This window comes from Brevibacillus halotolerans, from assembly GCF_026891775.1.
GTDB lineage: Bacteria > Bacillota > Bacilli > Brevibacillales > Brevibacillaceae > Brevibacillus_B > Brevibacillus_B halotolerans.
Window position 1 is genome coordinate 346,029 of record NZ_JAPTNK010000003.1, and the last position, 56,179, is coordinate 402,207.

Below are 56,179 nucleotides of genomic sequence, written 5' to 3' on the forward strand. Positions count from 1 at the left end.
GAGAAAAGAAGGCGGAAAGCTTACTTTCCGCCATTGATTATACGAATCTTAGAACTCCAATACGCGGTTCACGCCGTCAATAACACCTTTTACATCAGGCAGCCAAACATCTTCTGCTTGTGCAAACGGGAACACGGAATCTGGAGGTGCGATACGAAGAACAGGCGCTTCTAGATGTAAGATAGCTTTTTCGTTGATTTGCGCGATGATTTCAGCAGCGACACCGGCAGTGCGTTGTGCTTCTTGCACAACGATTGCACGATTTGTTTTTTGTACGGAAGCAAGGATTGTTTCCATATCTAATGGAGAAAGGGTGCGCAAGTCGATAACTTCAGCGCTTTTACCTTGTTTTTCTAATTCTTCCGCAGCTTTCATGCTTGTTTGAACCATTGCACCGTAAGTGATGATCGTTACATCTGTACCCTCACGAACGATGTTTGCTTTACCCAATGGGATTGTATATTCGCCTTCTGGTACTTCTTGACGGAAGGAGCGATATAGTTTCATATGCTCAAGGAAGATTACCGGATCGTTATCGCGAATCGCGGAGATCAATAGACCTTTTGCATCGTAAGGATTAGATGGGATTACTACTTTCACACCTGGTGTTTGAAGGAAGATACCTTCTAGTGAGTCAGAATGCAACTCAGGGGTTTTTACGCCACCACCAAATGGAGAGCGGAATACGATTGGGCTAGTGAAATTTCCACCAGAACGGTAACGCATACGAGCAGCTTGAGTTACGATCGCATCAATCGTTTCAAAAACGAAACCAAAGAATTGAATCTCAACAACTGGACGGAATCCGTTGACACCAAGACCTACTGCCAATCCGCCGAATCCAGATTCAGCTAGCGGTGTATCGAATACGCGATCTTCGCCAAACTCTTTTTGCAGATTTTCTGTTGCACGGAATACACCGCCATTATTACCCACGTCTTCCCCAAAAACTAGAACTTGAGGGTCGCGTGCCAATTCAATACGCATCGCATCAGTAATGGCTTGAATCATTGTCAAATTTGCCATGGCTTACTTCGACTCCTTTGCCAGATATTCTGCTTTTTGTTCTTCTAGGTGTGGAGGCAAAGTCTCGAACATCACATCAATAAGCTCAGAAACTTTCATTTTTGCTGTTTCGTCAGCTTTCTTGATTTGCTCAGCAACATGGGCTTTTGCCTCTTCGATTACTGCCTCTTCATCTTGCTCGCTCCATAGACCTTTTGCTTCTAGGAACTTACGGAAACGAATTAATGGATCTTTTTGTTCCCATTCGGATTGCTCTTCCCCAGTACGGTAACGAGTTGGATCATCACCAGACATGGAGTGAGGACCGAAACGGTATGTAAGAGCTTCGATCAATGTAGCTCCTCCACCGTTAATACCGCGTTCTCTTGCAACTTGAGTTGCTTTTACAACTGCAAGAACGTCCATACCATCAATACGAGCGCTAGAAATACCAGCTGCTACGGATTTAACAGCGATGTTTTCGGATTTTGTTTGCTTAGCAAACGGCAGGGAGATTGCATAACCATTGTTTTGGTTAAAGAAGATAACTGGTAGGTTGTATACACCAGCATAGTTCATAGCTTCATAGAAATCACCTTGAGAAGTTGCACCATCACCGAAGTAGTTGATTGCTACTTTCTTCTCTCCGCGAAGCTTAAAGCCCATTGCTACACCAGTAGCTTGTGTACATTGTGCCGCAATGATAATTTGTGGCATCAATACGTTTACACCCTCAGGGTAACGTCCACCTTCGATGTGACCGCGGGACCACAAGAATACTTGGTACATAGGAACACCATGCCATACCATTTGTGGAAGGTCACGGTAGCTTGGTAGGATAAAGTCTTCTTTGCTCAAAGCAAATTCAGAACCTACCATAGTAGCCTCTTGCCCAGAAACTGGAGCTACGAAGCCAAGACGACCTTGACGTTGCAAACTAATTGCACGTTGGTCCCAAACACGAGTGAAAACCATGCGACGCATAATTTCACGAAGCTCTTCATCAGAAAGCTTAGGCATCATTTCAGGATTGACAACAGTTCCATCCGGAGCCAGAATTTGCAATGGCTCATTGTGACCGATATGTTCTACAGCAGTAGATACAGTCATTTAGCTCACCTCATTAACGGAGTTTTGTTTGGAGTAAAATTACATTTTTCGGAAGATACGAAAGCCCTGTATATATGAACCATATAAAAGTTATTTCAACTGTTATATTTCAGTTCATGACTCTGTTTTTTGTGTTATAATATAGTCATTACAGGGGTTTACTTGTTCCTGTTATTATCAATGATAAGTTCTGTATCATTTTTTTGCAAGACCTTAATTACAATTTGTTAAAACGATATAATAATTGTCGGGAGGTTTTCATTCGATGTCAGACATCCTAAAACGAACCATCATCAAAGAAGAACTTACCAGCAAGTACCTAGATGCACCACGCCAAGTAAAAGTATATTTACCCCCGGGTTACAATGACATGCTTTCCTACCCGATCATCTATTGTCAGGATGGAAACGAGTTCTTTACGATGGGTCGAATCGCTACAATTGCTAACCGCCTTATTCTTGAAGAAGGCATGGAGCCTATGATTATTGTCGGCGTCTCAAACGAACGAAGCAAACGCACCAGTGAATACTCACATGTTGGGGAAAGAAACCCTGGGTACAAACGCTTCTTCGCAGAGGAACTGGTCCCCTATATTGAAAACAAATATCCAATTCGCCAAGACCCTGATAGCCGCATTCTAGCCGGCGACTCCCTTGGTGGTACAGTTTCGTTCCATCTAGCTCTTGATTACCCTCATCTATTCCACAAAATCATCTCTTTATCAGGAGCATTCTTTGATGCCTCTATTGATGAAGCGAAAAAAGAAACTGACCTATCCTGGATGAATATGTGGATGATCGTAGGTTTGGAAGAGCTACAAGTCGAAACCAGTACAGGCACTTACGATTTCTTAGACTACAACCGAAGAATGAAGTCTGTTTTGGATCAAAAGCAAGCACGTACCTCCTATATTGAGGATCACGGCGACCATGTATGGGGCTTTTGGCAACGTGTGCTACCTGATGCATTAACCTACTTCTTTCCAATCTCAGGTCTATAAACTATGACAGGGGGTGTTTCTGCCCCCTTTTTAGCTTTAAGAAATACAGGGTGATGGGACTACTAAGACATCGTAGCTTCCTATAAAATATTTTCGGCTCTTTCTTATCCGATTGTTAACGCTTTCATTTTTATAAGCCATTAATTTCTCGGATATTTTCATACCTGTAGCTTCGCCCATCAGATAAGCGAATCTCCTCATCGGTTGCTTCCGAAATTTCGCCAGCCACTTGTTGTGAGTCTGCTAATACAATAGTAACAAGCTTACTGACTTCCCGAATCATCTGTTGCTTCATCTTCATAATATCTTGTTGTGAAATCACGTATCCACCCCAGTTTCATTAGTTCCTCTTTTCTAGTATGACAAACAGAGCTTTCATTTAATCGCACGAAGAAGAACTGTGGAACGAGATTTTGCAAAAGAGGACCTTCCTTCTATCTTTCCTTGACGAACTAAAAAATAGGTCTCGTTCTCAATGATAGGATAACATACAGATATTCATGTGTCATAATATAATTGTATTTGAAGCAATTCCATCAAATAATTGAAACACGAATCCTTGCTAATATAAAAAAAGCACCCTGACTAACAGTCAAAGTGCTTTCATTACAAGTATGGTGGGGAGAGACGGATTCGAACCGCCGAACCCTGAGGGAGCAGATTTACAGTCTGCCGTGTTTAGCCACTTCACTATCTCCCCATAAAAATGGTGCCGGCGATAGGACTTGAACCCACAACCCCCTGATTACAAGTCAGGTGCTCTACCAATTGAGCTACACCGGCATTTCAGCAACTAAAATATCATTTGCTTCACAACAAGATTGAGTATATCATGAACCTTTTTGATATTCAATACCTTTTTGAAAAAAGTTTTAAAATCGTATTTCCTTTAAAAATGGGACAGACTAGTACTGTGAAGGGAGGCTTTTCTCCATGAAATACGATCCACATCGTCATGCAGAGCCGAGTGAGTTGTTATTTGTAGATGAGCACGAATTGTCCTACCTTCCTCGTGAAGAAGATGCATTTACAGATGCTTATTTATCTTCACTAGGTTGGTACGATTGGCCTGGAGCATTTTATTAAAAACGAGCTAGCTTGGGTTGCCAGGTTCATATCGGCAACCCAATATTCATATTTTCCGTTTTTTGTTCCTCATTTTTCCTTTTAAAATATAACCATTCACTACATTCAAGATGTTCACGCAAAAGTGCGTAAGAGGTTTGCCACATGGAAGGTAAGTTTGTTATGATGAACACATCCTAACAAGGTAAGGAGTCCTCGACGATGAAAGCAAAAATTACTCGCAATGCGGCAAAAAAAATCAATGAAATCATGGCTCAGGAAACTGATAAAGATGCAAAGCTTCGCGTATACATCACACATAAACACGGTAACCACGCTCATTATGGAATGACTTTGGACAAACCATCAGAGAAGGATACCGTTGTATCTACTGATAAAGATATCGATGTCCTCCTCCAAACCTCCGAGGAATTACTAGATGGCGTTGTAATAGATTATCTGTTTATTCCAGAGGAAGGCTTTGTAGTAACCAATCCAAGCAAGGGCAATACAGGAGATCACTAATACTTCTACCTGATTAATTTGTATGAATCAAATCATATTCTACATATTATTTGCCTTCAAGAGAAACCACGAGGAACACTCTTCTTCGTGGTTTCTCCATTTTCGAAACAGGAGGAAGGACCATGCAATTTACTCAGACGAATCAAAACTTGCAAACAACGCTACCCTATGGAAATTTAACCATCTCTAGTGACCGTCAGCAAGGCTTTAAACCGATTGATTTGCTAGTTTCTGCCATTGCGGGGTGTAGCCAAATCGTCTTTACGCGCATCCTAGAAAAAAAACGCATCTCATACAACTCGCTTACTCTCCATGTAGATGCCGTTCAAAGCGAGAATGCCCCGAATCCTTTGACGAAGATAAGTCTCATTTATACTATTACTGGTTCAGACCTTGTGCAGGAAAAGCTGGATAAGGCCTTGCGCTTGGTACCTCCTAACTGCACCATTATTCAATCACTCCATCCAAATATCGAAGTAGTAGAACAAGTGATCATCTCTAAAGCATAAGTCAGCTTCACTAAAGAAAAAACCATGATTGCATTACCGGAATGGGTCATATCTTACTTGTTCATTCTGGCAAAGCCTCATGGTTTTCATTTGTTTTTCTTCCTTTTGGAAACGTTACTGACTTTGGTTTTATCAGCTTTCTGAGTATGCCATCCCCATTTGGCGATTAGTTGTATCAAGTGTACATCTAATCTTCTGAATGATTTTTCATATCATAGCTCTTGTATCGCAGCTGCTTTTGTCTTTAGCCATGGAGTCACCTTAGCATCCCCTTGAATATATAGCAGAAGTTGATGGACAGGTCGTGACATGGTGACATAAAGTAACTTGGCATCCATCACATTCTCTTTGTAATGTTCATCATCTACGTGTAGGACGATTACTACATCAAATTGCAGCCCTTTCGTTAGATAAGCGGGCAGAACGGTTACTCCACCTGGAAATTCCTTATCTTTCACACCTAGATGGTGGAGCTCAAGACCCTTTTCTTTTAAGGCTTTAGCAATTTTTTTACTCTCATGTATGGTTTTAGTGACAATCGCCACCGTTTGATGACCACACGCTAATGACTTTTCAACCCGCTTTTTAATATCCTCAAGCATGTTGCTCTGATTCTTCGCCCGTAAAAATAACGGTTCTTCACCATGACGCAACACCGGCTTTGCCTCAGTAATTTCCGGCAATTGAGTGCCCTGTAAAACCTCATTAGACCAATTCATAATTTCAACTGTCGAACGATAGCTCTGCTCTAACGTATAAAAGTCTGTTTTCTTTTTGAAGATATTTCGTAAAACTGGCTGCCAGCTATCTAATCCACGGTACGCATGAATCCCTTGTGCCAAATCCCCTACGATTGTCATTGATTCATTTTTCGTATGTAAAGAAAGCACTAAAATCTCTAGATAGCTCAAATCTTGCGCCTCATCAATTACCGTATGATCAAAAGGAGCTTCCTTCCCGCTTCCTTCCAGCAGATGACGTAGATATAAAATGGGAGCAAGGTCTTCTGCTTCTATACGCTCTTCCTCTATGATTGCTTTTGAAGTCTCCACGACATCCTGCAACCATTCATCTGAAATATCCTCACTAGTAAGCTTTCGTAAAAGCTCCCAATCCTGCAGAAGCTGAGAATACACAGTAAAAGCATCTATCTCTGGCCACTTCCCTAAATACAAAGCGAGCAATTCATCCATTTTCTTCTCGAATCGCAATAAGCTTGGCTTATCCAAATCGATTTTTGCTTCTCGTAAATGTGTAAACAATTGCTGGGTCATTTGTTGTTTAACATGCTTAGCTAAGGCTTCTATTCTGCGGTGATAGGGCAAATGAGCAAATTCATTAATAAACAACTGGCGAATATCCGCCTTTTTCATTTCAAACACATGCTTTGTCTTGTTATAAATAAATCGTAAATCCTTATAAGTAATCAGCTCATGCAGTAAGTAATCCATATACTTATCTAGCATATTTCGACAATGAACGGAACCCTTAAAAGACATCCGATTCCACGTTTGACGCTTCTGTACCTGCTTACTAGCATCGTCTTCAAAGAAAAGCAACAATGGCTTGCTCGGATCAACAATTCGCCAGCCTTTTGGTAAAAGTACTTTTACCTGTTTGGCAGCCCACTCTGAGAAAGTGGCTTGTTGTACATCCTCCACACCTAATTCGGGTAATACATCCGAAATATATGTTAAAAACAGCTTATTAGGAGCAAATACCATAAATTTCTTGGATGCAATCAAATGCTGATAATTATAAATCAAATAGGAAAGGCGGTGTAATGCAATCGTAGTCTTTCCGCTTCCTGCTACCCCTTGGACCACAATAGCCCGATCTTTTTCTGCACGTATGATATCATTCTGTTCTGTTTGAATGGTAGCAACGATATCCTTTAATCGACTATCGTTATTTTGATTCAGACTGGAAGCTAAGAATTCATCAATATAGCCTTCTTCCAGAAAATCCTCTGGCGCCCCGATTTCGCGATTGATCGTCTCTTTTAACGCACCATCATAAATACCTGTAATCCGACCATCTTCTATAGCAAAATTCCGCTTAAGCTTTACTTCTCCCCGTACAATTCCCTGTAATGTTCGGTAAAAAGCATCCTTGCTCTCCCCGCTATAATAAAGGCTAGCGATAGGTGCACGCCAATCTACTACAACACTATCCATTGTATCGCGTTCTACAATCCCACGCTTTCCTATATATACGGAATCCATTTCATAGGTTTCGTCTTTCATGAAATCTACTCGACCAAAGTAAGGCTTATTTACAGAACTTTCCAAATGAAAGAGATCCCTAGCTTTCGAGGAATTGACTACTTGTTTGACATAATCGTCCGTTGCCTCTCGCAAATCCTCTCGGAGCTGTCCAATCTCCTTTTCAATCGTATGTACTGTTTTTTCCAGCCGATCTTGTTCTTCCTTATATGCAGGATGATGAATGGTCACATGACTAACCTCCTTTTCATCAAACGAATATTTATCTTATCAAAATGAAAAAGCAATTCCAAGGACAATCTTAAAAATCACAAATGTACCCCGAGCAGCATCCCTAGTGCAGCAGATAAAATTCCCACAGAATAGCTAATAAGCAAGTAGATGAATCCTATCTGGTAACGTTTTGATGTAAATAATGAATAGCTCTCCCACTTACATGTAGAAAATGTCGTAAAAGCCCCCATAAAACCTGTGCCTGCCATTACGATAAAAAATGGAGCTAAGGAAGAACTTGTTAGTACCCCTAATAAAAAACACCCCAAAATATTAATACAGCAGGTCGCTAATGGGAACATTCCTTTATAACGTTGATTGATCAGAAAACTGATTCCGTAACGAGACATGGCCCCAAGACAACCACCTAATGCTACTCCTATACTATTCAATAGCATCAGTATCGCTCCCTCTCTGTGCTAATTGGGTACCTATCCAAGAACCCAGCCAAACATAACACATTGCCTAACATAATAGCATTCGACATCATTATCTCAAATGAAATCTTCTATAATATACAGTTTAAATAACCTATTTTTTATTAATAGGTAACAAAAGAAAAAATCGTTTTCTTTTATCTTAGGAAACGATTTCCTTCATTTTTATTTCATCCTTGTATTTTTTCTGATTTTGAAATAGCTCATGCCGACACTCTGTATCGCTTGTTAAGCTGGCAACCAAAGATACGTTTTTAAGTTTTGCTATCTCTCAAGCCCTTTTAGCGTTGGCACTTATACAATAACTCATTTCTTCCATTTCTGAGTCAGTAAGCTCCCTTATCTTATTTATAACTCAAAGAGATAGATTATTTCTTGAATGAGTCGCCCGTCTTTTTTCATAAAAAGCTCCTAATGGGTATCAGGTTTTGATACCATTCTATCATATACTGAAGGTAGTAAAAGTAAAGGTGTGAAAGAACTATGCAGCAGTACTCTAATGCTGAAGAATTAATTGAATCAATCGATAAAGCCTATAAAAAGTTTATTGAAGAATTTAAGGTGATTCCTGAAGAGTTGAGAGATAAACATATCTCTGAAGTGGATAAATCTCCTTCTGAAATCCTTTCTTATCAATTGGGGTGGATCAACTTATTGTTATCGTGGGAAAAAGACGAGCAAAGTGGACTTGACGTACAAACGCCCACTCCAGACTACAAATGGAATAACTTAGGTAAACTTTATCAATCTTTTTATGAGCAATACGGTGCTTTAACCTTAAAACAGCAGGAAGAAGAATTGACAAAATTAGTCCGAAAGCTAGTCGATTGGATAAATGATCTTACTGAAGCAGAATTATTCCAACCAGAACAAAGAAAATGGGCCACAACAAAAGCAATGTGGCCTGTTTGGAAATGGGTGCATATCAATACAGTTGCTCCATTTACGAATTTCAGAACTAAAATTCGCAAATGGAAAAAAATATCTTTAAAGTAATTTAAGAAAAGTAAGTACTGTCACAAGTCAGATATCCTGTAGCAAAACTCGGCTAGCTCGTCAATCTTCAATGATCGGCGTCTCAATCAGTTTCTTATCTTCATGAAACTGACGTAACATTTCTGTATGCTCTGGCAAGATGAATAAAAACACAAATGTATGTTCCTTTTTTGTTTGATGATGAGGAAATTAGGCAATTGTTAGAAATGGACATAAGATTAAAATGAAAAATCTGAAAATTACAAATCTATGTATTTACATTTTTTATAATAAATAGTATATTTGTATTGTATTACCATTTTATAATCATAAAGGGGAGTTTATATGAAAAAATCTTTACTATTAGTTGCCCTTGTAACTGTTTTAGCTACTTCTTTCGGCACCACATCTGCTGACGCAAGAAGTTCAAAAGAATCATCAATAGGTACTCTTGCTGCTTGCGTAGAAGAAGAAAGAGATTATCCATCTGGTGTACAACCCCCTCATATTATTAAGGTAGGCAAAGTCTATTTAGAAATGTTTAGCATAACTAATCATCCAGATGGCTCTTCAACTGTTCTATACCGAAGTGCTGATTGTAAATAATATTCTTGATCAAAAAAACCGTTAGAGTAATCTACGGTTTTTTGTTCTATTATCCTGGTTTTTATGTAGATAAATAAAAAAGCGCACGCTTTTAAGCTTACACTCGATCGGGACCCGATTGTTATTGATTTTTTTAAACCAGTGGTAGAGACAGAGGATTCCGATGGAGGTTACTGGAAAGTAAAACAAATTGAGTTTTTAAAATGAACATACCCCCAATGGATATCCGAGAGAGGGATATTACTATTCCTTATTAACTTTCTCTTGTCCACGAGCAACTCTCAACTCATCTACCAATTGTCAAATCCTTATGGTCTTATCCTTCATCCCATTTGATTATAGAAAGCCCATTGCCTCTGTAAATAGCTAATAACTCCATCTCTTCCTTTTTTTGGATGTTGCCACAGTTACCTATGTCGAAGATTATTGACATTATTATTTTTTGGCACGTTAAAAAAGATAATTCCCATAGTAAGAAGCTACCTTTTTCAAAAATGTTTGCATCTAAAAAGACAAAAATTGCTTTGAAGCTATTAAATTCAATCAATCCATACCAAGCTTCCTCCATTTCATCAAGTGGGATAACAGATGCCGCGCTTACTACTTTCCCCATATAACTTCCACCTTCATGTCGAATTTGAGAAAGTGTATGCGCTGAGGTTTCAAATGTTGACGATGATTTAGTTTTATCATTTACTATTTCTTTTACCAAACGACCGGACGAATGAAACTAATTAAGAGTAGTTTATTTCCCTATCTTCACTACATCCTCAACAGGAATCCACCAGAAATCCTTATCGTTCTTTAGCTTAATCTGTTTAAATTGAGAATCAAACCTATCTACCCATCCCCAGGCGGATTCAATTACTCCTCTACCCTCTTTTGTCTCTTTCCACCAGCTAATCGTAAGGGCGTAGTCATACTGACGTGAGTCAGATATCCTGTAGAAAAACTCGGCCAGCTCATCCTCTTCAATGATCGGCTTCTCGATCAGCTTCTTATCCTCATGATACTGACGTAACATTTCTGCATGTTCTGGCAAGATGAATTTTGTTACAAGTGGATCAAGAATTTGCTAGCCATCAAAACATCTACTTAAATACGAATGTATGTTCTTGTTTTATTTTATGATGAGGAAAATATGCAATGGGTAAAATTACATGTTTACCAACAAAAATAGCCCTCCAACGGTTTAATTTCCGCCAGAGAGCTTTTCTGTTTTTTTATGACTTATTTATTTGATAAAGGAATATCTAAACTACCTGCTTTTCCATTAAGACTTACCCAAGCATTAACCGTTTTCTTTAGACCATTAAGTATGACATATTCTACTTCCCAATCGGATTTCCAACCTTTTCCATCACTAATCAAAGTTAGGGACCGTATTTCCCCAACATCTGTTCCAGAAAGATAGAACGTTTCAAGATCTCCTTGTTCAAAAGTACCATTTATCTCTTTCGTAAAAGAACCTTTCGATCCCCTGATAGTAACTTTAATATTTGAGTCAGTTCCTGCATCTGTAGATTCAGAGGTCTTAATTTCCAAAGTGTAATTTTTTTGAGCTTTTTGAACTGCTGAAACCTGATGAGCAGCAAACGAAGATGCAGGAGCGACTGAAAACAAAACAGCAACGGCGGCTAACACTGGAGCAAATTTTTTCATAATATAAACCTCCATTTAAATTAATATAATTACAGTTAAAATATACCATTTAACAAAAAATAAGTAAATTGTTAAAACCAAAAATTTGTAATTATAGCAATTTTTTATTATATAAATGAGAGATAATCGTTCAAAATATGCTATAACTTTTACTAAACTGAATAGAGATCATTTTATATAGTTCAAGGTTCTAATTTCTGTCAGAAGGCTTTTGCATTACTAACTAGATAAAATAAAAGGGTGGTTGCTATGAAGTTTGGAATGCGGAAACCGAGTTTAAAGAAACGTATAGCAGCTAGGACAAGCCTAAAAAGACAGTTAGTACATCGAGCTGGATTGAAGATGCCAAGAGGTTGGGGATGGCTCAGAAATCCTAAGAGGTATGCTTATAATAAAGCTTATAACAAGACTACGTTTGATATATTTAAGGTGATTGGTAAGTTGTTTAAATAGGGAAAAAGATACTATACGGCGTTTTCTAGCAAATGCATTAAATTTCCGTATATTTTTGTAATCAAACGAAACTAAGCAACCAGTCACCGATTGAGTTTCGGCAACTGGTTGCTTAGCAAATAAAGTGTTTTATCCCTGTCCCAAAAACGGGGGTCAGTCCCTTAAGGGACTTTATATCCCCCGCCTCCTTTAGGGTTAGGTGATGGATCATTATATAAATCTGTCTCATCTAAACAATACTGGGGTTGGTTGTATCCAGAAGGTTTACAATAAAATGCCCCTGCTTGTGATGCTGGTGCAGCGATTGCTAATAATGACATTGCTAGAACTCCAAATGTTGCCTTTTTAATGAGCTTCATAATACCCTCCATATGTATAATGTTTTCCTTTATATAAAAATAATACCATTAATTCCGCCCAAAGTAAACAATATTCAGTAAATTGGGAATTAATTATACAACCCATGTTATAAAATATGATATCAGCCCCTCCATAACCAGAAATACACGTTCATTTTTAGGCAAAAAATAAAACGTGTCAGTTTTACCTGACACGTTCATAATCTAGTGATTATTCTGTTTCCTTTGTCCACTTGCCACTCGAAGCTCATTTGCCAGTACACCGATTCGTTCAGCTTCATCCTTCATCCCCATTTGATTGTAAAAAGCCCATTGTCCTTGTAAATGGCTAATAATTTCGTTCGCTACCTCTGGTTTCACTGTTGGTTCCTCCTTGTCATATTTAGCTAGATCGTACTTTTCAATTAATCCTATTAGCTTACCTGGATAATTCGGATCAGTAGCATATCCGCCCTTATGGATAGCATGGCAAGCAGTCTTATAATCAGCTCCAAGCACTCCATGATAGCGCGTAGGCTTGTCTTTTGTACCGTTCAGAATTAGTTTGGAATGGTCTGCAATAGACTCTCCCCAATTGTTGTAAGCTCTGAAATTAGCTGTAATAGTTGTCCATTTACCGTTGTAATTCTCCTTTGTGGGCATAGCGCAGACACCTGCCGGACCTGTTCCTTTGATGCCAAAGAGGTTGTTGCCTCTCTTGGTTAGCCCACTCTCGCCCCAAGCTGATTCCAGGATTGCCTGAGCGATCGTAAGAGACGCAGGTATCTTTGTTTTCTTCATGTCTGCTACAGCACTAGGCGCTATCTTATTGATAAAATCCTGTGGTTTCATTGCTTGTTCCCTCCGTTGTCTGTTTTTGCATAGCTATAAGCTCCCGCAGCCGTTAATCCAACGACCACCGCTGTTAGTAAATTAGTTTTTAATTCTCCGTTTGGAAGAAATACAAATAGAGACGAAAAAGCCATAGCGACTAATGGAGCGAATTTGTTCGGAACCCCAAACCCTTTAGCCACACCAGTAAGCGCCGCAACGATTGCGGCTAATGTAGCGATATCAGTAGTCATCTCCATCATTTCCCCTCCTTGTGTCTCTGTGATCGCTCAGCTTTTGCTTTTAGTTCTGAGCCTACGAACTTCAAAATGGATGAGGGAATAAGCCTTTCAAATCCAGCTCTAGCAACGTTGGCCGTAAAGCTTACCCATGTGTGATAGATCAACCCAAATGTAACACCGTAGAAAAGAAAACCAGGCGTTTGCATTGCTTCGTCCATAAGGTTAGCTGCTATAGGAAGGAGTAAAACAATTAAAGTACGTGGTATCCCTTTCCTTATCCCGTAGTCAGATGAAAAGGTTTGATCCCTCATAGCAGCCGCAATACCTGAAAACCAATCGAGTGCTATTAAGAAAAATAGCGCGTTAAGTATTTTGTGACGATCGGAACCGTATAGAAAATCTACATAAGGGAGGATCGTGGCCCCTAGCACAGCCACAACGCCGTTCTCCGCTTTTATAAAAGAAGGTAGCTCCCAAGTAAATCGCATATATCATGCCTCCTCACCCCTTAGGGTAAATAAAATAGGGAGCCGCAGCTCCCCATGAAAAAACGCCCTCTCCGGATCAGAAAAGGCGTTTTATGATTCAGTTTGTTCAGCTAAATACTCTGCTACGGGAACCCTATAAATGTCCGGTAAAGATTCAATTTCTCTGCGACCGACTTTTACCAATAGGCTGTACACAGGAATCATATACGCTTTAACCATTTCTACTTCGCTCCTTCTAGTGTTTTTATTTTGGCTTCCATTCTAGTTACCATCTCTTGTAACTGAGCAATAGCTTCATAGGCTTCTATTAACTCTGGCGAGATTTTGCCTTTCTCACGCTCTTGCTCCATTTCGCCCAAATCCATAGGTTTTATTAAAATCAATCGAATGCACCTCCGAATCCTTTTACAATCACAGGCTCAGTTGCGACTCCTTTAACAAAAACAAAGCGCACACTAACGCCCCATTTTTCTGCTGTTTTTTCCTTGTTGGTGAAGATGAAGCCTCGGTTGAATTTGACATGGTTAGTTGCGTCTTCCCACGTAGGCGACTCGTCAAACGCATTGTTACACACCTCGACTTTATAATCTGCACCAGGAGGAACCGTTGCATCAATCGTTATAAGAATACGTTTAGCAGCGATAGTGGTATCAAAAGGTTTCTTTAGAGAGAATGCTATCTTGTCGGCTGATCGATGGAAAGTAAACGTCCTAGTCGACTTCAAGCCTTTACTATCGGTTGCCTCGATCGTTAATGTGTGGGCTTCTGTTAAAGAGAGCCGCAGCCACATGTCCAGTGGGATAGTCAACGTATTTTCCATTTTGTCAGTTCCAGCGAATGTGCGGATTGCCTTACCATTGATTTTCTCCGTGATGGTAAACGTGTCACCCTCTGGCTCTGTTACCGTGTATTTCTTTGAAGGGACAGAACTAAGTGTGCCAAGGTCTTCATTTTGACCGCTTAACAGGAGGGCGATTGTGAACAACTCGAACTTGCGCGTAATCTCAGTTGATTTACCGCCTTGGTCATCTTCCGCCCAAACAATTAAGGTGTAATCGGTGTCTTGGGCTAGGTCAGAGCCTGTTATATCGGTTGTACCGTCGTAGAGGCGCTTGCTCTTAAATGTTAGCGTTTTAGCAAAAGAAATAGGCGTGCTACCGTTGGATACCCCCGATTGCAGCGCCCTTGCCGTTCCTTTATTAACTTGGTACTTTACTGTAACTACGTTATCCTTGTCGATGTCGGATGCGGTACCTTGAATGCTTAACGTTGCATTTTCCGTAAGCATTTGGTTGTTGAGTGGAGACGTGAGTACTATATTCGGATTAAAAGTTATCGGAATACTCGATATTTACGGCATACCGATAGTAATACGTGTAGGTTCGGTTGTCCAATTCCCCCGTCAAAATAGGCGGTAGTCGAAAGGATGATCGTATTTCTTTACGTTTGTCTTTCGCATAATCGGTGAATAATGCATCAGTTTGAAGCAGGTCATTTAACTTATCTAATTTAATTTGCACCTTCTCTTTTTCATCACCTGTTAAACCCTTTTCGAATCCCTCAACCTCCAGATATAGGATTCCACCTTGTGATTTTGCTCCTCTTGCTTGGGATAGGGCTTCTATAGATCCCTCCGTTAATTGACCATTTACTACGGAAAGTACCAAAGACAGCATGCGACCATTCTCGAAATACCAAGAATCAATTCTTCTGCCTTTCTACTAGCAAGTATTTCAGGAGTATTACCTGCCTAACGCGGTTGACCATACTCTTCATTACCCAGTAAAAAGACGGCCTCCGTTGTTAGAGAGCAAGTTGCTCACTAGCTGAATGCCGTCTATTACCGTGTTATCTGCACCTCTTACATATTTAATTCCCTTTTCTCTCAACTCTAAAATGAGAGTAGCTGCAGAAGGATATAGGAATAAATTTTCTGGTTGGTCATTCCCTATAAAGCTTTGGAAGTCTTCTACATATTTAGAAACCGTCTTCTGCCTTCCATGTTTACGAGAATCGTAATAATACTCACGAATCACATAAAAATCGTTAGCTTTCTGACCAATTAATAAAAAAAGCCGTTGGATTATTGATACCATAGTCCCCACCAGCAAAAATATGATCAAATGTATCAGGAAGTGTTTTTATGACATGTAGTTTCTCATTAAACATGTCATAAACAAGCCCTTCTGCCATCACCCATAGTCCTAAGATATATCGTTTAAAGAAGACACCACTAAACATGCGGCGAAATCTTTCTTTTACTTTTTCAGACAAACTTATGTTGTCATCCATCGTGAAATGTAGGACCAGGATTCTTTTTTCTTTTACTTTATCAATGAAATCAGTTTTAAACCAATGGTACGGTCCAGCAGGGGTTACAGTTAAAGAAGACTTTTGCACCATTCCCATCGGTTTCGGCAGAACATCGACCTATAGCTTGATCCACAAATGATCGGGGAAATAACACTACCTCATCCAAGTAGGCTCCGGCGGCAGTAAGACCTTGTAACGTATCTTGACTCGCTTTGTTATTTGCACCAAATAGATAATACGTATTGGTTCCAATCAACATGTGGATTCTCTGAACGGTGATAGTGGTAGTCAATGCCTTTCGCCGTCAGAATCTGAAACATTGGTTCCAACACGTTTCTCTTGAGAGCGCCCATGGATTTACCAGCCACGATAAAGTTCTGGTGCCTATGCTTCGCTGATGACCATGTAATGAAGGAATCAATCATGGATATGGTCTTCCCTGAACGAATAGCCCCTTCTGCTATGACCATATCGTAATCTTTGTAGGGACTCCCATCTGTCCACCAAGCTAATAGTTTCTTTTGCTTTAGACTGAACGGTTGGAACTTAAACGACCTTGTACGTTTACGCTTTTTCATCAGCTTCTACCTCGTCAGCAAAAATCTCCGATACTTGGGCGTTTAGAGCTGATTCGTATCCACTATTCTGTTGATGTGCATCAGTATCATTTTCACCATTCAATTCTTTAACCTCTATCTTTAACTTCTCTATACGTAAACGTTGTTCCTCAGTAGCTAGATGACTATTGAGCATATCCTCATAGCGTTTGATTAAGCTTTGGAGAGTTGCTATAGCTCTAGACTGAGCGTTTAAAAATGTAGCGTGACGATGATCCCAAGAGAATTGAAATTCATACTCTTCCTCTGTAATGACCTGCTCGAAGGATGCTTTTTCCTTCGTACTGGTGTCTACAATTTCATACTTCCTTTTCTTAATTTCCTTAATCATTTCCTCTTTATCCTCTACAAACATTATCCTTTGCGCTCGGATGATAGCCGTGTACTGAATCATGATGTTTTCCCACAACATATCCAGAGGAGACTTGGATTCAATCTCTTCTATAATCTCGGCTACATCATCAGGGAAGTATTTACGAAAAAAGCCGTGGCTTACCGCGTTGCTGTTCCTCTTAGGTGCAGCTCCTCCACGATTGCCTACGGCGTTTTTATTTCTCTCTGGTGCTCCAGCGTTTGACTCACTTTTCATTGTAGTACTACATTGACCTGATTGTAGTACTACATTCCATTTGTCTCTGCTTTTCCAGTTGCTTATGGTTTTTTCTTTTTCGTCTAGTTGGTCAGCAAGCTCTTCGATTGCTAATGTTTCCGCCACTTTCGAGCCATAGCTCCAAGGCTTTGTCGCGGTTCGGACTTCTTGCTTTTGCCATTACATGATCACCACCACCTATTGAGTTTGTTTTGCAAAAGAAAGAAGCACCTTTGTAGGTGCTGATCTAATTAATACTCAGAACTTCAGTTTGTGTCCTTAGTCATTTTTTTAAAAATAATCATTGTGACAAGAGATATATGATAAAAAAGTAGAGATCCAACTATATATATAATATAAGCTTTATAGTTAAATATTTTTTGTAGAATATCCCCTTTATTTAATCCGAAGAAAACCCAAGCTATAGAAATACCCGCTAAAGAATATAATCCTAAATTTAAAAAATAAAGCTTACTTTTAGTCGATATTTCCATTCTATTAGTAATAAAATCGATTAAGATAGTGCAGGGAATTCCAATAAACAAAAATATCGGGATGGAGTACATTAGATAGATTATCATTAGAGTTATAAAAGGAAAATAATAAGTATTTGGCTGACGTGCTGTCATTGGTGTATATTCTGACACTGCAAGAACTAAGCAAAAAAGTATTGCGGTAACGACCCCAACAAAGATTCTGTGTAACATTGCCTTCCCCCTTTATTACTAGTCTAGTTAATAGTTAACATACATTAATTTCACTAAGGTGAAAAAACCGGAAGCTTAAGGGCTCCCAGTCTTCCAGTTTAATTAGAGATATTAAAATAATGTTTTGGAGTCAGTTCGAATAAATAAAAGAAATCATAAAGATCGTGTTGAAATAATTCTTCGTATGGACCATCATCAAAAGATATGTAGAACTCATGACTTGGTGCCCCATCATGCCAACCCTTAATTTTATAATCACCGTCTTCTCTATAAAGACTTGCAGTAAAAGCGTAATCAATTCCTGGCGGAGTAAATTTTAAAGATCCTTCTAAATATGGAATTCCAACTGAATGTTCAATATCAAATTTGATATTATCCATATTTACAATTTTTTCATTTAATCTAATTCCACTACTACCTACCTTTTTGGTTTTAAGTAATTTTTGATTAGAGTCATAAAAAGTTGAGCTATTCACTTTTTTGGATAAAGTTGTATCTTCATCTGTAAAATCCGATTCAATATTTATCTGGGTTCTAAAACGAGAATGGGAAACTGCAAAATCTCTATTATCTCCACCAAAATATTCAACTTCTCTCTCCCATTTTTCTCCAGTTAATCTTAACCAATTCGGTACTGGATTTCTCACTATTTCGTCACCTATAAAAGTTGTATATCTTAACTTTACGTTACCTACATCATTATTTGAAGAAATCCCTAACGGAGATACTTTTTCTTTCTCTACAATTTTAATAATTGAAACATAATTATAGAGGAGTTCTTCGCCTTTTAAAACCATTTCGGAATCATTAGCTTCACCACTTTTCAAAAGATACTGTATTTTCTCTTTTCTCTTTTCCTTTTCTTCTTTATCTAGTGGAATTTTACCAAGGAACTCATAGATAACCTTCTCTTCTCCTCCGTCCAAATCATCACTATATTCACTTGACTGGACAGTATCAATTATTTTTCCGTTTTTCTTAATTTGATACTCCTCTACCTGTCCGTTATCATCCCAGTCAAATTTTATATTTTTTCCATCGGAAATCGTTGAAACAACAGTATCATTTATTTCGTTATCATTAGCAGATAGCGAAATTAGACCTGCATTTTTTATTTCTGATTCCAAAGTCTCAGTATTTAATTTTGCGCTTATAATCTCAGAATTATCAGAATCAAGAGCTACTAACTTATACTTATAGCTTTTTCCTGATTTTAAATTATTATGGATAAAGGAGTTTTCTAAGCCACTGTATAACTCAGTGTCCCCCTGATAAACTTTATATTGAGCTGTATTGGGTATGTCTCCCCATTTAAGGATAATTTGACCTTGATGAGGTTCAATAGTAATGTTTTTTAGTAAGTCTTGATGACTAACCTTTTCTGAAGCATATGCATTAGCTGATCCAAAAATTGTAGATAAAGCGATTATGCCGGATAGTAACATCCTTCTCATTTCCATATACCACCATTTTTATAATTATATTACAATTTTATAATAACATTATTATGATAATTTTACCATTTTTTATAATATTAGATTCAAACAATATTATTCTTTAGCCATATAAGAACTCTTCAAAAAAATATTAGCTTTTTATATTGGTACTTCATCCATTTTTTATCTTTTGTTTACCAAAAGAAATGAAGTATCCTTAGCTCATATGTCAATAACAAAAGATTTATTTGTCTCTCTACTTATAGGTGGCTTTTGCATGACAAAAATGAGCAATTAAAAAGCTACTCAACATCATTGAGTAGCTTAAAATGCAGACAAAATGATATAGAGGTCTGCACACTGAAATATTTTTTTATAAAAATATAGTTAATAATCGTTAGATTGTGTTGTATTAGTATCCAGCTCAGCTTTTTTATCAACAGTTCTTTTTCTTTTGTTTTTTCTAGCTACTAACATGCTTAATGTTATTCCTAAACTAAACAATGTTGAAAAGTCAGATATTGCAGCGAGTTTTTCAGGACTTACTTTCAATAAATCGGTGTGCGGCAAAAACGTGATTGAGAGCCCTGCACTCGCTATACACAAAATCCCAGCACAATTATATACCCAATAAATTTTTTTCACTCCATTTGAATCCATAAGAAAGAAATCAGATAATACAATAAAAGTTGCACAAAGAGATAAACTGGTTAATAGAATTGGATCAATAATTACACCAGATAACCTTAAAATTGATGTACATATAATACCTATGCCCATAAATAGAACTAATACGTCAGATGTTAAATCCATAACGTCCCTCCTATCATTAATAATATACATTGTGGTTTCGAAAGAGAAGGGTTTGATTTAACACTGGTAACGCAACAAAAAATAAAATTGCAAATCTTGTAGTTTCGAGCCTATTCCTTGTCGGATAGGCTTGTACACTACTTCTCGAAATACACAAAAATCTAGCCGTTTCCTCAAATGAAAATCCTTCACCATGAGTTAGGATAAAGCACTCTTTTTCTCTTGGTGACAGGTAGCATAACGCGTTCTCTGTTGTTTTTCTTCTTTTTGATCACCTGTAGATTGAGCCTTAATCATTTCGTAATTAATCCATCTTAATTTTTTCAGCATATGTCCATCTGTGTTTTATTCATTCCGCATCCTCCCTTATCACAAGTAATGGTTTGATAAATCGCGATCTGTTTTTTCTATTTCTGCACCATAACTTTCTTTGTACGAGACATTTACATAACGAATGGAGGTTGAAACATAGTCATATGCCAAAGAATCAACGAAGTTTTCAAACTCTTTTCTTTGTCTATCCCCTCATTTGATTCTTCCCATCCCTCTTTACTGCCATCTGGAGCAACGAAAAAACTTTGATAACCGTTCGAATTGCTTTTTATTATTGGAGATACAAGTGAACTAAACAACTCTTGGGCTTTTTTATGAACCAGCTCCAATTTATCCATTGCATAGTCAGCATCTGTTACAACAATAGCGTTGTGTTTGATAGTCCCCATTCTTTCCTGCCATTTATCGTATGTTGAGTAACTAACCTAGTGAAAAAAGTTACACAATTTACCTATTTTTTTATATAATCGAAATGTCTCACAAACTTAAAAAGCAGGTGATATCCTTGATTGACATGGGCGAAATTATACATAGTTTTTTTGCATTGCTGCCCATTTTCTTAAATATTTTCTTTAGTATCTGGGCCTATCGTGATTCAAGAAGTAGAGGTAATAGTAAGGAATTCTCACTCATTGCATTAATAGTTGTATTGGCTTTTCCTATCATTGGTTTGCTATTATATTTGATCATTCGAAGAGATTAGTTTTTGTGGGGTGTAAGGGGATAACGATGCCCCTTACACTGTTTCAATGAGCTGCTGTTTGGTCATTGTGCTTCCTCCTATCCAAAGCTAACAATCATGCCCTGTTCATACGAACCGAGGATATACATATCTTTGTGCCAACATCATTCATCCTGATCAAATCGGTACCTATCCGTAACAGCGATAATGTTCGGTTTACTTTTCCAGATTTGACTGTGATGCAGTATCATGTCGTGCATTTGGTGTTTGGTAAGGCTGGTGAAGCTTATCTGATCAACCACTCTTCATCATCTTCCTAGAAATCAAAAGGCGTACAACGTGAATCATCCCGAATATAAGTAGTCCAATTAATTACCACATTTGCATTCCATATGAGCTACTATCGATCAAGGGCATTGACTCGTCTTTTTCTTATTTAGCCAACATAGTGACTCAATATACAATCGGAAAGAGCATAGATACTCCAACTAAACACAAATTGTGTGAATGCAAATTTGTTATGTACATTATTACCAAGAATGAAAAGGGTCTGCCCGTTCCCATTCCCCCAAAAATAGGTTCTGTTAAAGAATGTGATTTGTTATTCAGCTAACGAGTAGTTTAATCGCAAAAAACTTTTACCAAGCACAATAATTCCGTTCTTTGAATATGATGGGTTATAAGTCAGTGTGTGCACTCTATTTGTTTTGTACTAAAGGGTGAAACTTGCGAAATTGTATTTTACAGTCTCACCTCACACCGATATGCATGAGCAATTACTATGTTTGGTGGGAGGAAGAATAAATGGATTCCTTTCAAAAAAATAATATGTTAGCACAAAATTCATCGAATAATGCTAAAAAGAAACAGTCAGCAAACAATTCATCAGATAATGAAAAAAGAAAGCAGACAACCAACAATTCATCAGATAATGAGAAAAGAAAGCAGACAACTAACAATTCATTAGATAATGAAAAAAGGAAACAGCCAACCGATAATTCATCAGATAATAAAAAAAAGAAGCAGCCAACCAATTATTCATCCAATAATAAAAAAAAGAAACAGTCAACCAATAATGCTAAAAAGAAACAATCAACCAATAATTCATCAATTTTACATTGCATGAATGGCAATAATTTAGAGCTTATTGTGGCTGCTCTTCTTTTAACTGGTAAGTTAAGAGTAGATGCTGTTCAATTGTTTAGACAAGCTACGATGATTGTCAGTTTAACGGGAAAGTACGTTACATTAGGCGATTTGAACAATACAAATGTAGATAGCATGCTAAAATTTCTCAACGATAATGGCAATATAACTGTGGATGAGATTATTCAGGCACTTAAAAAGAAAATGGATAATTAATAAGTATTAAAAGGAAAAGGGTGAGCTCATAATGAAAAATTTTGATGGAGAGGGTTTCTCGGAATTAATACTAATAGTTATTTTAATTACATTGCTAATATTTGGTTCCACAGATATAGTTGGTCTTTCCGCTCAACCAACAAAACCATAGAAAGAGAATGCCAACCCCCATTTAATTTTTCTGAACAGGACTTAAAAGGAGTCCTTTTTTTTATGAATGATCAACATTGTTGTATAACAGAGTCAAAAAATAAATTCAATCTCTTCTTTTTCTATAGTTGAATTACAATATATTTAACGTAAGCTAACATTCTATCTACAAAATATATTGTCTCTTCATAAGAGTTTCACTTATGTAAGGGTTTCCATGCGCGTATCAGGATTTATATTGTAAAATCAATTCCACAATTATATTCCGTCACCTGTAATTTGCTTAGGGCCCTAATTAGAATCACGAATCGTTCTAGTAGCATCTTTTATATACATGGTATCAGTAAGTTTCTTCATCAAGAAACTCGCTAAAGAATCAGATTAAGAAGAAATCACAATTAGAAACTGCTAAAAATGATGTTGAGAAGCAGCTACATAAACTTCAGGAAAGCAAAAGGAAATGGCATTTGCATTTGTTGAGGAGCTTCTAACAGTTGAAGAATTACGTAAGCGGACAATGGAGGAACGTGGTTTAAAAACTCAGTCATTAAATGATCTGGAAGCTATTAATAAACAAATGAAAGCAAGTGCATCAAGTTCTGATGCGTTTGAATTAATGCTTAAGCTTCCAGATCTATGGCCAGTACTCAGTGATCCAGATAAAAGCAAAATGATAAGAACTATTTTTCACCATAGTTGTTAACACACCATTTACAAAAGTAGTGGCTAGAAGAGGTACACCATTGCCAGCTTCAATTGAAAGGATTAAGTACAACTAACTCTTTTTCGTTTTCCATTTGATATGAAAGCCAAGCCATACCATCAGTAAACCACCCCATAGACTAGCCAGTACATAGCAAATGGCAAGTACATATTGATGCTGATGCCAAAGGGTAAGTGTCTCTACACTAAAAGTCGAAAAGGTCGTGAAAGAACCAATAAACCCTGTTCCTACTCCTAAGGTAAACCAAGCAGGCAGTTGATTTCGGGTTAAGAGATATTGATTGAGAGCTCCCAATCCGATACAGCCTATGAAATTGACTACTAGCGTACCTAAAGGAAATGAGAGCTCCCACCAGCCCGCTGTCCATGCTCCTACTAAATATCGGAATACAGCCCCCAACATTCCTGATAGTCCAACAATTAAAAAAGACATGCATTCTCTCCTTTTCCACTATTTTTCACATATATACAAACAAACTCCTACCAGTAATATTACTGGTAGGAGTCATTAGCCTATTGGCGCTTAGGGCGAACTCCATCGCCTCTATTTACTTGTAAAAACCTGTTTCACAGCACTAGTGCTACGGATCATTTGGAAAAATCACATAGACTAGTGTTTAGGTTCCTCATCCTCTACATAACGGATCGAATCTAAACTAGATTTCAAGGAAGCCTTCATAGCATCAATGTATTTTTGACGAAGAACTTGTTGCTCCGTTTTTTCTTCTGGAGTTAAGCCAACACCCTTCGATTTCTTGGCTAATTCATTAATACGTTTTACTTCTGCATCAGTAACCAATGGTGATACCTCCTCAACTAACTTCTCTTTATTATAACACAAGACCAAAGGAGAGGAGATATAAATTATGGCTCCCGCTTATCGGTATACTGGAATAGCTAGATTATTTCCTGCATAAATCATGGGGCTATCTAACTGATTTTGTTTCATGATCTCATCCATTAGCTCTCTGGCTGATAGTCCAGATTCCTGTTGATAAGCTTGTGCAATACTCCACAGCGTATCACCTGGCTGAATTGTAATGACTATAGCTGCCTGCTGTGTATGGGGAGCCGCAATAGCCACCTTCTCTTTTCCAAAAATCATGCTGCCTGCTGCAAGGGATACTATGATCAGCAATAACGTTACGATTGCTTGCCCTCGCGTTATCCCTTTTCTATGATGTACCAATGTGTTCTTACTCGTCATTGTTTTTGTTTTATCTTTATATAGATTCTGACAATTGCTAGATTGTACCATCATTATCATCACCCTCGCAAACGTTTGTTCTCATTTGATAACATCATCATAATGCGAACAAATATTCCTGTCAAGCAAAAGAATCGAACTAATGTTTGTCGAACGCAAATTCTCATGGTATAATGTAGAAAATATCTGGATCGAGAGAATGAGGTGTTCGAAATGTCCAAACTCTCCAATCGCCAACAAGCGATCATTGATTTTATTCGTAAGGAAGTAAAAGATAAAGGTTATCCCCCGTCTGTTCGAGAAATCGGTGAAGCCGTAGGACTAGCTTCCAGTTCCACTGTTCACGGTCATCTCGCAAGACTTGAAAAGAAAGGATTAATCCGCCGCGATCCTACTAAGCCACGTGCCATTGAATTATTGGACGAGACTCGTCTACAGGACGATTATGAAAGCTCCATCGTTCGAGTACCAGTGGTTGGTAAGGTAACGGCAGGTCAACCTATTACAGCTATTGAACAGGTGGAAGAATATTTTCCATTGCCAGAAAACATCGTTACGTCTGACAATGTGTTCATGTTGCGCGTTATGGGAGAGAGCATGATCGAAGCAGGCATTTTAGATGGCGATTATGTAATTGTCCGCCAACAAAATGTAGCTAACAACGGGGATATCGTGGTAGCCATGACCGAAGAGGATGAAGCAACTGTAAAACGTTTCTTTAAAGAGAAAACCCACTTCCGTCTACAACCGGAAAACTCACAGCTTGAACCAATCATTTTAGATAATGTGACGATTTTAGGTAAAGTAATTGGCGTTTACCGCCTTTTCCACTAGTGCATTGGATTTTTAACTTCTCACGTGCTTACACGTACAAACTCTTGGTGAGGATCATACTCGCCAAGAGTTTTTTACTACTCAAATTTATTGTTTGTAACGGTTTATTTTATGCCCCACTCTACCTATCTCCTTGATACCTTTCGTGTTTCTCCTACTACTGGACTTATATTTAGGTGTAAATTAACCTCATAGCCACTTAAAACAGTGTTTCTTTTTAGCAAATCTTCAAACAAGTCTTCTCTAATTCTGATGTGTAAACACAAATAAACCGAGATTGCCGGTTTCCCTACAGGAAATGATAGAGAATTTGACAATCTCGGTTTTATGGAATGGATCAACACTCAAAATCCAATGTAACGATCCACAATAAGCTTTACCAAGCAACAATAAAGAACCAGATAATCATGATGAGTTGGATAGAGATTTTCATAATGACACTGCTAAAGAAACCTATAAGACTTCCTATCGCTATCTTAAAAGCTCGTTCTGCCGGTTGTTTTTGCATCAGCATTTCAATTAATAATACAAATACAAATGGGAGAATAATCATACCAAATGGCGGAAACGTAAGTACACCAATAATAACACCTAATATTGACCCGATTGCTGATGCTTTTGAGCCACCATATTTTTTAACAAAGTACATATTAGTCAATAGGTCAGCACCAAATAACACCACACTCAAAATCCCCATTCCCCACCAGAAGGAAACCGGTAAACCTGCTCCAGGCTCTGCAATCGCGAATTGATATAGTAAAAAACCGCCCCATAACATAATCGTATCAGGTAACACTGGGAAGAAAATACCAGCAATACTTACACCGAATAGAAGTATAACAATCAACCATAATAAAACATCCATGTTTAACCCCCCTCTTTGTTGCATCTGACCCGTTTTCTATATGTACGTTTCAGTGCCCTCCTACGTTTCATTTTTACTTAGGAGTTTCCTTTTCTTGTTTGCGAAACGTGTCTTTTCCTGCATATACATGATCCCGCTCTTTTTATGATCTCATTTTTAGCAAAGCCTGACCTATTTATCTATAGCGCTCTTTTACCAGTTCCTTTTTCCACTTCATACAGGCAAAAGGACAGCAAGAAAAAGGTATATGGATAACAGGAAAAATATAACATTTAGAGAAATTAATACTATATACTAAATTATCCCCGCTTCAAGTCTGTATATCCTATTTCGGAAAGGAAGGTTACAAGATGCACAAAATCGTTTGTTCTTTATTAGCAGTACCACTTGTTTTCTTACTGTACTCGACTAGCTACGCGGCTTTAGATAAGCATATCACAACAAAAGTAACGATTAGTAGTAATGCTTACAGCCAATATTCTATTCCATTTGCACTAACGGTAAAGGAATGGGATAGAGGTTATGGGGAAGCTGGTGTTACAGGCCCTTTTTTCCTTGCGAAAGGCGGTAGCGTAACGGTTACGTTTGATAAGAAAGTAGATTCATTGGGCTGGTATCTACTGAATGCAAATACCTACGGAGCTGAAAAAATCTACCCAAAAGGCTCTACTGTAACCGTCCCACGACATTCGCATTGGATTGTTATTCTGCAAAACGCTAGCATAAAACCTGTTCCTATTACAGGCAACGTGACGATTCACTAGTCTTTTTATCACGTTATCACGCAACACCTTCACTGATCAGTATCAGCTCTTTCATCCACTGCATTCCCTAAAAATTGGTGTAGGAGAATGGGCTGTCGTATGCGAGGAAATGCCTTAATGCTAGCTGTACCGCATCGCCTATTTTCTTACACGCATCAATTTTCCGCTATTTAATCTTACTAAATCTTCTACCTTTATTTTCACTAATGAATGAGGAGAGCCTCCTCCCGTATAAACATACTCTAATTCTGTTATTTTCGGATCAACCAAAAAAATCGCCTCAAATCCAAAAGAAGGGACCCCACCGGCTGGATAACCTGTTGCTTCTAATACTTCCTTTTCATCTGCCAAACGAGGTCTTTTTATATTGAGTCCCTTACTTACTCGTGATGTACTAGCTCGATCCTCTCCTTTTACAATGGCCACAATTAGTCGTCCATCTTCATCAATCATACAAATATTTTTAACCAGCTCCTCAATAGAAGCGTTCACAGCTTTAGCCGCCTCTTCGACCGTATGGCAAGATTGATTCAGTATAAAGTGCTGGGCATCAGCAGCTTTTGCATGTAGGTACTCTTTTATTTGCAGCTCATAAGAATTCATTGATCCCTCTCCATCCTAAAATATTTTCCCCATTTTAGCTGTACCCCACTAGTTAATCAAGAGTGCAGGTGATCTTTTTTACGTAATATTCGCTGTATTTTGTTGTTTTGGTTTTTTTAACGTATAAAGCATCCCAATAAATATTAATAAAATTCCTACTGTTTGTATCATATTTGGTCGAAATCCAATAATGATCACATCTAATAAAATAGCAACAGCTGGATCCAAAAATACCATTCCTGAAATTATTCTGGTCGATAGCTTTCGTACACTATCGAAAAACAGAAGATAAACAACACCAGTGTGGATAATGCCAGTAATGATCGCGTATGCCCAATTCTGCGGAGTTAGGTCTAAAAATACATGGTAATGGATAAAGGGAAGCAAGCATATCGCGCCAATAGCAGTTTGAATAAACGTTGTGGCATAGACACTTGCTTGTTGTATACTCTTCCCTAAAATCATCGTTACTGCATAAAAAAGAGCTGCTAGAATAGCGTACAAAAATCCTGTCATTTGAAACGAAGCATTTGAGAGATCACCATCTATTCCAATGATAAAAATCGTTCCTACAAAGCATACAGAGATAGCCAGAATTGAAAGTATGGTTACCTTTTCTCTGAAAAGAAAGCTACCGACAAGTAAGACAATCATCGGAGCAAGATGATAGAGAGAGATGGCAACTGTAATCGAAATCAGCTCAAAGGATTTAAACAAGAAAATCCAATTTAATAAATTTGCTATACCACAGAAGCCAATCCTCATTAGTTCTTTTTTGCTCCATTGCTCTTTGGTATACGTTCCTGTAATAAACCAAATCGAACCAAGAAAAACTGTCGCACAAATGCATCTAATAAAAACCAATTCTAAAGCAGAAAGACCCGTTAATACGGAAAAAAATCCTACTGACCCAAAAATCGTCATCGAAATGAACATTTGAATAAAAGCCCTTATATTCATAATTTTTACTCCATTCTATTTATAGAGGTTATTAATCTAACTACTATAATGAAACTATAATAAAACGGGTTCATAAGACTGAACCCGCTCTTCTTACTGCTAAAAGAAAAATGAAACTGGACTTAGTAGCTACAAAGCAAAAACATGCAGGTAATTAGAATAAAGAAATCCTTTTAAGTTATATACTATTATTCATAATCTTGAAGACATTGCAAGCAAACTTCTGCTTTATAACAAAAAATTCTAAATAAATAGTAGAATATTTGCTACGTCAGCTGTATTTCTTAGCCAATAACTATACAGATTGTAGCTGAACACTGAAGTTATATTCACTAGCTTTATGACGACAAATACCTATATTATAAAATAATCTAGAGATAAAAGATAAAGGAGACGTACAACTTTGGTAGCTACATGTATTAGATATCATGCATTTGGAAACCCGCAGGAGGTTTTACAGGTTGAACAAAAACAAATGAAATCTCCTATGAATGGAGAAATTCTTGTTCGCATGATTGATCGTCCTATAAATCCATCTGACTTGCTTCCTATTAGAGGAGCATATTCTCATCGTATTTCATTGCCTACCATTCCTGGGTATGAAGGTGTCGGCATTGTTGAGGAAGTAGGATCTTCCGTTTCTCATGAGCTTCTTGGCAAACGTGTTCTTCCTTTGCGGGGAGAAGGGACCTGGCAGGATTATGTGACAGCACCAGCAGATTTAGCAATCACGATACCACCTTCCATGGAAGATTACATCGCGGCTCAGCTCTATATAAACCCTATAACAGCCTGGATTACGTGTACAGAAGTATTACAATTAAAGGAAGGTGATATCCTTCTGGTCAATGCTTGTGGTTCTTCAATTGGACGTATCTTTTGCCAGTTATCTGCGATTCTTGGGTTTCGACTGATTGCGGTCACAAGGAACCATTTCTATACCGAAGAACTTCTTCAGTTAGGCGCCTTTGCTGTCATTAACACCTCTGACACCGCATTACATCAAACGGTTATGGAATTGACAAATGGCCAAGGAGCTACTGCTGCTATTGATTCTGTAGGGGGCACAGCTGGTTCCGACCTAGCTTTTTGTGTTCGGCCGAATGGGACATTGGTAACGATTGGACTTTTATCGGGAACACCTGTTCATTGGGGGGAAATTTCGCGTAGAACACAGGTAAACATTAGATTATTTCATTTAAGGCATTGGAATCAGCAGGTATCTGTACAAACCTGGCAAGACACCTTCTCTCATGTAATAGCATTAATAATGAAGCAAAAATTGGGGCTCATGATGCCTTATGCTCATTACGATCTTTTGGAGGTCCAAAAAGCCGTTCAGATGGCAGAATCCTCTAGAAATAGGGGGAAAATATTCTTGCGCAATAAAGTGAATCATCATATTTTCGCTTAAAAATAAATAGGTCCTTCTATTGAGGAAGGACCTACTTACCATTTCTGGCGACTTTTATTCGCCAGTTTGTTTTCGAATAAGTATGATTTCTACAAATCGTATAACTTATTCGACTTATTTATAAATAGAAAATGTAGCCGTAAAGTTCATTTTCTTTGTGAAAGAAGAATTTACACCTGCTTGAAATTGAACAGAAATGTTTCCATCTTTTGTAGCTTTAAAGATACGGCCGTATCTTGCGTACGTATCATATGTACCTATGACCTTATTATCAGCATCATAGACTGTGTATGTGATCGGATAGCCTGAATTTGTTACGGTAACGCTAAGCTCTTCCCCTTTTTTTAGATAGAAGGATTCTTTTGGAGCAACTTCATAAGAGCTTAAAGAATAATATTTAAACACATCTTGATCTTGAACACTTGCCGCACTTGCTTTCGTTGCTTCTAAACCTGTGAAGCTTGCTCCAGTCAATCCTGCAACTCCTAATACACCAGCTAAAAGAATTTTTTTAAACATCATAATTCCTCCCTTAGATTATTGTTAAAAAGTAAAAACTATGAAAATTATTAAAATTGCTTCTAACCACTTTCTTCTAATTTGTTCACCTCCTGTAATCATTATAGTTACACTGAGAACTATTATCAAGAATTTTTTTCTTATTTTTACAAAAAAATTAAATTTATAGATAAACAAGAATTTGTTAACATTCGAAAAAGCCCTATTTACCGGGCTTTCTGCGTCATGCTATAAAAATAGTCTCACAAATAAAAATATGTTATTTTTAGAAAAAAACCTATTATTTATGAAAAATATGAAAAACCCTCACGCATAATGACATGAGGGTTCTATGAATATGGTCTCTATTCAAATGTAGGACTAGTCTTTAAAACATATGATAAAAGTTATGCTTGATGATCTACTTTTTTTGCTCGCCTAATCTAGCTGATTTTTAAACATTATCGCTCACTGCCTACCAATAGATTGATTTCTTCATAAGAAATCGTCTCGTTTTTTCTCTCTCCAAATTTTCTCACAACAGGAGTAGGATTTTGATTAAAATTCATGCTTAAGCTTTGATTGGAGTAGTGTCCTGCTGGATCGATATAATATTTAAAATCAATGATTTTTTCGATATCGATCTCTGCATAAGCAATTCCTTCTGTTTCTGCCGGTACCATTTCACTAATCGGCTCTCCATCAGGTCCATAAATGCAAGTATGCCCACTCTTAAATGTGTTGAAATACTCTCTTTGTTCTGGTGTTAAACAAATCATATCTTTCATCTCTTCAGAATAAATGGATGAGGTCATTATGACAAAGGTTTGGGTGGAGATCGCATAATATCTACTGGAGATTTCATCATTAAAGTATCCAGGCCAAGAAGCGACGTGAACTTGTTCATTTTGTGAATTCATAGCAAGAAGATCTAATGGCACTTGATGCTCCCAGCACATAAGACCACCCAGGTTTCCGATTTCTGTTTCGAATACAGGCATTAAGCTTCCACTTCCGTCACCCCAGATCAACCTTTCTGCAACCGATGCTCTCATCTTTCTATGCTTTCCAATTAAATCTCCGTTCGGATTAAACCATAATTGTGCAAGATATAACGAGCCCCCATCCTTTTCACTGCAAGAAATGCAAACGTACGTTTGATTTCTTCTAGCTGCTTCACTTAGCTTTTGAATCGCTAAGCTGGGGATTTCAACTGCATTTTTATATAGCTCGTGATAGAATTTTCTTGTATATTCTGGGTGTCCAATAAACGCAAACCAAGGATATCCTGGAAGAAATGCTTCTGGAAATGCGACTAGCTTTGCACCATTAGACGCTGCTTCATCAATCAATTTGCAAGATTTCTCAACCGTTGCATCTAAATCTAGATAGACGGGCGCTGCTTGAACTGCTGCTGCACAAAATTTCGGATATTTCTTCATCATAATTCCTCCTCTTGTTTTTGTTTATTTCCTTCTCAAATAGGTTTGAATCGTTCTTACAACAAAAATGCTATCATTTACTAAAATTGGTGTAACCATCCACCTCGTGGTTATTTTATCCATCCACCACCAAATCAAGGGCAAGAAAAAGAGACCTCCCAAAAAATGAAGATCTCTCACATTGAATGTCACTTATATAGATGCAGATAGTAAAGCCTTTCAAATTGAACCCATCGCTAGCCTAATAGTCAGCCCAAGTCGTGACCAGTAATGAGAATATATCCGACCAAAAAGACATTTAATGCTAAAATAACGCCAGTGGACAGCCAAGCTAGCCATTTGACCCACGTTCGATTTACAAACTCGCCCATTTTCCTTTTATCGCTTGTAAATAATACGAGTGGAATAACCGCAAATGGAAGTTGCAGGCTAAGTACCACCTGACTCCATAAGAGCAAATCGCCTGTTCCTCTAGAGCCAGCTATCCAAGTTACAATAAACGCTGGAACGACAGCAATTAAACGTGTAATAATCCGACGAAGCCAAGGTGAAATACGTAATTGGATAAAGCCTTCCATGACAATTTGTCCTGTTAGGGTTCCAGTTATTGTTGAATTTTGACCAGATGCGAGCAATGCAACGGCAAATAATGTACTTGCAATACCAACGCCTACAGTCGGACTCAAAAGCTCATAGGCGCCTTCAATTTCAGATACATCCAAGCCAGTTCCGTGAAAAGCTGCTGCTCCGAGAATGAGAATAGCGGAATTAATCAAGAAAGCAACAGTCAGAGAAACGGTTGAATCAAGCACGGAAAACTTAAGTGCCTCCTTGCGCCCTTCCCGATTACGTTTATATTGTCGGGTTTGAACAATGGACGAATGCAAGTACAAATTATGTGGCATCACGGTTGCTCCTAAAATTCCAAGGGAAACAAACAGCATTTCTGGATTTGTAACAATTTCAACCTTAGGTATATAACCAGATAATAACGCTGATACCTCTGGCTTTGAGATGATCAATTCAAAAGCAAATACACCAAAGATCGTTGTCATTAGCACGATAATGATTGATTCAATAATTCTAAATCCCTTTTTCTGGAGCATTAATAATAGCAAAACATCAAGCGTGGTAATGACAATACCCGCTAAAAGTGGGATACCAAACAATAAATGTAGGGCAATTGCAGAACCGATCACCTCTGCCAAATCGGTGGCGATAATAGCAAGCTCAGTTAACATCCAGAGAACAAAAGCTGTTTTTTTACCTACCGAATCACGAGTAGCTTGCGCCAAATCCCGACCGGTAACAATCCCCAGCTTAGCTGCCAAAGATTGAAGTAGGATGGCGATTAAGTTAGAAATGAGTATCACAGACAGCAAAGTATAACCAAACCGCGCCCCGCCAGCAATCGACGTTGCCCAGTTTCCCGGATCAACATAACCAACGGCAACTAGCGAACCAGGACCAGCAAAAGCTAAAAATTTACGCCAGAACCCCGCCTTGCTAGGAATGCGCACGGAATTATTCACTTCTTCTAAGCTTACATTGGAACTTCTCTGTAACCAACCGCTATTATCTTTTGCTTCTTCAACTCGAGCATTCATGTTTCTTCCTCCTACTAAAATTGCGTAAAGGAAATTATGTTTCCTTAGGGAAAAAATATATGTAAAAAAAAGTACACCGATTGCGTGTATATATTAATATAATACGTCCACATCGTTTCATTTGTAAATATTTTTTTAACCTTATGCAACTTTTTGTCTCAAAGGAAACTTTCATCCTGATTAAATAATGATCAACCTGTTGATACATGCAATCAAAGCCTTTTAACCGCATCTTATAAACCTAAAACCCTCTGTCATGAAAATAGAACAGAGGGCTTCAGAATTACATATTGAGAATCATGCAAAATACTGTTGCTAGTAGCTAATCGAGATATGCTACTTTCTATTACGGCTAATCCTTCAACAACTACAGAGGCTCCAGCCAATTTACTATCTACATTTGTAACTGCCTTCTCTGGCTAGCTTCTCTCCTTCTCTCTTTGTACAACTCCCACTGTCTACGTAACGTTTTTCTTTGCTAGACTTTTTTGTTTGCCATTTGCTAGGCTCGTCAGAATCATCCCAATTATAACCACAATCATTCCAAGTAAAGATAACCCTCTAGGGAATGATCCTTGTAATAAAATCACTTCACCAAGAACGGTAAAGATCATCGTTCCAGATTGCGTGGATTCGACTGCTGCAAGCAATCCCATATTGTTTTTGGCCATATCTGTTGCTAAGAAGAAAAGAATACTTGCTATCACTCCAGAGAATAGAGCCAGCAATATGGCCTGAACAAATTGAGTTCCAGTCGGTAACCCCACCGTAACCGTTCCATAAATCCCCAAAAGAATCGCAATTGGCAAACTACTAATTGCCATTCCTAATGTACGCTGAAAGGTATCGATTCTCCCCTCACACAGCTCCATCATTTTACGGTTACCCAATGGATATAAAAAAGCACCGATTATAACGGGTATAAATCCTAGCAAAAATGCCTGAGCACTTAAATGGCCTGCTTGATTTACCTGCATGAGAATCACACCAAGTAGAATAATGACAGAAAAACGCAAGCTTTTAAAAGGAATCGCTTGCCGCACTCTCGTCTGACCTTTTAATGCTGGTACTGTTACAAAAAATATAGGCGAAAGCAATGCCCCCGCTACAATCGTGACTTGCCACGTCCCTGATGTTAACCAGGATGGACCATAAACCGCCGCAAAACTTAATAATGAATAAAAGCCAACACCACCTGCTGTCCCCCATAATAACCATTGGAATGGATGCTTGGCCATTTCCCGGAATAAATCTCCTAGATTTTTTCTAAACAATACGATAAGAAAAAGAAATGGAAGGGCTAAAATAAACCGTAAAGATGCCGTCCAAGCCCAACTAGTTCCTCCAAGATTCATGGCTCGATTTATGATAAAGGTAGCTGAAAAAAACAATGATGATAATATCCCAACTAGTACTGCTCTCATTTTTATTCACCTCTTTTTATCTACTATGGTATACTATAATATACTTTTATCGTAATAATGTAAAGTAAAATATATCTTATGATTGAATAAAAACTGTAATAGAAAGTACTTATAAATAGGAATCCTCTCTTCATTTGATATAGTATAATATATAAAAACAAGAAAAAAGTAAGCTAAACATCGAAAAGGGTGTATTTATATATGGGTTCTACTAATGATGAAACAAAAAAACTGATTCAATTTGTAGGTACTACACTTCGAGAGCTTAGAAAGGAACAGAATTTAAGCTTAGAGGATTTAGCGGCAAAGACAGGAGTCAGTAAGCTGACGCTTGGAAATATTGAACGAGGTGAAACCAATCCAACGCTAGGGATGCTGTGGAAAATTTCAAACGGTCTTTCTGTACCGTTAATGACTCTCTTAAAACCGGAAAATGAAATTAATATTTTACGTGCTGGACAAGGACCACAATTTTCAGAAGAGGGTCAGGCATGGGTGCTCGAACCATTGTTTAGTGATACCAGAGGAGGTATTGAGATGTATCGTGGCTTCCTACAACCTCATTGCCGGTATGAGCCTGAGGCCCATCATCCTGGAACGATCGAGATTGCTACTGTAATGGCAGGAGAAGTTCAATTAACAATTGGTGAAGCCACTTATACACTTAACAAATTCGACACCATTCAGTTTACAGCGAGTGAAAAGCATGTTTACACGAACGTGCGGGATGAACAGGTTGTACTCCATTTAACCATTAGCTACAAATAGCTATTGATTGTACGTAGTGATCCTGCCTATTTTTAGTATATGTATACATATTTCTAGTAAAAAGGAAAGTGCCAGTAATGAGCTGGCACTTTCCTTACGTTTTCATGCTTGTCTAGTATTCTTTATATCAGCTCCTATTTACGACACGTTGCTTACTAGCTCACCATGTCAAACTAAAGCTCGCTCACTCTTTTTCCTGTTTTAAGAACCTTTTCCGCCAAAAAGTTCCCCTTCAAGAAAGCTCTCATTCCCCGCCACTTCTTATCTATCCATTAGTTATTTTGTTTACACTTTCATCTATTGGTTGACAGGTAAAACATAATGAACGCCCTTACCAATCTTGTCTTCTATCTGAATACGCTCTTTTAAGAAACGCTTACTTATTCCTCCTTACTCTCTTCATTTAGTGTATGCCATGCACTCGTGAACAACGGCATTGCAAAGCTTTTCTACATGATCCTGCATTCCGCAATTTTACGTTCAGATTTTTATGCATATCGTGATTTTTTTCTTACAAATGAACGGCTAAAAGTAACTTTGACAAATATATTTTTCGCTATTCAATTCACAGAAAATCAAATGATAAAATGTTTTCATTAAAAATAAAAACAAATTATACCAATGTGAAATTTGTTATTGATAAAAGGGAGGTTTTTCTCTTCATTACGCACGTTTTTCCTTATTAGCTAGGTATGATTTCAAAGACGTACGACTTTGAGAAAATATACTTGGATGAAACCGTAACACTCAAATACTCCACAGAAAAGAGATGATCCCATGAAGTTACCTAACATGTATAAATGTTTGATGGCAACTGCCCTTCTCGGTCAATTTGCAACCTATCCAGAAATATCACATGCGGCTTCACACGAAAAGGAAGTAGTAACTACACAAGATGCTAATTTTAAAGGCTTAATTGGCTACTATTTTAATGATAAAGAATTAAAACAGACTGCTCTGATCTCGAATTCAGAGACAGGCGATTTATCCATTGACAGCGATCAACTGGATGACATGTTGCCTGAGGAATTGCAACAGTTTCAATCTGCCATGTGGAAAGGATTTATTAAGGTAGAAAAATCAGGTGAATATACGTTCTCCACGTCTGATAATGACCACACCATGCTATGGATAGATGATCAACAAGTCATCGATCACTCCTCCGCTACGCAAAAAATCGAATTAGAGAAAGGGAAGCTTTATAAAGTAAAAATCACTTATCAGCCAGAATCCGCTTCCGATAACGAATTTGGCTTACAGCTTAACTGGATTACTCCACAAGGAAGGGAAGAAATCATTCCAGAGGGAAATCTACTGCTTCCTGACATAAAAAATCAACCAGAGAATGAATCTAGCAGAAAAAAAAGAAGTATTTCTGCTTCTGATGACGGAGTTGAAGATAGTGACGGTGACGGCATCCCTGATTCCTTAGAAGTTGAGGGATACACCTTGGATGTTAAGAATAAAAAACTTATCCTGATGCCTTGGATTGAAAAAGTTCATGGAAAAAAACGCACGAAATCTGGTGCTCCACTAACGAAATATAAATCATCTCCATTGAAATGGAGTACCGCTTCCGATCCGTATAGTGATTTTGCCAAAGTATCAGGAATGATTGATAAACAGGTACAAGTGAGAAATCCATTGCTTGCTGCATATCCTAATTTACAAGTTCATATGGAGAAATTTATTATCTCGAAAAATAGACATGAAACGTTAGAAAATGGCGGGAATACAAGTAGTTCAATCAGTGGAAGTACTTCCACAAGCAATACTAATTCAGTAGAGGTTTCTGTTGGAGCTGAAGTCAATGCTTCCCTGTTTAATTTTGGTGCAAGTATATCTACTAATTTGAGCACCAGTAATTCACAGACCGTAACCATTGATCGTTCGAGTTCTGAGAGTTTAGGGAAAAACTGGTCCAAGTCCTTAGGCCTAAACGCAGGAGAGGCTGCCTATTTTAATGCAAACATCCGCTATGTGAATAGTGGTACAGCACCTATTTATGATGCAGCACCTACTACCTCACTCGTGCTAGGAGATAACGACACCATTTCAACAATTAAAGCAAAAGAAAACCAACTAGCAAATGTAGTGTTACCGAACCGTTTTTATCCAAATAAAGAACAAGCAGCTATTTCTCTACAAACCAAAGACGATTTCGGTTCTAGCCCTATTACAATCAATAAAGATCAGCTTGATAAACTAGAGCAAACACAGCAAATGCGCTTGCAAACAAATCAGGTTTCCGGTTATGTAGGAGTAATTGATCCTAAAACAAAATTAGTATCAGTTGATAAAGAGAAGCAATGGAGTCATATTATCCCTCAAATTGAGGAAACTACTGCTCGATTGATCTTAAAAACAGATGATTCAGAGACAGAAAGACGAGTAGCTGCTGTTGATCCTGACGACTACACCGAACAAACGAAGCCAGATGTTACATTAGGAGAAGCGCTCCAATTAGCTTTTGGTTTTGAGGACAAGGATGGAACCTTATATTACGACAATAAAAGTATAGATGAGTTTAAATTGGTATTTGATGAAGAAACTGCTGAAAATATAGAAAAACAATTAGAAGATATGGAATCAGAAAATATCTATGACGTCCAACTGCATGCTCGAATGAATATTCTAATCAAGCCGAATAATGATGAACCTATTGATGAAGTTGAGGTATCTGGTTGGGAAGAATTTGATGGAGAAAAATATTACAATAGATTTGGCGTGATGCAAACTGGTTGGCAAATGATAGATGGGAAAAGATATTATTTTAATGAAAATGGTGCATTAGTACCCAACAGAGTAATTGAGGATGGAACCTATCAAATTAAAACAGCATTAAAGAATACAAGTCTAGTTGATTGGAATAAAAGCGATAATAATATCACAGTGTGGGAAAAGAACAATGAGGATAATCAAAAATGGAAGTTAGAATATGATGACTCTCATCAAGCCTATGTGATTCGCAGCGTAGAAAATAACGATAAAATTATGGCTTGGAATGCTTATCAGGATTCCACTAATGTATTTGCTACACCGTTTGAAGGGAAACCCGAACATTTTTGGATTCCTGAATGGATTGATAATGACTTCTATATCTTAAAAAATAAGAAAGACCTTACTAAAGTGCTAGATGTAGATGGTTCAAACACTTCAGACGGGTCCAACATTCAGGTACGAGATTACAAAGGCACTGATAATCAAAAGTGGGAAGTAAAACTAGTGAAAGAAAGTTAAGTTGTCGGTCACATAGGACAATGAACTGAACACGAAGTTGATACATTCTCCTCTCTCTATACCATAGATATCAAAAATAGCCCTCTTTTACATAGTAATCACATATTAGACTTACTAAAAAAGAGGGTTTTTTTCTTCTACTGTAGCGCACATAGATAGACGATGATCTATTTTTTACTGCCTATTCAACACACTATTATCTTTTAAGATTTACTACCTGTAAGGAGGAATTTAGATGCCACACAGAAATAAAATGTTGAAAGTCTTGAGTACAACTACTATGCTGTTAGCTTTAACAGCCGCTTCTCCAGCGTTTTCCCATATTACTTATGCAGCAAATGGAATACATGATGTAGAAGTTAAAAAGAAAGAGGATAAAGAAAAGAAAAACAAAGAAGATAAAGAAAAGAAAGAGCGAGAGAAAAAAGCCAGAGAAGAAAGAATGAAGGAAGTCATAAAAGGAATTGTCAAAGCAGAAGGTAACAAGGAAGATGAGCGACGCTTAGAAGATACCCAAGAACTATTAAAAAAACTTCCACCAGAAGCATTGGAAATGTATGAAAAAGCGGGAGGAAAAATTCATCTGACCGAAAAAAGTATTGCGGAAAATCCTTTAGTCGAAAAAATCAGTGAAAAAGACAAAAATATAAAAGATAGCGAAGGAAATGAAGTATCCTTAGATTCTCATGTTGTCTTTTCCATTGGCGGGAAGGAACCAGCTCTGATTATTCATACGGAAGAGTTTTCGGATAGCCACACAAAAAGCAAAGAGGTTTATTATGAATTCGGAAAAGCAATCGCTCGTGATACGTTAGAAGAAAAAACTCTTGTCAATGAAGCATTTATAGATGCTTTAGATCATGTACAAGCAGACGAGGATGCAAGCGCATTACTCCTATCCCATCTACCAACTCATGAGGGGAAGTTTGATTCCGAATATGTGAAAGAACACATCGATGGCTTTCGCGAAGTGTTTGCACAAGCCTTTTCATATTATTATGAACCAACCTATCAGCCGGTATTAAAGACTTATGCGCCAGAAATGTTCAAGTACATGGATGAAATGAATAAAAATGGATTTGAAGAAATAAATAAGAGCATAGATGCACCAGAAAAACAGCCAGAGCGAAAAGACTTCGAGGAAAACGTAACAGCGGCTGACACATGGTACAAAGAAATGTATAAGGATTATAGTCAAAAGCTCAAGCCTGAACAAAAATCTGCCATCCAATTATATACCACGCAAAATTATAAAACGATCAACAAAGGACTACGAGAGAACGATTTGCCTTTAGATAAGATTAAAGAAGTAAGAGATATGTCAAAGGCTTTAGCTAAGTCCCCTCTCTCAGAAGCAGGAACAGTCTATAGAAAAGTGGGAAAAGATGCGCTAGGCATTGACATAACAACTAATTTTAAAAACGAAAATGTTGTAGAGAAATTGAAAAATCAGCTAGAAGGTTCCATTAGAGAAGAAAAAGCTTTCCTTAGTACCTCAGTAGCGAACCATTTTAGTGAATCGTTTGATGCAAAAACAGTTTTATTTAAAATAAATATTCCAGAAGGAACGCATGCTGCGTATATTTTTGGAGATCTTGCTACCTATCAAGGAGAATCTGAACTAATCATAGATAAAGGTTCTTCTTACAGAATTGATAAAATTGACACCTACGAATACACGAAAAAGTCTGGCGTTAAACAAACAAATTTACTAGTAGAAGCAACGTTACTTCCGAGCCACCTTGCGGAAAATGTCAATACAGCAGCAAGAGAAATAGACAGACAGGGTCTAAAAGAAGATATGATAGAAAAATTAATTGATTTAGATGAGTCTCTATCTGATCTGGATCGTCTATTAAAAAAATCAGACAAAATGGATAAGGAAGAAGTAGTAGAGTTTTTTAATACGATTGTAGGTAATCTCAGTCATGTTACTAAACAAGATGCTGCTATCCTGGATTCACTAGTAACAAGTAGCCGCAGCCAAGAAAAAGAAGAATATCAAACTTGGCTAGAAGATGTAAAAACAATGTATAACCATTATGAAACAATGCAACAATTAGATGAAAACGAAATCATTGAATACGTAACTGATTTGAAAAGTAAATTGGATTCTATTACCAACTAAATAGACTTCAACCCGTTTTTCCGTAATCTATGCACCCCTAACGCTCAGCGGTAACCCATAAGGTTTTCCATTGACTGCTGAAGGGGTGTATTCTCTTATAAAGTCCGAGAATGGTTTTCTTAGTAATTTATAAGCCTCTATCATGCCTGCATAAGTAATACCACCTAAGTTAACTTCCAGACGAAACGATCTATTTATACGTAAAGAGCCTCCCTATCACCCACATTTTTACTCATACTTATGTCCCAGGAAATAGCGCGCCCCTTTACACGTTTTGTTACCCCGTTTTTCTGCTTCCTATAATTGCTTATAATAAAACCTATTTTACTAAAGCTGGATGGAAAATGCTTGCAAGCTACTTCACACGGTAACAAGCTGCGGATAAAAAAAGGGACAACCCCTCCTTCTATCATTGGAGCACTTGTCCCAAAACAGTCATTCCTTCACTCTTTTTTTTAAAGCAAGAAATAGTTAAACCAAAATTATGTGCAGCGCGGTACACCTAGCGATAGCAGAAAGTTTGCTAATGCTTCATTAATAGGTGTTCGAATTGTCACACCAGCAGCTGTGACAACTAGGAAAAATTGGCCATTTACTTCATCTATACAAGTAACTTCTACCATATTTTCACCTTCTTTCCGAGAGTATGCTACATACTATGAAAAGAAGGAATAAAATGATAGGGACAACCTCCCAATTGAGTTAATTTCAACGAATTTACTAGTGTAACTTCGTCTTTAAAAACTGTAAGTCTCATTTTATCGCATTACTATCCTTTGAGGGACAAGATATCCTGTACATCGGTTAATCGACTTGATTTTACGTGTAATTGCCTTAGTTTCGTATGTGCCCATGTAAAAATCCCCTTCTTGCAGACCACGACCTGTTAGTGTTGCTTCAGGTCCACGTTATCTGTTGCATGAAGCGCTACTAGTATTTTGGTCCGATTTTAATCCATTCATTTACGAAGCTGCCGCATCTATTGCTTTTCCGTCCGTACCACGAATTTGCTCTGCTGTACGAATTGGGTAATTTTTAAATAACAGTGAGCCAATATATCCTGAAAGAATACCAGATACCATAATACATAAGAAACATAATGTCACTTTCATTGGATCGTTAAACCCGTACATAACCATAAGTCCTGCAATTGGCGTTGCTGTTCCGGTTGCATTATTAATCAGATCAAACATTGAAATAATAATTCCCGCCGTTGCTCCACCAATAAAGTTCGTTATATATACCGGTATTGGATTGGCTGAAATGAGATCCGCTTGCGTTAATGGTTCAATCGAAACGGCAATTACTGTACGCTTATCTCCGAGCTTCATTCGTTTAAAGAAAACATAGTTCATAAAGGATGAGCTTGTTACCGCCAAGGCACCAATTGCCATCGGTAGCCCTGTTAATCCAAGCAATGCTGTTAATGCCATTGAGCTTAACGGTGCAGTTGCAACGACTGTAATAATTCCACCTAGAATAATTCCCATAATAATTGGATTAGCATCAGTTGATGATGTAATAACTGCACCGATTTGCTTCAATGTTACTGTTACAATCGGGTCCATTCCTTTTGCAATTAATCTTGTTAATGGTGCCGCAATTACAATACAAGCAATTAAATCTAATCCTTCTGGTACGCGTTTTTCAATTTGTTTTACTAAAAATGATATAAGGTAACCGGCAATAAATCCAGGCAGCAATCCAAAATTTAACACAGAAGCCCCTACAAGCATAGCATAAACAGGTGATACACCCATCGCTAAAGCAACCAAAGTTGCACCAGCTACTCCGCCGAGACTACCGGAAGATTGGCCAACCTCCTTTAAAAATGGTATACCGATTAAATCGCCACCAACGTATAGCTGAAAAGCTTCAACTAAAAAACTAGCAACTGCCGCACTTGCTAAAGCCCCCATAGCCTTCATTCCGTTGGGTGCTTTAAAACTAAAAAGGGAAAACAGACTTAGTACAAATAATAGTAATATTGTACCCTTAAGAATCTCCATGATATCAACTTCCTTTTAATCAGGTTTAGTATGAAATAATGCCAAAAATCTAGTTTTCAAATGATGAAGAATGATAATACGCCCTCATTATAGCTTGTTTATTAGCAAACGTTTACTTTTAGTTAATTTAAAAACTTCTGATTTAAATAGCATTCACTTTTCTTACGATAAAATTACCGTAATGAATTACCAGTAAATAGGCAGTAAAAAGAGTAGGCTCTAGCTTATTCCACATAACATGATATCGAACGTGAGCAGCACATCCTCTTAAATCACCTACCAGAGCTATGTTAGTGCAACTAACCTAACTTTCTATTAAGATTGATGTAAATGGTCTGAGAACAGAGTAAGGTCTTCGCAAAGAATATACTACGCCATAGAACTCCTTTTGTTTTCCCTTAAGTTCCCAGACCCTATGTAAAGCGAGACAGATTTGTCATCTATGATGATAGGAATACTGCTGACCAGCATGACTTGGTTTTTCTATCAAGGTACCAATCCTGTTCATTTCACGAAGTAAATTATAGGATGCTCAACTGAAAAATGAAAGCACCACCCGGCTTTAGAGAAGCATGTACCTTCTTAACAACTTCCCCATTCGATTCGATGTAGTGAAAGGCCAACAAGCTAGTAACCACATAAAATAGAGAGTTTATATATAGAAATTAGATCATTTTACCTGGGTCTTAGCAGGTCAACACATAGTAAAAAATAAAACGATTAGGTTTACAAAAAAGTCGTCTTCTACATTCATAGAAAACGACTTTCTTCACTAGATAAAAATCCTCAGTGATTCTGTATATCCTTATGTACTTTACGCCAGTATTGTCTTGTTTTCTCGTCGCGTACAATGTAGCCAAGCTTGGCAAGTTCATTGCGAAGGTCTCTGATATCTTCCTTTTCTTTCTTCTCCAAAGCTATTTCTCGCGCCTTCATTAGAGCATTGGCAGATGCTGATATATCGGGGGTATCAAGGACCCAGCGCCGATACTCGTCTTTAAACGGGTCCCCTTCTGAAGACCAAGGATAACCATGCTTCTGAAAGGCATCACTTATTTTGATAGCTGATTCATCGCTTTGTTCTCGTACAAGCTCATATCCTGATTTATCGAGCATGACCAATTGTTTTCCATCCAAGAAAACTGTATCAATGTCTTTTAAGGCAATCGTCTGCTTATACTCATCCTTCTCTAATTGTACTTCCTGATTCGTAATCGTTAGGATAAGAGATTCTTTAACAACTATGTAAGCAAACACCAAACCAGCAAGTAAACCAATCACTGCCAACACGATAGTAGGCCAGATTCCTTGAAAGGAATTGATGAGTTTTAAAATTCCTCGGAATGGGACCCAAGGAAGTGTTAAAGCCCATGCCGCTATTTGAGGAAGAAAAAAACCAAGAACAAACCCTGCTATTCCGAATCCACCGTATAAAAAAATACCAATCATTTTGGTGTATCCAACAACTGTTTTTTGTTCATTCAATGATATCTTTGATGCTGTCATCTATTTTCACCTACTTATGTATGATGAGCTTACTTTAAATCACGTCTTGCGTAAGCGATGAACGATCGCTTCTCTTCTTCATTCATGTTGCTGTGCTTCTCTATTGTTCTTCACTTCTTTTGTTCACATAAAAGCTCTCCCTTGAATTTTCGATTCAATAATCAATTTTTCGAACAATCAATCAAATGTTATCGTAAAATAATTTTCTAGTCAATTCACTGCATATTTCTAATTTGTTTTTGTTATGTAGGAGAGAATAATGGATTTTTCACTAGCACCATCCTATAAAATTGGATCAACAGTAGAAAAAGGAGACTGCTAATTGTTTTACATAGCAGTATTTTTCTTGTCAATTCGTTGATCTCCATGAAGGCGTTAGTTAAACGAAGCCATAAAAAAAGGTTCTCACTCGTCCAATAAAATATTTTCGATTTTTATGTTTGTACCATCTGTTGAAATAACAATAAATCTTTGCGTCTAAATTGTTAACTTAACCATATATGGAAGGATATTCCTTTTAACCAAAGAATTATTTGTGTTGTAACAAAAAATAATTTTTAGGGAGTTGAGGCAAATGTTTAAAAAATTTGTTGTTGGTGCCCTAGCCTTAGGACTTATGAGTGGATTTGGCGGGAGTTTCGTGTCTGCGGCTACTTTAGATTCCGCTCAAGAGCAGCAGATTGTTAAAGCACAGATAAGAACGGGAGATCTTTTTGTAGTCCCAGGTGGACAACCAGTGCCTTTGTATTCTATGCGTAACATTTCATATGTAGTGATATCAGGCAACTCACATTTAGAGGTATATAAAAATCCCCATAATCAAACATGGTACATGAGAGCTGATTCCCAGTTCACCGGTGGTTATATTAAACTGCTTCTCGATGGAGAAGATGAAATAGTGTATAAAGTTTATAGAAGATAGGCTCTACAAAGCTCTCCTATTAAATGAAGGAGAGCTTTTCAATTCACTCTCGTACATGCCCCAAAAACCACCGCCTACTGATCCACCGGAAAACAATAGTCCTTTCCAAAAGAAAGCATGAAAATAAAAAGATCGCGCTGATGTCGCGATCTTAATTTACAAGATTACGGTGTATTTTAGATATATTTTGCTACCAAAAAATGTAAGCTATTTATGTATTGATTTATCGTATTAGATCGAGTCAGGCATTTAAATCTGTCATAGCTGGTACATGAATTTCTTTGACACACGAAACCTTTGACAAGTTCACAACACATTTGACTAAAGAGACAATATCCTGGACTGGAATCCGTGTGCCGTTATATTCTGAAATCGCTTTTTCGGCACCAGCCTCATATGGGATTTCTGCTGCTAGTTCACCTGGATTGATGCAAGTAACAGCAATTCCATCTTTCCTGACATGTTCTCGCAGTGCATTGGTTATGCCTCGCAACCCGAATTTAGAACTCACAAAAGATACTTGAGAATTATTTGTATTATCTAACCCAGCAGTCGATCCAATTAGGATGATCTTCCCACTTTCTGATCTTCTTAGATTTGGCAACAAGGCTTGGATATAAGTAATCGTGGATGTTATGTTTGTATGAATGATAGTAGCAATATCTTCTGGATCGTCCTGTTCGAAGTCGTAATGATCTTCAAACCCTTCTTTTTCCCACACCCCAACATTGTATATCAGGACATCAATTCTTTCATGTTGAAGAGTATCCGTAATCATTTTTATTTTATTTTGCTGCGATAAATCGGCTTCCAGCCATATTCGCTGAACTCCGTCATGTAAGTCTAAGCTTCTGGGCCTGCTTCTGGACACAATCCATACCTGATCACCAGAACTGGGTAAGCCTTTAACAAAAGCGTCTCCTAAACCTTTGCTAGCTCCAAATATAATATATTTTTTCATCAAACGACCCCCTATTTCCGTAATTTACCATAATTATTCAGAATGTTATCATCTTTCATTTTTTCAGTCGATTTACGTTAGATCAGGGAAATAGATATTGATTTTTGCCAAAAGTGAAATATTAGAGGTAACAAAGCTAGTCCATGATAAGGGATGTGAACAGGCGTCCAGTTGAAAGCACGCAACGAACTAATGGAGGGATTACTCCTAATTTTTAATCAAATCTGCTATCAGGTCCTGTTGCTTCCCCTGTTTGTTCTGCATTTGTTTTGCTCCCTTCTTGGACATTGCGAATGAGTTTTCTAGCAGTAAGAAATTATTTATATAGCTGTCAGGCTTTGAATATATTTCGCTAATTTTATAAGTCTTAAGATCATAATAGAACAGTCCATGGTGTATCAAGATTATCTAAGATCTTTTGTAATAGTCCTTTGTAATGAGTAGCTATTCTTTGAACGCCAGCTCTGTGGTATCGATCGGTCGAAAATGTAATCTCCAGCTCAAGACTTCATTTGTTTTGAGGAATGAGAATAAGACTTCCGGCTGGTTTGAAAGTAGGTAGTTATGATCATGGATGTTCTCTAGTAGAATTCCAACATGAAAGAGAGCTGAATAATCAGACCCGGAATGCCCCATAATCTGTTCATATAAGGATAAAAGCGGATAATTTTGATTTTGCGTCGCATCATTCAGCATTTCTCTAGTCTGTAAGAGTAGCTCCTTATATGTCATTTCATTTCTTAATTGGTTGCGAAGAATAAGGATCGTATTGATAAAATCAGCTTCTGTTTCCTGCTTTAAGACTGGAGTGACCACGATGATATCAGTATGGCCCGTATATTTGTATAACAGCACGTTCAATACAGATGTCAAAATCATGTGTAGGCGAATGTCAGAGCCATTGGAAAGCTTCATTAGCTGGTTAAAAGTCAAGCCATCAACAACACTTTTTACATAAGCTCTTTGTTCACAAGGGCTCTCTTGATTTTTTTGATCGTAGGGAAAGTGACACTCCGTTAGCTCTCCTGACAGCTTCATCTACCAATAATCTCTTTCCTTTGACTTCTGGTTTGCAACAATCATTCGATCTTCTGAAACGTTTATCCTACCCATTGACTGCATTTGCATCTCTCCTAATAAGAAGTCCTTCTTATCCTGCTTTGCATGCCACATGTGTGATGTCCTTGAAGTTGAAGATTGCGTTCACGATTTGAGCAGTTTCCTTACCCAAATCGTTCTGATCATCGTGCAATTCAATCATTATTTTCATAACCGGTACCATTATTCATCTTCAGTTAAAAACAACTTTTTGGTCAGAATCTCCCATTCTTTTAACCCATGCAAATTTTTCAAGTCATTTTCAAATTTCACGTCGCTTGTATCACTCCAGCCCTTGTCAATGGCTCGTTCTAAATAGGAAAGAGCAGTAGTCGTGTCTTTACTCACAGCAAAGCCACAAGCGATAAGAAAGCAATGCCAGTCTTCCAGTTCCCCCATACCTTTTGCTCTTCTAACATAGTCATTGGCTGTAACGACATCGCCAAACTCTTTTAGCTGGTAATAAGCACTGCTGACAAGATTATCTTGTTCTCGATAAAAGAAATAGTACGCCATGTAATCCCGACGGTTTTCAAAGCCTAACTTATTTGCAAGTCTTATGGATGCATAACGGAAATGTTCTGTCTTCCAATGCGGAGTGATCCCCCGTTGAAGACATTCATCCAGCACAGCGCGAGCAGCCAGTGTTGCCAATCCCTTGTTCCGATGTTTCATATCGTAGGTGTTAATGCCGATCTCAATATTTCCTTCACTTGCATAAACAGAAAGGCAACTGCTAACTGCTTTATCCCCTTGCATGGTGCAATAGCCAATACCCTTCTCGAAAAAAATTTCTGGAGAGACCCAGAAGTTCTCCAGCTCTTCTCGAATAACGCCCTCTTTATCCCTCTCCATTAATTCCGGAGTAATTTTTTCTACAGAGTAGCCAAAGGGAATCTGATCATGCCATTTTCCAAGCTCTCGATACCTCGCTTCATTAAATGTGAAAGCACAACGTCCATAAGCTTTTGGCAAATAGCTTTTCAGCCTATCAATCACTGTTCCTTCACCCGTATTCGCCCCTGCGAACTCTAACTGAAAAGCAATGTCACCAATCTGCAAACTCTCTGGTGCAATCCTCTCCCGAATGAACGACTCAAGGCTTCTGTTAAATGATTCGTTCTCCTTGTCTCCACCAAGTATAAATATTTCAAATTTTGCCCATATCAATGCTGTTTTTGGTTTTTCTGTATCATCTACATATACTTTACCTTGGTTATTTCCATGAATGATTCCCCAAATAATAGGATGATTGATTTGTTCGCGAAAAATATCCGTAATCCGATCGTATTGTTGAACAGGAAGCTCATAAATCATGCCTGATGTTTCCTTTCTGTTGTGGGTTTTCTTTTCTAATATTCAAACTCTCTAGCTTATTCTTTCTTTTCTAACAGGAGACGATTATATTACTCAAGCAATGGTACGGCAAAGCATCTTTCGTCCTGTGAAACCTCCATGATTTTTTGGGAGAGCTTCTCCAGTGTATTATCATTATATCTTTTTATGAGATGCATTTTAATAACCATCCCTCGAATCACATTCCAATTATTACCTATCCCTTTCATTTCTTCAACTTCCTGTTTCAATCGAAGCATTTCCTTCTGCATAGCAGCAATCTCTTTAGGTGCAATAGATTGTCCTGCTTCCCGAGAGGAGTAAATTCTTTGATCCATTTGTAAATAGTGACTTCTGAAATACCATATTCGCTAGATAATTCCTTTACAGAGTAACCAGAGTGATAAAGATCTACCACTGTTCCTTTAATATCTTCATTGTATCTCTTGTTCGTTTTTTTGTGTTCCTCATCTCCTCTTGTTTTCATTGTAAGGATTTAACTAAGAGGTGTCCATGAGACTATACTAACTCCATGAATCTTTTTTCAACAGATAGTCATTAACACATTGTACCTTTTAAATAACCATACATTATATTAATTTACATAAAATTATAATTATAATTTTAGTATTAACCGTACGATAAACAAGCTCAGCAAAATCTCTTCTTACACCAGTTAATCGTTACTAAAAGTGTAATGCATGTTGACTCTGTGTATACTGTGTATTATCATAATATACAGTTAGAATAACAAGGAGTACACTCATGAAAATTATTATTCAAAATAATTCTGGTCAACCATTATATCAGCAAATAAAGGATCAAATTAAATCGGCTATTCTTCGTGAAGAATTAAAGCCAGGAGAACAGCTTCCTTCCATTCGTTCATTAGCAAATGATCTCCAGGTTAGTGTACTTACAACCAAAAGAGTCTATGAGGAGTTAGAAAAGGAAGGTTTTGTTGTAACACAAGCAGGTAGAGGCTCATTCGTGGCATCAGAAAATGTAGATATATTAATGGAAACGAAAAAGCACCTAGTAGAAAAAAAATTATCAGAGGTATGGCATATGGCAAAAAACCTAGGGATTCAGAAAGAAGAACTATATGCCATGATGGATATACTTTTTGAAGAGGATGAAGAACAATGAAAAATGTTTTAGAAGTGAATCATCTAACCAAGAAATTAGACAGCTTTAGTCTGGATCATATTAATTTTTCTTTACAAGAAAATTGTATTACTGGATTTATTGGCACGAATGGATCAGGGAAAACTAGTACGATAAAAACAATACTCGGACTCTATAAAAAGGATTCAGGAGTTATACGCTTTAACGGTCAAGACATAGAAAAACATGAACAACAAATAAAAAATCGGATTGGAATAGTCTTGGATGAGGGTTATTTCTATGAGGAAATGACATTAAAAGAAATGAAAAGTATCATAGCCCCTGCTTATAGTAACTGGGATGAATCAGTATTTTCCCAATATATCAAGCGATTTCAATTAAAATTAGATCAAAAAATTTCTCATCTATCAAAAGGGATGCGCATGAAGTTTGCCATTACCTTGGCTCTTTCTCATCATGCCGATTTATTAATCATGGACGAACCAACAAGCGGCCTAGACCCACTCGTTCGAAGTGAGCTAATGGAGATCCTGTTAGAATTTATGAAAGAGGAAGGAAAAAGTGTATTTTTTTCTACTCATATAACCTCTGACTTAGAGAAGATTGCTGACGTTCTTATCCTCATTGATAATGGTCGAATCATATTTAATGAGAGTAAGGATGAACTATTAGACCGCCATGCCTTAATCAAGGGCGACAATCATTTGATTAATCAGCATACGGAGAAATTATTCGTAAAGCTGCGCCAAACAGCATACGGATTTGAAGGAATTACAGATAAGCCAAAAGCGATTCTAGAACAGATGAATGGTGTCATCGTAGAGAGACCATCTATTGAAAATGTAATGCTAGCTTATATAGGAGGACATCAAAATGGTTTTGAATCTTGTTAAAAAGGATTTAATTCTTGCCAAAAAATATATCATCCCCATGCTCATTTTTGCAGTTGTTGGCCCCATCTATCTCTATTCGAAGCTAGAATTCAGTGGAGGTAGCTTTATCAGCTTTCTAATCACAGTGATATTCGCAGAATTTATTCTATTTAATATGGTTTCAATGTCAGAAGAGAAATATAAAGGTGCTGTTCTGCTATGCACTACCCCTTATACACGAAATGGCATCATTAAGGGAAAATACCTATTGGTTCTTTTCATCTTTTTGAGCTGTTTCATACTGTATAACCTAGCAACAGTACTTGGAGCATCAATTGGTTTAGAATTGCTAACCCCTTTGACTTTCGGAATAGCCTTATTGGTCGTTTCTATTTTCTTTGGAATATTAATACCCGTTCAAATTAAGTTAGGTTATGAGAAAACAAGATATATCTCATTCTTTACAATCTTTCTAACACCTTTTGTACTTCCTACTATTTTAAAAGGGATACAATCTTCAAACCTATCCTGGCATTTTTCTTTTACTGAAGGAATCCCTGGCATAATCATAGATTGGCTTCCATTAGGTATTGCCTTATTCATTGGTTTCCTATCTATGTACATTTCTTTACATATTTATGCGCAAAAAAATCTATAGGAATATATGATTGCAACAGTTTGCAGTTAATGCACGCAATTGGACAGCTATTCTATTTTCAAAAGCAGATTACAAACACATGCCACGTTTGTAATCTGCTTATTTTTCACAGCTTATAGATTATTCAGTATTTCTTTTACAATTTCATCTAGAGGTAGCTGACCATCAATAATATAATCCGCATCAGGTTTCACCTTATTTTCCATCAGCTTGTATGCCTTTCTTCCCACCTCCAAATATAGTTCGTAATCATCTATGACATCATTGATCGAATCCATCGGCTCACGAAGGAATCTTCTTGCCATCGCGATATCTAATGGTGTATCGATATAAAAGGAATGATCTATCAATTCCTTCATCTGCTTATTAAGATAGGAAAAAGGATAGTCTACAATAATATATTGCACGTTAGATTCATGTACTAGCGATTTGATGTCTTTTACGATTGGCTCAACATTCCAATCATCATAACTTGCACTTTCTTCTACCCATCTACCAATATCACTTGGTCCTTCAATGTCATAATCATCGAAATGAATGGTTCTAGCATCATTAAGTTTACTAGCTACATTTTTTGCAACGGTTGTCTTACCTCCACCCGACACAGCCGCAATAGCTATTACTATTGGTTTCTGTTTCATTTTTCCTCCTTAGGATGACTCGTTTTGTTAACAGACCTAATCGTTAGTCTTCCATTACCATCAGATATTCCTTCAATCTTCTGCTAAAACTTCCCTTTACTCTTTACTAGCTTAAAAAAGAGAAATCCAAATAATATAGAAACATGCCCTATAACAATCAGGATAAAAGTGGTGCCCCAAGTCCTATTACTGTTTATCTTGGTCTATCCAGAAGTAAATAAATCTAAAAGTTGCAAATCTTATAAGTCTTGCGATAGACGCACCATATCTATGCACTGTATGCCATTTTCAAATATCGGTTCGGCATAATGTCTGATAAAAAAGTCCTTATCAATATGAGTCATTCTAAATCCACATTTTTGATAAAGTGCTAATTGAACAACACTTGAATTACCCGTGCCAATTTCAATCGTTTTATAATGATTCAATCTTGCACTTTCAATGGCATGTAATACTAGTTGTTTTCCATATCCTTTCCCATGCAGTTCTTCATCAACCGCGACATTGACAAGCTCTACTGTTTCTGGACGAGTTGGGATAAGCACATATGTACCAATAATTCGTCCATCCTGTTCCATAATATAGCATTGCCCCCTCTCTACATATTCCTTCACAAGCCTCTCAGATGGGTCTGCCAACAACAGTAATTCCATCGGTACATCCTCAGTTTCATGTATCATTCTAATCTCCATTTTTTCACCTCTTGCAGAATAATCTTGTATGTATCCATAATTTATTTCAGAAATATTTTACATCAATTCGTTATAAATAGATATTCTAGGTTGAACCTTACAAGAAAGAAAAGGCTGCGATTTGCAGCCTTGTTTCTATCGGATAAGGTCAATTATATTTACTAGGAATAAATCCCCTTTCTACACAATTTTATTAGTTGGTGCTGAGAAAAAAGCTTTCCTCATCCTAAATAGATTTATGTATGTAATGGCAATTAAGCTTACACTAAGTAAGAAAGGTACTACGTAGTAATGGCTGTTAAACAAACTATTATATCGCTCAAGAGGTGTAAAATAAATGGCGACAATAAGACTCATCAGAGCTAAGGCAACTGTAGTAGCTTTATTACAATTTTGACTTTTTATATTTCTATAAATAAAGATAGAATTAGTAGTTACCATCCACATACTTAATACAAGCAACGCGTGAGAAATCCTTTCTTCATATAATGAATGAAAATTGTATATAACAACTGAAATGATAAGCAAGGCAATTACAGGTATAATCATGAGTACTTTCGTTTGCATATATAAATGACTTGTTGATGAATAATTCTTTACGCCAATGAGCTTATTGGTATTTAAAACCGAGAGTATTGCAAAAAGAATAGATAGAAATATAGTAATAAACAAGAGATCACTTCCTATACATGTATAGTTTAATCAGACTTACTTGCAAAGCTACAGCTAGCCATTAAAACATCTGCTTTCAAACGAATATTTGTCTTTTCAGTATTATGATGAAGAAATTATTACTGAAAGCGTAACACTAGTGTTTCTAAGATCAAACGTAAACTTTAATTTGAGATATATTCTTCTAATAAATGCTCTCTTATGTTTGGATACAGGATGATATGCTGTAATTCAGAAAGAGCCATTTTCGTCATGAAATTCAATTAACAGGATTGAATCATTTTTGATAATAATTGCTCCCGCTCTTACCCTAATATGATAAGCCAGCAGTATCTCCCACCTTATTAAAAATTGATTGATAGTCTCTTATTTTACATGATCTTAGAGTTCTTTGTCTCACAAAGAACCTTTTAAAAAGAAGTCAGAAAAAAGGTCGATTCCTAGTATACAGGAAATCGACCTTTTTTCGTTTTGACTAACGAAAGCACCTATTCGTTCAATATAGTCTCTCGTTTCTCCATGTACATAGGAAACGTTCTACGCCCGGATACTTTTCAACCAGACTAGTTACCTCGAAACTGAATATGTATCAGCGACATAGGTAATCATCTTGCTGCCAATACCTTTACCTCGTTGGCCTGAAGATACCGCAATATGTTTAATTTCACACTCTTTATCACTGATCATTTCAATACCAATACAACCAACAATTTCCCCTTCAAGCTCAAAACTATACAATTTTCGGTTTAGCAATTCTAAATATTTCTGGTATTCTTCCCCAATCTTATACTCTGATGTGGCAAAGGACAAAAGGTTCCTTATAGATGGATGAATCGTTTCTGTATGAACTTCTTTCATAAATATCACCTTTAGCAATCGACTTGTTCTTCATTTATGAGGTTTTTTGATTGGAGAGATCATTTATTTTTTCTGTTTTTCTGGTAATAGCTCAGCTTCTATATTGACAACGATCTTACCATTTAAAACTATACCTTTCACATTTATAATTTTATAAGAAGAATCTCTTTTCAATAATAACTCTAACCAGCTATTATCCATGTAAATTGCAGGAGTCCCTTTTGGGAGTTTCATTTGTATAAGAATTGATTCCTGATTTCCACCTAAAGGAACACTATTAAGAGCTAGTGATGTGCTAATAAACCCTTTATCCGTTTTTATTTTGCCTTCTAGTTTCTTTAATTTATTAATGGCGTCGTGATTAACATTTCCATCCTTAGTGAATAAAGACCCCGCTGGGAGAGCAAATTCCCTCTCATCCGTTCTTCGATATACAATAAGATCATTAGGAAGCTTTGCTTCCTCTTTTTTAAAGAGACTGTCGATCCCATGAATGAACAGATCAATATCAGAAATTCCCGGATGTTTGTCGACCCCTCTTAAAATCCTATTTAACATTGGGCCATATGCTACATAACCATCCATAAATTTTTTGTCTTCTTTTGTCACTACAGTATCCGATAGTTTTATTTTAGCTCCAAATTCCTTAGCAGCATCTATATCACCTTGAAAGTCTAAGGGAGTTGTTTGTTTTTCCATTAATGAAGTATTGGTTTCATTAAATCCTTTTTTGCTCATGTCATTCATATATCTAAACATTTCCGGTGCATAAGCTTGTAAAACAGGTTGATAACTAGGTTCATAATAATACGCAAAGGCCTGTGCAAACACTTCTCGAAAGTCATTGATGTGTTCTTTCACATAAGCGGTATCATACTCACCTTCATAGGGAGGTACATGTGAAAGAAGTAAAGCACTTGCATCTTCGTCTGCCTTTGCTTGATGTACAGCATCTAAAAAACTTTCATTTACAAAAGCACTTTCTCCTAACGTGTCACGAGCGATTGCTTTTCCTATCTCATAATATACCTCTTTGCTTTTGGTGTGGCTTTCTGAATACTCTTCTGTATGTATAATCACAGTTGGATTTTTACCACCTATTGAAAATACAAAGTGAGAATCTACAGAAACCTCTTTTCCTTCGCTATCTTTTATGTTTTTGTCTTTTTCACTGAGTCCTTTGACTATAGGATTTTCCGCGATACTATTTTCGGTCAGATGAATTCTCCCACCCACCTTTTCATACATTTCCAATATTTCAGGCGAAAGTTTGTTTACTAGTGCTTGGGTATCTTCTAAGCGTTGCTCATCCTCCTTGTTACCTTCTGTTTTTACAATTCCTTTTATGACTTCCTTCATTCTTTCTTCTCTGGCTTTTTTCTCACGCTCTTTCTTTTCTTTATCTTCTTTGTCTTTTTTTTCTTTATCCTCTTTCTTTTTATCTTCTACATCATGTGATCCATTTGCCGCATGAGCAATATAGGAGAACGCTGGTGAAGTAGCTGTTAAGGCAAATAACATAGCAGTTGTACTCAGAACTTGCCGCATTTTATGTCTGTGTAGCATTTAAATTCCTCCTTACAGTAGTGGCCCCCCGAAAGCAG

At 37.4% G+C, this 56,179-nt stretch carries 67 protein-coding genes, 2 tRNA genes, 1 pseudogene and 1 riboswitch; of the genes and pseudogenes, 20 read left to right on the forward strand and 50 right to left on the reverse strand.

Translation table 11 applies throughout. From position 1 onward, the window contains the following. Positions 1-48: 48 nt before the first annotated feature. Together O0550_RS06550 and pdhA are read right to left on the reverse strand one after the other, a co-directional pair. On the reverse strand, positions 49-1,026 hold the full coding sequence (locus tag O0550_RS06550) for an alpha-ketoacid dehydrogenase subunit beta (RefSeq protein ID WP_003335908.1): 978 nt from the start codon (positions 1,024-1,026) through the stop codon (positions 49-51). A gap of 3 nt (positions 1,027-1,029) precedes the next feature. Then, positions 1,030-2,115 carry a pyruvate dehydrogenase (acetyl-transferring) E1 component subunit alpha gene (gene pdhA / locus O0550_RS06555; RefSeq protein ID WP_003335907.1) on the reverse strand — a complete coding sequence of 362 codons (1,086 nt, stop codon included), beginning with the start codon at positions 2,113-2,115 and terminating at the stop codon, positions 1,030-1,032. 265 nt (positions 2,116-2,380) lie between these two features. On the opposite strand from pdhA, the gene O0550_RS06560 reads away from it, so the two are divergent. Continuing rightward, complete coding sequence (locus tag O0550_RS06560; protein WP_258425872.1) at positions 2,381-3,115, forward strand: alpha/beta hydrolase; 735 nt, start codon at positions 2,381-2,383, stop codon at positions 3,113-3,115. Between the two features lie 130 nt (positions 3,116-3,245). Here O0550_RS06560 and O0550_RS06565 read toward each other — a convergent pair whose 3' ends face one another. The 3 genes from O0550_RS06565 to O0550_RS06575 form a co-directional block, all read right to left on the reverse strand. Next, positions 3,246-3,437 carry a hypothetical protein gene (locus tag O0550_RS06565; protein ID WP_096886783.1) on the reverse strand — a complete coding sequence of 64 codons (192 nt, stop codon included), beginning with the start codon at positions 3,435-3,437 and terminating at the stop codon, positions 3,246-3,248. 293 nt (positions 3,438-3,730) lie between these two features. Further along, positions 3,731-3,815: transfer RNA gene (locus tag O0550_RS06570), tRNA-Tyr, on the reverse strand. A gap of 7 nt (positions 3,816-3,822) precedes the next feature. Continuing rightward, positions 3,823-3,898: transfer RNA gene (locus O0550_RS06575), tRNA-Thr, on the reverse strand. A 150-nt stretch (positions 3,899-4,048) separates the two neighbouring features. On the opposite strand from O0550_RS06575, the gene O0550_RS06580 reads away from it, so the two are divergent. The 3 genes from O0550_RS06580 to O0550_RS06590 all read left to right on the forward strand — a co-directional run bounded on the left by O0550_RS06580 (position 4,049) and on the right by O0550_RS06590 (position 5,214). Continuing rightward, positions 4,049-4,201: a hypothetical protein gene (locus O0550_RS06580; protein WP_258425873.1), complete on the forward strand. Its 153-nt coding sequence runs from the start codon at positions 4,049-4,051 to the stop codon at positions 4,199-4,201. A gap of 201 nt (positions 4,202-4,402) precedes the next feature. Then, positions 4,403-4,705: a HesB/IscA family protein gene (locus tag O0550_RS06585; RefSeq protein WP_003335903.1), complete on the forward strand. Its 303-nt coding sequence runs from the start codon at positions 4,403-4,405 to the stop codon at positions 4,703-4,705. A gap of 122 nt (positions 4,706-4,827) precedes the next feature. Then, positions 4,828-5,214 (forward strand): OsmC family protein, encoded by a 387-nt coding sequence (locus tag O0550_RS06590; protein WP_068794228.1) that lies wholly within the window; start codon positions 4,828-4,830, stop codon positions 5,212-5,214. Between the two features lie 212 nt (positions 5,215-5,426). Here the strand turns inward: O0550_RS06590 and O0550_RS06595 are convergent, their stop codons facing one another. After that, the gene (locus tag O0550_RS06595) at positions 5,427-7,670 is read right to left on the reverse strand and encodes a HelD family protein (RefSeq protein ID WP_258425874.1); all 2,244 of its coding nucleotides are present in this window, start codon (positions 7,668-7,670) and stop codon (positions 5,427-5,429) included. A 77-nt stretch (positions 7,671-7,747) separates the two neighbouring features. Further along, complete coding sequence (locus tag O0550_RS06600; RefSeq protein WP_258425875.1) at positions 7,748-8,110, reverse strand: fluoride efflux transporter FluC; 363 nt, start codon at positions 8,108-8,110, stop codon at positions 7,748-7,750. Positions 8,111-8,632: 522 nt separating this feature from the next. Between O0550_RS06600 and O0550_RS06605 the strand changes: the two genes are divergently transcribed. Both O0550_RS06605 and O0550_RS06610 read left to right on the forward strand, forming a co-directional pair. After that, the gene (locus O0550_RS06605) at positions 8,633-9,145 is read left to right on the forward strand and encodes a ClbS/DfsB family four-helix bundle protein (RefSeq protein WP_181749346.1); all 513 of its coding nucleotides are present in this window, start codon (positions 8,633-8,635) and stop codon (positions 9,143-9,145) included. Positions 9,146-9,469: 324 nt separating this feature from the next. Next, positions 9,470-9,730, forward strand: a complete 261-nt coding sequence (locus O0550_RS06610; protein WP_101668532.1) for a hypothetical protein — start codon at positions 9,470-9,472, stop codon at positions 9,728-9,730. Between the two features lie 316 nt (positions 9,731-10,046). On the opposite strand, the gene O0550_RS06615 is transcribed toward O0550_RS06610, so the two are convergent. From O0550_RS06615 to O0550_RS06625, 3 genes are all read right to left on the reverse strand, one after another. Continuing rightward, a complete protein-coding gene (locus O0550_RS06615; RefSeq protein WP_258425876.1) occupies positions 10,047-10,343 on the reverse strand; it encodes a hypothetical protein in 297 nt (98 codons plus the stop codon). Positions 10,344-10,475: 132 nt separating this feature from the next. Continuing rightward, the gene (locus tag O0550_RS06620) at positions 10,476-10,802 is read right to left on the reverse strand and encodes a YolD-like family protein (protein ID WP_268900747.1); all 327 of its coding nucleotides are present in this window, start codon (positions 10,800-10,802) and stop codon (positions 10,476-10,478) included. Between the two features lie 158 nt (positions 10,803-10,960). After that, positions 10,961-11,392 (reverse strand): PLAT/LH2 domain-containing protein, encoded by a 432-nt coding sequence (locus O0550_RS06625; RefSeq protein WP_258425878.1) that lies wholly within the window; start codon positions 11,390-11,392, stop codon positions 10,961-10,963. A 249-nt stretch (positions 11,393-11,641) separates the two neighbouring features. Here O0550_RS06625 and O0550_RS06630 point away from each other — a divergent pair, with 249 nt between their 5' ends. After that, complete coding sequence (locus tag O0550_RS06630; protein ID WP_258425879.1) at positions 11,642-11,845, forward strand: hypothetical protein; 204 nt, start codon at positions 11,642-11,644, stop codon at positions 11,843-11,845. Between the two features lie 161 nt (positions 11,846-12,006). Here O0550_RS06630 and O0550_RS06635 read toward each other — a convergent pair whose 3' ends face one another. The 18 genes and pseudogenes from O0550_RS06635 to O0550_RS06720 form a co-directional block, all read right to left on the reverse strand. Further along, positions 12,007-12,204, reverse strand: coding sequence for a hypothetical protein (locus tag O0550_RS06635; RefSeq protein WP_258425880.1), 198 nt, complete (start codon positions 12,202-12,204; stop codon positions 12,007-12,009). 204 nt (positions 12,205-12,408) lie between these two features. Further along, positions 12,409-13,035 carry a glycoside hydrolase family 73 protein gene (locus O0550_RS06640; RefSeq protein WP_258425881.1) on the reverse strand — a complete coding sequence of 209 codons (627 nt, stop codon included), beginning with the start codon at positions 13,033-13,035 and terminating at the stop codon, positions 12,409-12,411. Next, a complete protein-coding gene (locus tag O0550_RS06645) occupies positions 13,032-13,277 on the reverse strand; it encodes a hypothetical protein (RefSeq protein ID WP_258425882.1) in 246 nt (81 codons plus the stop codon). Before O0550_RS06645 ends, O0550_RS06640 begins: the two co-directional genes overlap by 4 nt. Further along, positions 13,274-13,744, reverse strand: coding sequence for a phage holin family protein (locus tag O0550_RS06650; RefSeq protein WP_003343059.1), 471 nt, complete (start codon positions 13,742-13,744; stop codon positions 13,274-13,276). The genes O0550_RS06645 and O0550_RS06650 overlap by 4 nt, the downstream gene beginning before the upstream one ends. Positions 13,745-13,834: 90 nt before the next feature. Beyond that, entirely contained in the window at positions 13,835-13,963 is a 129-nt protein-coding gene (locus tag O0550_RS06655; protein WP_003343061.1) for a CD1375 family protein, read from the reverse strand. A 2-nt stretch (positions 13,964-13,965) separates the two neighbouring features. Then, complete coding sequence (locus O0550_RS06660; RefSeq protein WP_003343062.1) at positions 13,966-14,127, reverse strand: hypothetical protein; 162 nt, start codon at positions 14,125-14,127, stop codon at positions 13,966-13,968. Then, entirely contained in the window at positions 14,124-15,032 is a 909-nt protein-coding gene (locus tag O0550_RS06665) for a hypothetical protein (protein ID WP_396125736.1), read from the reverse strand. Before O0550_RS06665 ends, O0550_RS06660 begins: the two co-directional genes overlap by 4 nt. 37 nt (positions 15,033-15,069) lie before the next feature. Next, entirely contained in the window at positions 15,070-15,420 is a 351-nt protein-coding gene (locus tag O0550_RS06670; protein ID WP_258425883.1) for a hypothetical protein, read from the reverse strand. 99 nt (positions 15,421-15,519) lie between these two features. Further along, the gene (locus O0550_RS06675) at positions 15,520-15,840 is read right to left on the reverse strand and encodes a hypothetical protein (protein ID WP_181749926.1); all 321 of its coding nucleotides are present in this window, start codon (positions 15,838-15,840) and stop codon (positions 15,520-15,522) included. Further along, entirely contained in the window at positions 15,791-16,153 is a 363-nt protein-coding gene (locus tag O0550_RS24490; protein ID WP_346659907.1) for a terminase large subunit domain-containing protein, read from the reverse strand. Before O0550_RS24490 ends, O0550_RS06675 begins: the two co-directional genes overlap by 50 nt. A gap of 119 nt (positions 16,154-16,272) precedes the next feature. Beyond that, positions 16,273-16,635, reverse strand: a complete 363-nt coding sequence (locus tag O0550_RS06685; protein ID WP_181749924.1) for a hypothetical protein — start codon at positions 16,633-16,635, stop codon at positions 16,273-16,275. Then, on the reverse strand, positions 16,622-17,389 hold the full coding sequence (gene terS / locus O0550_RS06690; RefSeq protein ID WP_258425885.1) for a phage terminase small subunit: 768 nt from the start codon (positions 17,387-17,389) through the stop codon (positions 16,622-16,624). Before terS ends, O0550_RS06685 begins: the two co-directional genes overlap by 14 nt. Further along, positions 17,355-17,444: a phage terminase small subunit-related protein gene (locus tag O0550_RS06695; protein WP_258425886.1), complete on the reverse strand. Its 90-nt coding sequence runs from the start codon at positions 17,442-17,444 to the stop codon at positions 17,355-17,357. Before O0550_RS06695 ends, terS begins: the two co-directional genes overlap by 35 nt. Positions 17,445-17,529: 85 nt before the next feature. Further along, positions 17,530-17,970: a hypothetical protein gene (locus O0550_RS06700; protein ID WP_258425887.1), complete on the reverse strand. Its 441-nt coding sequence runs from the start codon at positions 17,968-17,970 to the stop codon at positions 17,530-17,532. A gap of 98 nt (positions 17,971-18,068) precedes the next feature. Then, positions 18,069-19,424 (reverse strand): DUF3238 domain-containing protein, encoded by a 1,356-nt coding sequence (locus O0550_RS06705; RefSeq protein WP_258425888.1) that lies wholly within the window; start codon positions 19,422-19,424, stop codon positions 18,069-18,071. 369 nt (positions 19,425-19,793) lie between these two features. After that, positions 19,794-20,219: a hypothetical protein gene (locus O0550_RS06710; RefSeq protein WP_035318956.1), complete on the reverse strand. Its 426-nt coding sequence runs from the start codon at positions 20,217-20,219 to the stop codon at positions 19,794-19,796. Between the two features lie 16 nt (positions 20,220-20,235). After that, a pseudogene (locus O0550_RS06715) lies at positions 20,236-20,457 on the reverse strand (sigma factor-like helix-turn-helix DNA-binding protein); the annotation flags it as partial. 205 nt (positions 20,458-20,662) lie between these two features. Next, positions 20,663-20,941 carry a hypothetical protein gene (locus O0550_RS06720; protein WP_003344431.1) on the reverse strand — a complete coding sequence of 93 codons (279 nt, stop codon included), beginning with the start codon at positions 20,939-20,941 and terminating at the stop codon, positions 20,663-20,665. 448 nt (positions 20,942-21,389) lie between these two features. Between O0550_RS06720 and O0550_RS06725 the strand changes: the two genes are divergently transcribed. The 3 genes from O0550_RS06725 to O0550_RS06735 all read left to right on the forward strand — a co-directional run bounded on the left by O0550_RS06725 (position 21,390) and on the right by O0550_RS06735 (position 23,449). Beyond that, positions 21,390-21,554: a hypothetical protein gene (locus O0550_RS06725; RefSeq protein WP_153810495.1), complete on the forward strand. Its 165-nt coding sequence runs from the start codon at positions 21,390-21,392 to the stop codon at positions 21,552-21,554. 484 nt (positions 21,555-22,038) lie between these two features. Then, positions 22,039-22,596 (forward strand): hypothetical protein, encoded by a 558-nt coding sequence (locus O0550_RS06730; RefSeq protein WP_258425889.1) that lies wholly within the window; start codon positions 22,039-22,041, stop codon positions 22,594-22,596. Between the two features lie 610 nt (positions 22,597-23,206). Beyond that, complete coding sequence (locus tag O0550_RS06735) at positions 23,207-23,449, forward strand: hypothetical protein (RefSeq protein WP_258425890.1); 243 nt, start codon at positions 23,207-23,209, stop codon at positions 23,447-23,449. A gap of 72 nt (positions 23,450-23,521) precedes the next feature. Here the strand turns inward: O0550_RS06735 and crcB are convergent, their stop codons facing one another. The 3 genes from crcB to yneA all read right to left on the reverse strand — a co-directional run bounded on the left by crcB (position 23,522) and on the right by yneA (position 24,730). After that, on the reverse strand, positions 23,522-23,902 hold the full coding sequence (crcB, locus tag O0550_RS06740; RefSeq protein ID WP_258425891.1) for a fluoride efflux transporter CrcB: 381 nt from the start codon (positions 23,900-23,902) through the stop codon (positions 23,522-23,524). 59 nt (positions 23,903-23,961) lie between these two features. Further along, a riboswitch (Fluoride riboswitch) is annotated at positions 23,962-24,021 on the reverse strand. A gap of 58 nt (positions 24,022-24,079) precedes the next feature. Beyond that, entirely contained in the window at positions 24,080-24,268 is a 189-nt protein-coding gene (locus O0550_RS06745) for a DUF896 domain-containing protein (protein ID WP_003344427.1), read from the reverse strand. A gap of 78 nt (positions 24,269-24,346) precedes the next feature. Further along, positions 24,347-24,730, reverse strand: coding sequence for a cell division suppressor protein YneA (yneA, locus tag O0550_RS06750; RefSeq protein WP_258425892.1), 384 nt, complete (start codon positions 24,728-24,730; stop codon positions 24,347-24,349). A gap of 159 nt (positions 24,731-24,889) precedes the next feature. On the opposite strand from yneA, the gene lexA reads away from it, so the two are divergent. Further along, a complete protein-coding gene (lexA, locus tag O0550_RS06755) occupies positions 24,890-25,510 on the forward strand; it encodes a transcriptional repressor LexA (RefSeq protein ID WP_003335869.1) in 621 nt (206 codons plus the stop codon). Positions 25,511-25,886: 376 nt separating this feature from the next. Here lexA and O0550_RS06760 read toward each other — a convergent pair whose 3' ends face one another. Further along, entirely contained in the window at positions 25,887-26,375 is a 489-nt protein-coding gene (locus O0550_RS06760; protein WP_003335867.1) for a DUF456 domain-containing protein, read from the reverse strand. A gap of 350 nt (positions 26,376-26,725) precedes the next feature. On the opposite strand from O0550_RS06760, the gene O0550_RS06765 reads away from it, so the two are divergent. Next, positions 26,726-27,139 (forward strand): hypothetical protein, encoded by a 414-nt coding sequence (locus O0550_RS06765; RefSeq protein ID WP_258425893.1) that lies wholly within the window; start codon positions 26,726-26,728, stop codon positions 27,137-27,139. 138 nt (positions 27,140-27,277) lie between these two features. Here O0550_RS06765 and O0550_RS06770 read toward each other — a convergent pair whose 3' ends face one another. Together O0550_RS06770 and O0550_RS06775 are read right to left on the reverse strand one after the other, a co-directional pair. Beyond that, positions 27,278-27,742, reverse strand: a complete 465-nt coding sequence (locus tag O0550_RS06770) for an aminoacyl-tRNA deacylase (RefSeq protein ID WP_003344422.1) — start codon at positions 27,740-27,742, stop codon at positions 27,278-27,280. 78 nt (positions 27,743-27,820) lie between these two features. Beyond that, positions 27,821-28,702, reverse strand: a complete 882-nt coding sequence (locus O0550_RS06775) for a DMT family transporter (RefSeq protein WP_258425894.1) — start codon at positions 28,700-28,702, stop codon at positions 27,821-27,823. A gap of 403 nt (positions 28,703-29,105) precedes the next feature. Between O0550_RS06775 and O0550_RS06780 the strand changes: the two genes are divergently transcribed. Beyond that, on the forward strand, positions 29,106-30,116 hold the full coding sequence (locus O0550_RS06780) for a zinc-dependent alcohol dehydrogenase family protein (RefSeq protein ID WP_258425895.1): 1,011 nt from the start codon (positions 29,106-29,108) through the stop codon (positions 30,114-30,116). A 114-nt stretch (positions 30,117-30,230) separates the two neighbouring features. Here the strand turns inward: O0550_RS06780 and O0550_RS06785 are convergent, their stop codons facing one another. The 4 genes from O0550_RS06785 to O0550_RS06800 form a co-directional block, all read right to left on the reverse strand. Continuing rightward, on the reverse strand, positions 30,231-30,638 hold the full coding sequence (locus O0550_RS06785; protein WP_003344417.1) for a hypothetical protein: 408 nt from the start codon (positions 30,636-30,638) through the stop codon (positions 30,231-30,233). 437 nt (positions 30,639-31,075) lie between these two features. Beyond that, positions 31,076-32,059, reverse strand: a complete 984-nt coding sequence (locus O0550_RS06790) for a carbon-nitrogen hydrolase family protein (RefSeq protein WP_258425896.1) — start codon at positions 32,057-32,059, stop codon at positions 31,076-31,078. 245 nt (positions 32,060-32,304) lie between these two features. After that, complete coding sequence (locus O0550_RS06795; RefSeq protein WP_003344414.1) at positions 32,305-33,663, reverse strand: Nramp family divalent metal transporter; 1,359 nt, start codon at positions 33,661-33,663, stop codon at positions 32,305-32,307. 458 nt (positions 33,664-34,121) lie between these two features. Then, complete coding sequence (locus O0550_RS06800; protein WP_003344413.1) at positions 34,122-35,087, reverse strand: DMT family transporter; 966 nt, start codon at positions 35,085-35,087, stop codon at positions 34,122-34,124. Between the two features lie 201 nt (positions 35,088-35,288). Between O0550_RS06800 and O0550_RS06805 the strand changes: the two genes are divergently transcribed. From O0550_RS06805 to O0550_RS06825, 3 genes are all read left to right on the forward strand, one after another. Then, positions 35,289-35,855, forward strand: coding sequence for a helix-turn-helix domain-containing protein (locus tag O0550_RS06805; RefSeq protein WP_258425897.1), 567 nt, complete (start codon positions 35,289-35,291; stop codon positions 35,853-35,855). A gap of 777 nt (positions 35,856-36,632) precedes the next feature. Further along, entirely contained in the window at positions 36,633-39,095 is a 2,463-nt protein-coding gene (locus tag O0550_RS06810; RefSeq protein ID WP_276564926.1) for a binary toxin-like calcium binding domain-containing protein, read from the forward strand. A 235-nt stretch (positions 39,096-39,330) separates the two neighbouring features. Further along, complete coding sequence (locus O0550_RS06825; protein WP_258425898.1) at positions 39,331-41,223, forward strand: ADP-ribosyltransferase; 1,893 nt, start codon at positions 39,331-39,333, stop codon at positions 41,221-41,223. Positions 41,224-41,705: 482 nt separating this feature from the next. Here O0550_RS06825 and O0550_RS06830 read toward each other — a convergent pair whose 3' ends face one another. From O0550_RS06830 to O0550_RS06840, 3 genes are all read right to left on the reverse strand, one after another. Beyond that, entirely contained in the window at positions 41,706-41,846 is a 141-nt protein-coding gene (locus O0550_RS06830; RefSeq protein WP_003344408.1) for a DUF3956 family protein, read from the reverse strand. Between the two features lie 339 nt (positions 41,847-42,185). Then, positions 42,186-43,232 (reverse strand): PTS sugar transporter subunit IIC, encoded by a 1,047-nt coding sequence (locus O0550_RS06835; RefSeq protein ID WP_003335850.1) that lies wholly within the window; start codon positions 43,230-43,232, stop codon positions 42,186-42,188. A 786-nt stretch (positions 43,233-44,018) separates the two neighbouring features. Continuing rightward, positions 44,019-44,738 carry a YqeB family protein gene (locus tag O0550_RS06840; protein ID WP_096886814.1) on the reverse strand — a complete coding sequence of 240 codons (720 nt, stop codon included), beginning with the start codon at positions 44,736-44,738 and terminating at the stop codon, positions 44,019-44,021. Between the two features lie 574 nt (positions 44,739-45,312). On the opposite strand from O0550_RS06840, the gene O0550_RS06845 reads away from it, so the two are divergent. Then, positions 45,313-45,660, forward strand: coding sequence for a hypothetical protein (locus tag O0550_RS06845; RefSeq protein WP_258425899.1), 348 nt, complete (start codon positions 45,313-45,315; stop codon positions 45,658-45,660). Between the two features lie 241 nt (positions 45,661-45,901). Here O0550_RS06845 and O0550_RS06850 read toward each other — a convergent pair whose 3' ends face one another. The 5 genes from O0550_RS06850 to O0550_RS06865 form a co-directional block, all read right to left on the reverse strand. Beyond that, on the reverse strand, positions 45,902-46,621 hold the full coding sequence (locus tag O0550_RS06850) for an SDR family NAD(P)-dependent oxidoreductase (protein WP_003344406.1): 720 nt from the start codon (positions 46,619-46,621) through the stop codon (positions 45,902-45,904). 444 nt (positions 46,622-47,065) lie between these two features. Beyond that, positions 47,066-47,659: a condensation domain-containing protein gene (locus tag O0550_RS06855; protein ID WP_258425900.1), complete on the reverse strand. Its 594-nt coding sequence runs from the start codon at positions 47,657-47,659 to the stop codon at positions 47,066-47,068. 243 nt (positions 47,660-47,902) lie between these two features. Further along, positions 47,903-49,036, reverse strand: coding sequence for a GNAT family N-acetyltransferase (locus tag O0550_RS06860; protein WP_258425901.1), 1,134 nt, complete (start codon positions 49,034-49,036; stop codon positions 47,903-47,905). An 89-nt stretch (positions 49,037-49,125) separates the two neighbouring features. Continuing rightward, the gene (locus tag O0550_RS24635; RefSeq protein ID WP_396125738.1) at positions 49,126-49,392 is read right to left on the reverse strand and encodes a hypothetical protein; all 267 of its coding nucleotides are present in this window, start codon (positions 49,390-49,392) and stop codon (positions 49,126-49,128) included. Further along, positions 49,302-49,541 (reverse strand): transposase, encoded by a 240-nt coding sequence (locus tag O0550_RS06865; protein WP_003344394.1) that lies wholly within the window; start codon positions 49,539-49,541, stop codon positions 49,302-49,304. The genes O0550_RS24635 and O0550_RS06865 overlap by 91 nt, the downstream gene beginning before the upstream one ends. A 278-nt stretch (positions 49,542-49,819) precedes the next feature. Between O0550_RS06865 and O0550_RS06870 the strand changes: the two genes are divergently transcribed. Genes O0550_RS06870 through O0550_RS06880 form a run of 3 tightly spaced genes read left to right on the forward strand, consistent with a single transcriptional unit; the run spans position 49,820 to position 51,712 of the window. Then, entirely contained in the window at positions 49,820-50,203 is a 384-nt protein-coding gene (locus tag O0550_RS06870) for a GntR family transcriptional regulator (RefSeq protein ID WP_003344392.1), read from the forward strand. Beyond that, positions 50,200-51,075: an ABC transporter ATP-binding protein gene (locus tag O0550_RS06875; protein WP_003344390.1), complete on the forward strand. Its 876-nt coding sequence runs from the start codon at positions 50,200-50,202 to the stop codon at positions 51,073-51,075. Before O0550_RS06870 ends, O0550_RS06875 begins: the two co-directional genes overlap by 4 nt. After that, positions 51,056-51,712 carry an ABC-2 transporter permease gene (locus O0550_RS06880; RefSeq protein ID WP_003335827.1) on the forward strand — a complete coding sequence of 219 codons (657 nt, stop codon included), beginning with the start codon at positions 51,056-51,058 and terminating at the stop codon, positions 51,710-51,712. The genes O0550_RS06875 and O0550_RS06880 overlap by 20 nt, the downstream gene beginning before the upstream one ends. A gap of 113 nt (positions 51,713-51,825) precedes the next feature. Here O0550_RS06880 and O0550_RS06885 read toward each other — a convergent pair whose 3' ends face one another. From O0550_RS06885 to O0550_RS06900, 4 genes are all read right to left on the reverse strand, one after another. Continuing rightward, a complete protein-coding gene (locus tag O0550_RS06885) occupies positions 51,826-52,353 on the reverse strand; it encodes a nucleoside/nucleotide kinase family protein (RefSeq protein WP_003344388.1) in 528 nt (175 codons plus the stop codon). A 239-nt stretch (positions 52,354-52,592) separates the two neighbouring features. Beyond that, complete coding sequence (locus tag O0550_RS06890) at positions 52,593-53,045, reverse strand: GNAT family N-acetyltransferase (protein WP_258425902.1); 453 nt, start codon at positions 53,043-53,045, stop codon at positions 52,593-52,595. A gap of 1,239 nt (positions 53,046-54,284) precedes the next feature. Then, entirely contained in the window at positions 54,285-54,575 is a 291-nt protein-coding gene (locus O0550_RS06895) for a GNAT family N-acetyltransferase (RefSeq protein ID WP_258425903.1), read from the reverse strand. Between the two features lie 63 nt (positions 54,576-54,638). After that, positions 54,639-56,141, reverse strand: a complete 1,503-nt coding sequence (locus O0550_RS06900) for an anthrax toxin lethal factor-related metalloendopeptidase (protein WP_258425904.1) — start codon at positions 56,139-56,141, stop codon at positions 54,639-54,641. Between the last annotated feature and the right edge of the window lie 38 nt (positions 56,142-56,179).

Bases quoted from the DNA above. Each gene is read 5' to 3' on its own strand.
- O0550_RS06550 (WP_003335908.1), bottom strand. From the start codon at position 1,026: ATGGCAAATTTGACAATGATTCAAGCCATTACTGATGCGATGCGTATT.
- pdhA (WP_003335907.1), bottom strand. From the start codon at position 2,115: ATGACTGTATCTACTGCTGTAGAACATATCGGTCACAATGAGCCATTG.
- O0550_RS06560 (WP_258425872.1), top strand. From the start codon at position 2,381: ATGTCAGACATCCTAAAACGAACCATCATCAAAGAAGAACTTACCAGC.
- O0550_RS06580 (WP_258425873.1), top strand. From the start codon at position 4,049: ATGAAATACGATCCACATCGTCATGCAGAGCCGAGTGAGTTGTTATTT.
- O0550_RS06585 (WP_003335903.1), top strand. From the start codon at position 4,403: ATGAAAGCAAAAATTACTCGCAATGCGGCAAAAAAAATCAATGAAATC.
- O0550_RS06590 (WP_068794228.1), top strand. From the start codon at position 4,828: ATGCAATTTACTCAGACGAATCAAAACTTGCAAACAACGCTACCCTAT.
- O0550_RS06600 (WP_258425875.1), bottom strand. From the start codon at position 8,110: ATGCTATTGAATAGTATAGGAGTAGCATTAGGTGGTTGTCTTGGGGCC.
- O0550_RS06605 (WP_181749346.1), top strand. From the start codon at position 8,633: ATGCAGCAGTACTCTAATGCTGAAGAATTAATTGAATCAATCGATAAA.
- O0550_RS06610 (WP_101668532.1), top strand. From the start codon at position 9,470: ATGAAAAAATCTTTACTATTAGTTGCCCTTGTAACTGTTTTAGCTACT.
- O0550_RS06615 (WP_258425876.1), bottom strand. From the start codon at position 10,343: ATGGGGAAAGTAGTAAGCGCGGCATCTGTTATCCCACTTGATGAAATG.
- O0550_RS06625 (WP_258425878.1), bottom strand. From the start codon at position 11,392: ATGAAAAAATTTGCTCCAGTGTTAGCCGCCGTTGCTGTTTTGTTTTCA.
- O0550_RS06630 (WP_258425879.1), top strand. From the start codon at position 11,642: ATGAAGTTTGGAATGCGGAAACCGAGTTTAAAGAAACGTATAGCAGCT.
- O0550_RS06635 (WP_258425880.1), bottom strand. From the start codon at position 12,204: ATGAAGCTCATTAAAAAGGCAACATTTGGAGTTCTAGCAATGTCATTA.
- O0550_RS06640 (WP_258425881.1), bottom strand. From the start codon at position 13,035: ATGAAACCACAGGATTTTATCAATAAGATAGCGCCTAGTGCTGTAGCA.
- O0550_RS06645 (WP_258425882.1), bottom strand. From the start codon at position 13,277: ATGATGGAGATGACTACTGATATCGCTACATTAGCCGCAATCGTTGCG.
- O0550_RS06650 (WP_003343059.1), bottom strand. From the start codon at position 13,744: ATGCGATTTACTTGGGAGCTACCTTCTTTTATAAAAGCGGAGAACGGC.
- O0550_RS06655 (WP_003343061.1), bottom strand. From the start codon at position 13,963: ATGGTTAAAGCGTATATGATTCCTGTGTACAGCCTATTGGTAAAAGTC.
- O0550_RS06665 (WP_396125736.1), bottom strand. From the start codon at position 15,032: ATGCTTACGGAAAATGCAACGTTAAGCATTCAAGGTACCGCATCCGAC.
- O0550_RS06670 (WP_258425883.1), bottom strand. From the start codon at position 15,420: ATGCTGTCTTTGGTACTTTCCGTAGTAAATGGTCAATTAACGGAGGGA.
- O0550_RS06675 (WP_181749926.1), bottom strand. From the start codon at position 15,840: ATGGTATCAATAATCCAACGGCTTTTTTTATTAATTGGTCAGAAAGCT.
- O0550_RS24490 (WP_346659907.1), bottom strand. From the start codon at position 16,153: ATGGGAATGGTGCAAAAGTCTTCTTTAACTGTAACCCCTGCTGGACCG.
- O0550_RS06685 (WP_181749924.1), bottom strand. From the start codon at position 16,635: ATGAAAAAGCGTAAACGTACAAGGTCGTTTAAGTTCCAACCGTTCAGT.
- O0550_RS06695 (WP_258425886.1), bottom strand. From the start codon at position 17,444: ATGGCAAAAGCAAGAAGTCCGAACCGCGACAAAGCCTTGGAGCTATGG.
- O0550_RS06700 (WP_258425887.1), bottom strand. From the start codon at position 17,970: ATGTTACACAGAATCTTTGTTGGGGTCGTTACCGCAATACTTTTTTGC.
- O0550_RS06705 (WP_258425888.1), bottom strand. From the start codon at position 19,424: ATGAGAAGGATGTTACTATCCGGCATAATCGCTTTATCTACAATTTTT.
- O0550_RS06710 (WP_035318956.1), bottom strand. From the start codon at position 20,219: ATGGATTTAACATCTGACGTATTAGTTCTATTTATGGGCATAGGTATT.
- O0550_RS06720 (WP_003344431.1), bottom strand. From the start codon at position 20,941: ATGGGGACTATCAAACACAACGCTATTGTTGTAACAGATGCTGACTAT.
- O0550_RS06730 (WP_258425889.1), top strand. From the start codon at position 22,039: ATGGATTCCTTTCAAAAAAATAATATGTTAGCACAAAATTCATCGAAT.
- O0550_RS06735 (WP_258425890.1), top strand. From the start codon at position 23,207: ATGGCATTTGCATTTGTTGAGGAGCTTCTAACAGTTGAAGAATTACGT.
- crcB (WP_258425891.1), bottom strand. From the start codon at position 23,902: ATGTCTTTTTTAATTGTTGGACTATCAGGAATGTTGGGGGCTGTATTC.
- yneA (WP_258425892.1), bottom strand. From the start codon at position 24,730: ATGATGGTACAATCTAGCAATTGTCAGAATCTATATAAAGATAAAACA.
- lexA (WP_003335869.1), top strand. From the start codon at position 24,890: ATGTCCAAACTCTCCAATCGCCAACAAGCGATCATTGATTTTATTCGT.
- O0550_RS06760 (WP_003335867.1), bottom strand. From the start codon at position 26,375: ATGGATGTTTTATTATGGTTGATTGTTATACTTCTATTCGGTGTAAGT.
- O0550_RS06765 (WP_258425893.1), top strand. From the start codon at position 26,726: ATGCACAAAATCGTTTGTTCTTTATTAGCAGTACCACTTGTTTTCTTA.
- O0550_RS06770 (WP_003344422.1), bottom strand. From the start codon at position 27,742: ATGAATTCTTATGAGCTGCAAATAAAAGAGTACCTACATGCAAAAGCT.
- O0550_RS06775 (WP_258425894.1), bottom strand. From the start codon at position 28,702: ATGAATATAAGGGCTTTTATTCAAATGTTCATTTCGATGACGATTTTT.
- O0550_RS06785 (WP_003344417.1), bottom strand. From the start codon at position 30,638: ATGATGTTTAAAAAAATTCTTTTAGCTGGTGTATTAGGAGTTGCAGGA.
- O0550_RS06790 (WP_258425896.1), bottom strand. From the start codon at position 32,059: ATGATGAAGAAATATCCGAAATTTTGTGCAGCAGCAGTTCAAGCAGCG.
- O0550_RS06795 (WP_003344414.1), bottom strand. From the start codon at position 33,663: ATGAATGCTCGAGTTGAAGAAGCAAAAGATAATAGCGGTTGGTTACAG.
- O0550_RS06800 (WP_003344413.1), bottom strand. From the start codon at position 35,087: ATGAGAGCAGTACTAGTTGGGATATTATCATCATTGTTTTTTTCAGCT.
- O0550_RS06805 (WP_258425897.1), top strand. From the start codon at position 35,289: ATGGGTTCTACTAATGATGAAACAAAAAAACTGATTCAATTTGTAGGT.
- O0550_RS06810 (WP_276564926.1), top strand. From the start codon at position 36,633: ATGAAGTTACCTAACATGTATAAATGTTTGATGGCAACTGCCCTTCTC.
- O0550_RS06825 (WP_258425898.1), top strand. From the start codon at position 39,331: ATGCCACACAGAAATAAAATGTTGAAAGTCTTGAGTACAACTACTATG.
- O0550_RS06830 (WP_003344408.1), bottom strand. From the start codon at position 41,846: ATGGTAGAAGTTACTTGTATAGATGAAGTAAATGGCCAATTTTTCCTA.
- O0550_RS06835 (WP_003335850.1), bottom strand. From the start codon at position 43,232: ATGGAGATTCTTAAGGGTACAATATTACTATTATTTGTACTAAGTCTG.
- O0550_RS06840 (WP_096886814.1), bottom strand. From the start codon at position 44,738: ATGACAGCATCAAAGATATCATTGAATGAACAAAAAACAGTTGTTGGA.
- O0550_RS06845 (WP_258425899.1), top strand. From the start codon at position 45,313: ATGTTTAAAAAATTTGTTGTTGGTGCCCTAGCCTTAGGACTTATGAGT.
- O0550_RS06850 (WP_003344406.1), bottom strand. From the start codon at position 46,621: ATGAAAAAATATATTATATTTGGAGCTAGCAAAGGTTTAGGAGACGCT.
- O0550_RS06855 (WP_258425900.1), bottom strand. From the start codon at position 47,659: ATGAAGCTGTCAGGAGAGCTAACGGAGTGTCACTTTCCCTACGATCAA.
- O0550_RS06860 (WP_258425901.1), bottom strand. From the start codon at position 49,036: ATGATTTATGAGCTTCCTGTTCAACAATACGATCGGATTACGGATATT.
- O0550_RS24635 (WP_396125738.1), bottom strand. From the start codon at position 49,392: ATGGATCAAAGAATTTACTCCTCTCGGGAAGCAGGACAATCTATTGCA.
- O0550_RS06865 (WP_003344394.1), bottom strand. From the start codon at position 49,541: ATGAAAACAAGAGGAGATGAGGAACACAAAAAAACGAACAAGAGATAC.
- O0550_RS06870 (WP_003344392.1), top strand. From the start codon at position 49,820: ATGAAAATTATTATTCAAAATAATTCTGGTCAACCATTATATCAGCAA.
- O0550_RS06875 (WP_003344390.1), top strand. From the start codon at position 50,200: ATGAAAAATGTTTTAGAAGTGAATCATCTAACCAAGAAATTAGACAGC.
- O0550_RS06880 (WP_003335827.1), top strand. From the start codon at position 51,056: ATGGTTTTGAATCTTGTTAAAAAGGATTTAATTCTTGCCAAAAAATAT.
- O0550_RS06885 (WP_003344388.1), bottom strand. From the start codon at position 52,353: ATGAAACAGAAACCAATAGTAATAGCTATTGCGGCTGTGTCGGGTGGA.
- O0550_RS06890 (WP_258425902.1), bottom strand. From the start codon at position 53,045: ATGGAGATTAGAATGATACATGAAACTGAGGATGTACCGATGGAATTA.
- O0550_RS06895 (WP_258425903.1), bottom strand. From the start codon at position 54,575: ATGAAAGAAGTTCATACAGAAACGATTCATCCATCTATAAGGAACCTT.
- O0550_RS06900 (WP_258425904.1), bottom strand. From the start codon at position 56,141: ATGCTACACAGACATAAAATGCGGCAAGTTCTGAGTACAACTGCTATG.